69 protein-coding genes and 2 pseudogenes (1 of these 71 only partly in view) are annotated in these 54794 nt (G+C 52.4%); 18 read left to right on the top strand and 53 right to left on the bottom strand.

The window, feature by feature from the left end; all coding sequences use genetic code 11:
- From NE547_RS01150 to NE547_RS01230, 17 genes and pseudogenes are all read left to right on the top strand, one after another.
- Positions 1-822: the end of an ABC transporter ATP-binding protein gene (locus NE547_RS01150; RefSeq protein WP_256174543.1), read on the top strand. The gene continues 945 nt to the left of window position 1, outside the view; the window shows 822 of its 1767 coding nt (coding positions 946-1767); its start codon lies beyond the left edge, outside the window; it ends in the stop codon at positions 820-822.
- Entirely contained in the window at positions 819-1754 is a 936-nt protein-coding gene (locus NE547_RS01155; protein ID WP_256174544.1) for an ABC transporter permease, read from the top strand. Before NE547_RS01150 ends, NE547_RS01155 begins: the two co-directional genes overlap by 4 nt.
- Positions 1751-2569 carry an ABC transporter permease gene (locus NE547_RS01160; RefSeq protein WP_256174545.1) on the top strand — a complete coding sequence of 273 codons (819 nt, stop codon included), beginning with the start codon at positions 1751-1753 and terminating at the stop codon, positions 2567-2569. Before NE547_RS01155 ends, NE547_RS01160 begins: the two co-directional genes overlap by 4 nt.
- 2 nt (positions 2570-2571) lie before the next feature.
- Positions 2572-3354 (top strand): ABC transporter ATP-binding protein, encoded by a 783-nt coding sequence (locus NE547_RS01165; protein ID WP_256174546.1) that lies wholly within the window; start codon positions 2572-2574, stop codon positions 3352-3354.
- Positions 3348-4127, top strand: a complete 780-nt coding sequence (locus NE547_RS01170; RefSeq protein WP_138307982.1) for an ABC transporter ATP-binding protein — start codon at positions 3348-3350, stop codon at positions 4125-4127. The genes NE547_RS01165 and NE547_RS01170 overlap by 7 nt, the downstream gene beginning before the upstream one ends.
- Before the next feature lie 22 nt (positions 4128-4149).
- Complete coding sequence (locus NE547_RS01175; RefSeq protein ID WP_256174547.1) at positions 4150-5814, top strand: ABC transporter substrate-binding protein; 1665 nt, start codon at positions 4150-4152, stop codon at positions 5812-5814.
- 13 nt (positions 5815-5827) lie between these two features.
- Positions 5828-6215, top strand: a pseudogene (locus tag NE547_RS01180) (metal-dependent transcriptional regulator).
- Between the two features lie 21 nt (positions 6216-6236).
- Positions 6237-6530, top strand: a complete 294-nt coding sequence (locus tag NE547_RS01185) for a winged helix-turn-helix domain-containing protein (RefSeq protein WP_195456970.1) — start codon at positions 6237-6239, stop codon at positions 6528-6530.
- Between the two features lie 200 nt (positions 6531-6730).
- Positions 6731-7357, top strand: a complete 627-nt coding sequence (locus NE547_RS01190; protein WP_024738452.1) for a TetR/AcrR family transcriptional regulator — start codon at positions 6731-6733, stop codon at positions 7355-7357.
- A 60-nt stretch (positions 7358-7417) separates the two neighbouring features.
- On the top strand, positions 7418-9169 hold the full coding sequence (locus NE547_RS01195) for an ABC transporter ATP-binding protein (protein WP_256174548.1): 1752 nt from the start codon (positions 7418-7420) through the stop codon (positions 9167-9169).
- Between the two features lie 3 nt (positions 9170-9172).
- A complete protein-coding gene (locus tag NE547_RS01200) occupies positions 9173-10903 on the top strand; it encodes an ABC transporter ATP-binding protein (RefSeq protein WP_256174549.1) in 1731 nt (576 codons plus the stop codon).
- Between the two features lie 58 nt (positions 10904-10961).
- Complete coding sequence (locus NE547_RS01205) at positions 10962-11249, top strand: DUF4491 family protein (RefSeq protein WP_256174550.1); 288 nt, start codon at positions 10962-10964, stop codon at positions 11247-11249.
- Positions 11250-11342: 93 nt separating this feature from the next.
- A complete protein-coding gene (locus NE547_RS01210; protein WP_256174551.1) occupies positions 11343-11465 on the top strand; it encodes a hypothetical protein in 123 nt (40 codons plus the stop codon).
- Positions 11466-11556: 91 nt separating this feature from the next.
- Entirely contained in the window at positions 11557-11925 is a 369-nt protein-coding gene (locus tag NE547_RS01215; RefSeq protein ID WP_024729836.1) for a metal-dependent transcriptional regulator, read from the top strand.
- 21 nt (positions 11926-11946) lie between these two features.
- A complete protein-coding gene (locus tag NE547_RS01220) occupies positions 11947-12240 on the top strand; it encodes a winged helix-turn-helix domain-containing protein (RefSeq protein WP_256174584.1) in 294 nt (97 codons plus the stop codon).
- Positions 12241-12966: 726 nt separating this feature from the next.
- Complete coding sequence (locus tag NE547_RS01225) at positions 12967-13380, top strand: sigma-70 family RNA polymerase sigma factor (protein ID WP_024729839.1); 414 nt, start codon at positions 12967-12969, stop codon at positions 13378-13380.
- Positions 13370-13552, top strand: a complete 183-nt coding sequence (locus tag NE547_RS01230; RefSeq protein ID WP_256174552.1) for a helix-turn-helix domain-containing protein — start codon at positions 13370-13372, stop codon at positions 13550-13552. Before NE547_RS01225 ends, NE547_RS01230 begins: the two co-directional genes overlap by 11 nt.
- 244 nt (positions 13553-13796) lie before the next feature.
- On the opposite strand, the gene NE547_RS01235 is transcribed toward NE547_RS01230, so the two are convergent.
- The 39 genes from NE547_RS01235 to NE547_RS01425 all read right to left on the bottom strand — a co-directional run bounded on the left by NE547_RS01235 (position 13797) and on the right by NE547_RS01425 (position 39269).
- Positions 13797-14495 carry a hypothetical protein gene (locus NE547_RS01235; RefSeq protein WP_256174553.1) on the bottom strand — a complete coding sequence of 233 codons (699 nt, stop codon included), beginning with the start codon at positions 14493-14495 and terminating at the stop codon, positions 13797-13799.
- Positions 14492-15298 carry a DUF4313 domain-containing protein gene (locus NE547_RS01240; RefSeq protein WP_256174554.1) on the bottom strand — a complete coding sequence of 269 codons (807 nt, stop codon included), beginning with the start codon at positions 15296-15298 and terminating at the stop codon, positions 14492-14494. The genes NE547_RS01235 and NE547_RS01240 overlap by 4 nt, the downstream gene beginning before the upstream one ends.
- 153 nt (positions 15299-15451) lie before the next feature.
- Positions 15452-15775 (bottom strand): hypothetical protein, encoded by a 324-nt coding sequence (locus tag NE547_RS01245; protein WP_256174555.1) that lies wholly within the window; start codon positions 15773-15775, stop codon positions 15452-15454.
- Entirely contained in the window at positions 15772-16905 is a 1134-nt protein-coding gene (locus tag NE547_RS01250) for a DUF4313 domain-containing protein (RefSeq protein ID WP_256174556.1), read from the bottom strand. Before NE547_RS01250 ends, NE547_RS01245 begins: the two co-directional genes overlap by 4 nt.
- Before the next feature lie 56 nt (positions 16906-16961).
- A complete protein-coding gene (locus NE547_RS01255) occupies positions 16962-17234 on the bottom strand; it encodes a hypothetical protein (RefSeq protein ID WP_256174557.1) in 273 nt (90 codons plus the stop codon).
- A gap of 17 nt (positions 17235-17251) precedes the next feature.
- Positions 17252-17854, bottom strand: a complete 603-nt coding sequence (locus NE547_RS01260; RefSeq protein ID WP_256174558.1) for a hypothetical protein — start codon at positions 17852-17854, stop codon at positions 17252-17254.
- Positions 17823-18194 carry a hypothetical protein gene (locus tag NE547_RS01265; RefSeq protein ID WP_024729845.1) on the bottom strand — a complete coding sequence of 124 codons (372 nt, stop codon included), beginning with the start codon at positions 18192-18194 and terminating at the stop codon, positions 17823-17825. Before NE547_RS01265 ends, NE547_RS01260 begins: the two co-directional genes overlap by 32 nt.
- Positions 18191-18430, bottom strand: a complete 240-nt coding sequence (locus NE547_RS01270; RefSeq protein WP_191230093.1) for a hypothetical protein — start codon at positions 18428-18430, stop codon at positions 18191-18193. Before NE547_RS01270 ends, NE547_RS01265 begins: the two co-directional genes overlap by 4 nt.
- An 18-nt stretch (positions 18431-18448) precedes the next feature.
- A complete protein-coding gene (locus tag NE547_RS01275; protein ID WP_024729847.1) occupies positions 18449-18886 on the bottom strand; it encodes a hypothetical protein in 438 nt (145 codons plus the stop codon).
- Positions 18887-19059: 173 nt separating this feature from the next.
- Positions 19060-19449: a type II toxin-antitoxin system death-on-curing family toxin gene (locus tag NE547_RS01280; RefSeq protein ID WP_009258020.1), complete on the bottom strand. Its 390-nt coding sequence runs from the start codon at positions 19447-19449 to the stop codon at positions 19060-19062.
- Complete coding sequence (locus NE547_RS01285) at positions 19446-19697, bottom strand: type II toxin-antitoxin system RelB/DinJ family antitoxin (protein WP_009258021.1); 252 nt, start codon at positions 19695-19697, stop codon at positions 19446-19448. Before NE547_RS01285 ends, NE547_RS01280 begins: the two co-directional genes overlap by 4 nt.
- A 117-nt stretch (positions 19698-19814) precedes the next feature.
- Positions 19815-20363: a hypothetical protein gene (locus tag NE547_RS01290; RefSeq protein ID WP_009258022.1), complete on the bottom strand. Its 549-nt coding sequence runs from the start codon at positions 20361-20363 to the stop codon at positions 19815-19817.
- Positions 20364-20389: 26 nt separating this feature from the next.
- Entirely contained in the window at positions 20390-21259 is an 870-nt protein-coding gene (locus NE547_RS01295) for a hypothetical protein (protein WP_208074639.1), read from the bottom strand.
- 64 nt (positions 21260-21323) lie between these two features.
- The gene (locus NE547_RS01300) at positions 21324-21485 is read right to left on the bottom strand and encodes a hypothetical protein (protein ID WP_208074640.1); all 162 of its coding nucleotides are present in this window, start codon (positions 21483-21485) and stop codon (positions 21324-21326) included.
- Positions 21486-21522: 37 nt separating this feature from the next.
- On the bottom strand, positions 21523-22017 hold the full coding sequence (locus tag NE547_RS01305; RefSeq protein ID WP_208074641.1) for an adenylosuccinate lyase: 495 nt from the start codon (positions 22015-22017) through the stop codon (positions 21523-21525).
- Complete coding sequence (locus NE547_RS01310) at positions 22010-22690, bottom strand: hypothetical protein (RefSeq protein WP_208074642.1); 681 nt, start codon at positions 22688-22690, stop codon at positions 22010-22012. Before NE547_RS01310 ends, NE547_RS01305 begins: the two co-directional genes overlap by 8 nt.
- 43 nt (positions 22691-22733) lie before the next feature.
- On the bottom strand, positions 22734-23090 hold the full coding sequence (locus NE547_RS01315; protein WP_208074643.1) for a hypothetical protein: 357 nt from the start codon (positions 23088-23090) through the stop codon (positions 22734-22736).
- Positions 23091-23120: 30 nt separating this feature from the next.
- Positions 23121-23726, bottom strand: coding sequence for a DUF6809 family protein (locus NE547_RS01320; protein ID WP_044940979.1), 606 nt, complete (start codon positions 23724-23726; stop codon positions 23121-23123).
- A gap of 120 nt (positions 23727-23846) precedes the next feature.
- Complete coding sequence (locus NE547_RS01325) at positions 23847-24617, bottom strand: methyltransferase (protein ID WP_208074645.1); 771 nt, start codon at positions 24615-24617, stop codon at positions 23847-23849.
- A gap of 32 nt (positions 24618-24649) precedes the next feature.
- Positions 24650-25105 (bottom strand): hypothetical protein, encoded by a 456-nt coding sequence (locus tag NE547_RS01330; protein WP_208074646.1) that lies wholly within the window; start codon positions 25103-25105, stop codon positions 24650-24652.
- A 12-nt stretch (positions 25106-25117) separates the two neighbouring features.
- Positions 25118-25558, bottom strand: coding sequence for a hypothetical protein (locus NE547_RS01335; protein WP_208074647.1), 441 nt, complete (start codon positions 25556-25558; stop codon positions 25118-25120).
- A gap of 181 nt (positions 25559-25739) precedes the next feature.
- Positions 25740-26423: a YkgJ family cysteine cluster protein gene (locus tag NE547_RS01340; RefSeq protein WP_208074648.1), complete on the bottom strand. Its 684-nt coding sequence runs from the start codon at positions 26421-26423 to the stop codon at positions 25740-25742.
- A gap of 97 nt (positions 26424-26520) precedes the next feature.
- The gene (locus tag NE547_RS01345; RefSeq protein WP_009258032.1) at positions 26521-26769 is read right to left on the bottom strand and encodes a hypothetical protein; all 249 of its coding nucleotides are present in this window, start codon (positions 26767-26769) and stop codon (positions 26521-26523) included.
- A gap of 38 nt (positions 26770-26807) precedes the next feature.
- Positions 26808-27347, bottom strand: a complete 540-nt coding sequence (locus NE547_RS01350; RefSeq protein WP_208074649.1) for a sigma-70 family RNA polymerase sigma factor — start codon at positions 27345-27347, stop codon at positions 26808-26810.
- 98 nt (positions 27348-27445) lie between these two features.
- A complete protein-coding gene (locus tag NE547_RS01355; protein WP_024729858.1) occupies positions 27446-28291 on the bottom strand; it encodes a hypothetical protein in 846 nt (281 codons plus the stop codon).
- 41 nt (positions 28292-28332) lie between these two features.
- Positions 28333-29406, bottom strand: a complete 1074-nt coding sequence (locus tag NE547_RS01360) for a DUF932 domain-containing protein (protein ID WP_009258035.1) — start codon at positions 29404-29406, stop codon at positions 28333-28335.
- Between the two features lie 32 nt (positions 29407-29438).
- On the bottom strand, positions 29439-30254 hold the full coding sequence (locus NE547_RS01365; protein WP_024729860.1) for a hypothetical protein: 816 nt from the start codon (positions 30252-30254) through the stop codon (positions 29439-29441).
- 109 nt (positions 30255-30363) lie between these two features.
- A complete protein-coding gene (locus tag NE547_RS01370) occupies positions 30364-30771 on the bottom strand; it encodes a single-stranded DNA-binding protein (protein WP_195456964.1) in 408 nt (135 codons plus the stop codon).
- Positions 30772-31045: 274 nt separating this feature from the next.
- Positions 31046-31651 carry a hypothetical protein gene (locus NE547_RS01375; RefSeq protein ID WP_208074650.1) on the bottom strand — a complete coding sequence of 202 codons (606 nt, stop codon included), beginning with the start codon at positions 31649-31651 and terminating at the stop codon, positions 31046-31048.
- Between the two features lie 168 nt (positions 31652-31819).
- Positions 31820-32308, bottom strand: a complete 489-nt coding sequence (locus NE547_RS01380; protein WP_256174559.1) for a hypothetical protein — start codon at positions 32306-32308, stop codon at positions 31820-31822.
- A complete protein-coding gene (locus tag NE547_RS01385; RefSeq protein WP_024729863.1) occupies positions 32305-33006 on the bottom strand; it encodes a hypothetical protein in 702 nt (233 codons plus the stop codon). Before NE547_RS01385 ends, NE547_RS01380 begins: the two co-directional genes overlap by 4 nt.
- A gap of 62 nt (positions 33007-33068) precedes the next feature.
- The gene (locus NE547_RS01390; RefSeq protein ID WP_195328132.1) at positions 33069-33644 is read right to left on the bottom strand and encodes a sigma-70 family RNA polymerase sigma factor; all 576 of its coding nucleotides are present in this window, start codon (positions 33642-33644) and stop codon (positions 33069-33071) included.
- Between the two features lie 14 nt (positions 33645-33658).
- Complete coding sequence (locus NE547_RS01395; RefSeq protein WP_009258042.1) at positions 33659-34075, bottom strand: zinc-finger-containing protein; 417 nt, start codon at positions 34073-34075, stop codon at positions 33659-33661.
- Positions 34076-34568: 493 nt separating this feature from the next.
- The gene (locus NE547_RS01400) at positions 34569-34790 is read right to left on the bottom strand and encodes a DUF6133 family protein (RefSeq protein ID WP_009258044.1); all 222 of its coding nucleotides are present in this window, start codon (positions 34788-34790) and stop codon (positions 34569-34571) included.
- Positions 34791-34854: 64 nt separating this feature from the next.
- Positions 34855-35001 carry a hypothetical protein gene (locus tag NE547_RS01405; RefSeq protein ID WP_208074652.1) on the bottom strand — a complete coding sequence of 49 codons (147 nt, stop codon included), beginning with the start codon at positions 34999-35001 and terminating at the stop codon, positions 34855-34857.
- Positions 35002-35331: 330 nt separating this feature from the next.
- On the bottom strand, positions 35332-36210 hold the full coding sequence (locus NE547_RS01410) for a hypothetical protein (protein ID WP_208074653.1): 879 nt from the start codon (positions 36208-36210) through the stop codon (positions 35332-35334).
- The gene (locus NE547_RS01415; RefSeq protein ID WP_024729867.1) at positions 36207-37139 is read right to left on the bottom strand and encodes a type II secretion system F family protein; all 933 of its coding nucleotides are present in this window, start codon (positions 37137-37139) and stop codon (positions 36207-36209) included. The genes NE547_RS01410 and NE547_RS01415 overlap by 4 nt, the downstream gene beginning before the upstream one ends.
- Positions 37088-38518 (bottom strand): ATPase, T2SS/T4P/T4SS family, encoded by a 1431-nt coding sequence (locus NE547_RS01420; protein WP_071698948.1) that lies wholly within the window; start codon positions 38516-38518, stop codon positions 37088-37090. The genes NE547_RS01415 and NE547_RS01420 overlap by 52 nt, the downstream gene beginning before the upstream one ends.
- Positions 38511-39269 carry a hypothetical protein gene (locus tag NE547_RS01425; protein ID WP_370866806.1) on the bottom strand — a complete coding sequence of 253 codons (759 nt, stop codon included), beginning with the start codon at positions 39267-39269 and terminating at the stop codon, positions 38511-38513. Before NE547_RS01425 ends, NE547_RS01420 begins: the two co-directional genes overlap by 8 nt.
- Before the next feature lie 159 nt (positions 39270-39428).
- On the opposite strand from NE547_RS01425, the gene NE547_RS01430 reads away from it, so the two are divergent.
- Positions 39429-40856, top strand: a complete 1428-nt coding sequence (locus NE547_RS01430; RefSeq protein WP_024729870.1) for an ATP-binding protein — start codon at positions 39429-39431, stop codon at positions 40854-40856.
- A gap of 38 nt (positions 40857-40894) precedes the next feature.
- Here the strand turns inward: NE547_RS01430 and NE547_RS01435 are convergent, their stop codons facing one another.
- From NE547_RS01435 to NE547_RS01500, 14 genes and pseudogenes are all read right to left on the bottom strand, one after another.
- Positions 40895-41740, bottom strand: coding sequence for a Flp pilus assembly protein CpaB (locus tag NE547_RS01435; RefSeq protein ID WP_208074655.1), 846 nt, complete (start codon positions 41738-41740; stop codon positions 40895-40897).
- Between the two features lie 15 nt (positions 41741-41755).
- Positions 41756-42253: a prepilin peptidase gene (locus NE547_RS01440; RefSeq protein WP_208074656.1), complete on the bottom strand. Its 498-nt coding sequence runs from the start codon at positions 42251-42253 to the stop codon at positions 41756-41758.
- The gene (locus NE547_RS01445; RefSeq protein ID WP_208074766.1) at positions 42225-43922 is read right to left on the bottom strand and encodes a hypothetical protein; all 1698 of its coding nucleotides are present in this window, start codon (positions 43920-43922) and stop codon (positions 42225-42227) included. The genes NE547_RS01440 and NE547_RS01445 overlap by 29 nt, the downstream gene beginning before the upstream one ends.
- 80 nt (positions 43923-44002) lie before the next feature.
- Positions 44003-44572, bottom strand: coding sequence for a DUF6550 family protein (locus NE547_RS01450; protein ID WP_256174560.1), 570 nt, complete (start codon positions 44570-44572; stop codon positions 44003-44005).
- Positions 44573-44644: 72 nt separating this feature from the next.
- Positions 44645-45145 (bottom strand): hypothetical protein, encoded by a 501-nt coding sequence (locus tag NE547_RS01455; protein ID WP_009258053.1) that lies wholly within the window; start codon positions 45143-45145, stop codon positions 44645-44647.
- A gap of 8 nt (positions 45146-45153) precedes the next feature.
- Positions 45154-45618 carry a DUF4320 family protein gene (locus tag NE547_RS01460; protein ID WP_110503329.1) on the bottom strand — a complete coding sequence of 155 codons (465 nt, stop codon included), beginning with the start codon at positions 45616-45618 and terminating at the stop codon, positions 45154-45156.
- A gap of 204 nt (positions 45619-45822) precedes the next feature.
- A complete protein-coding gene (locus NE547_RS01465; protein ID WP_208074658.1) occupies positions 45823-46824 on the bottom strand; it encodes a nucleotidyl transferase AbiEii/AbiGii toxin family protein in 1002 nt (333 codons plus the stop codon).
- On the bottom strand, positions 46817-47437 hold the full coding sequence (locus tag NE547_RS01470; protein ID WP_208074659.1) for a DUF6088 family protein: 621 nt from the start codon (positions 47435-47437) through the stop codon (positions 46817-46819). Before NE547_RS01470 ends, NE547_RS01465 begins: the two co-directional genes overlap by 8 nt.
- Before the next feature lie 189 nt (positions 47438-47626).
- Positions 47627-49222: a S1 RNA-binding domain-containing protein gene (locus tag NE547_RS01475; RefSeq protein WP_208074660.1), complete on the bottom strand. Its 1596-nt coding sequence runs from the start codon at positions 49220-49222 to the stop codon at positions 47627-47629.
- Positions 49223-49246: 24 nt separating this feature from the next.
- A complete protein-coding gene (locus NE547_RS01480) occupies positions 49247-51163 on the bottom strand; it encodes a VirD4-like conjugal transfer protein, CD1115 family (RefSeq protein WP_208074767.1) in 1917 nt (638 codons plus the stop codon).
- 17 nt (positions 51164-51180) lie between these two features.
- Positions 51181-52167 carry a hypothetical protein gene (locus NE547_RS01485; RefSeq protein ID WP_256174561.1) on the bottom strand — a complete coding sequence of 329 codons (987 nt, stop codon included), beginning with the start codon at positions 52165-52167 and terminating at the stop codon, positions 51181-51183.
- Positions 52168-52452: 285 nt separating this feature from the next.
- A complete protein-coding gene (locus NE547_RS01490; protein WP_208074661.1) occupies positions 52453-53115 on the bottom strand; it encodes a DUF6100 family protein in 663 nt (220 codons plus the stop codon).
- The gene (locus NE547_RS01495; protein ID WP_208074662.1) at positions 53116-53643 is read right to left on the bottom strand and encodes a DUF5697 family protein; all 528 of its coding nucleotides are present in this window, start codon (positions 53641-53643) and stop codon (positions 53116-53118) included.
- A 150-nt stretch (positions 53644-53793) separates the two neighbouring features.
- Positions 53794-54540, bottom strand: a pseudogene (locus NE547_RS01500) (radical SAM protein); the annotation flags it as partial.
- Positions 54541-54794: the final 254 nt, after the last annotated feature.

Consider the following 54794-nt stretch of genomic DNA (forward strand, 5'->3'; position numbering starts at 1 on the left):
CGCGCTCCACGGATGGACGAGGGCGGCTCGGTACAGACGCCGAAACACTGCGGTATTTCCTTCGAGCATGTGGACTTTTCCTATGGAGAGCGAAAAATCATCCGCGATGTCAGCTTTACCATACCGGAAGGGACAACCACTGCCATCGTGGGGCCCTCCGGCTCCGGCAAGACCACCCTCACCAGTCTTATGGCAAGGTTTTGGGATGTGGACAGCGGCGCGGTCAAGCTGGGCGGCATTGATGTGAAGGACTATGCGCTGGATAGTTTGATGCGCAATTTCAGCATGGTCTTTCAGCGCGTGTACCTGTTCAACGACAGCATTGAGAACAACATCAAGTTCGGTAAGCCGGACGCCACCCATGAGGAGGTGGTGGCCGCAGCAAAGGCGGCCCGGTGCCATGAGTTCATCACTGCCCTGCCGGACGGCTACGATACTATCATCGGTGAGAGCGGCGCCACGATCTCCGGAGGGGAACGCCAGCGGCTCTCCATCGCACGGGCCATGCTCAAGGACGCGCCGATCATCATTTTGGACGAAGCCACGGCCAATGTTGACCCCGAGAACGAGGCGGAGCTGCAGGAGGCGGTCAAGGCCCTGACCGCCGGGAAAACTCTGGTTATGATCGCACACCGGATGAAAACCGTCCAGGAGGCAGATCAGATTCTGGTAGTGGATCAAGGGCGGATTGTGCAGCGGGGCCGCCATGCGGAACTGATGCAGCAGGGCGGTATCTATGCGGATTTTGTCTGCTCCCGGAGATCCGCAGAATCGTGGCGTATTGCGGAGCGGAAAAGTAACGAGGTTAAAGCGGAGGTATGAGCAAGAAACTATTGGCCCGGATCGGCCTGCTGGTGATTGTCCTGTTCGGCGTCACGATCCTGACTTTCTTTTATACCAACCTATCCCCGGTAGACGCGGCCGAGGCGCTGGCAGTGCGCCGTTACAACCGTCCCACCCCGCAGCAGGTTGAACTGGTGCGGGGAGAACTTGGGCTCGATCAGCCGATTCTCCAGCAGTACGGCTCCTGGCTGTGGAACGCTCTGCATGGGGATTTCGGAAACTCCTATAACACCGGGCGGCCGATTGTGGAAGAACTGTCGTCTTCCATCCGGCCCACCCTGATTATGGCTGCCATGGCGCTCCTGTTTGCCACTCTGCTCAGTATTCCGCTGGGGGTGCTGTCCGCCAGCAGAAAAGGCGGCTTGGCGGATCGGAGCATCTACCTGTTCGGCATCATCTGTATGTCTCTGCCGAATTATTGGATCGGCTTCATGCTCCTGCTTGCCTTCGCGGTTTATATCCCTATTTTCAGCATTATGGGAGCGGATAGCCTGAAGGATTTCATTCTTCCGGCCCTGGCGCTGGCTATTCCTATGGCCGCCGGCAACATCCGTGTGTTTCGATCCTCACTTCTGGATGGGTACAACAGCGATTTTGTCCTGTATGCCAGGGCCCGGGGCGTATCGGAGTGGAAAATCGCCAATCTGGTGAGCCGGTTTGCGCTGCCGCCGCTGATCACCATGCTGGCGCAGAGCTTCGGCTTTATGATTGCAGGCAGCGCCATGGTGGAAAGCGTGTTCTCCATCCCGGGGCTGGGGTCCATGCTGGTCACTGCGTTGGGAGCCAGAGATACCATTACCATCAATGCGTGTGTACTGCTCACCGCCGTCATTTTCGTCCTGGTCAATTTTATCGCGGACTGCGTGAACGCGCTTCTAAACCCGCAGAGCCAGAAGGGAGGCGGCCTATGATCCGCAAAATCATGCACCGCCCGCAGGCCGTCCTCGGTCTTGCCATGATGCTTCTCGTGTTTCTTGTGATGCTGCTGGCCCCGGTCTTTGCGCCCAATGATCCGATGCAGCTGAATGTGGCTCATAGCTTCGCCCAGCCGGACGCACAGTATCCCCTTGGAACGGATGAGCTTGGACGCTGCATCCTCTCCCGCCTGATCTACGGGGCCAGGGCTTCTCTGAGTATCGCGCTGCCCACACTGCTGTTGCTGGCGGTTATCAGCACCGTGGTGGCTACCCTGTGCGCCTACATCGGCGGGGCACTGGACCGCATATTTGAAGTGGTCTCCAATATTTTTATGGCCTTTCCCCCGTTCCTCGTTGCCATCACCCTGGTGGGGCTCTTTGAGTCAAAAGCGGCCAGCATCGTCCTGTCTATCGTAATCGCCATGTGGGTCTGGAACGCGAGGGTGGTCCGCACCCATGTGCTTCGGGAGCGGAATCAGCCCTATGTGATCACCTGCCGGATGTCCGGCTGTTCGGAGTTGCGCATTGTGTTCCGGCATATCATCCCCAATATTCTGCCGCATCTTCTGGTTTTGTACAGTACAGGGCTGTCCTCCATCATCATTATGATCTCCAGTTATGCCTTTCTCGGCTTAGGGCTGGAAACAGGGACGGCGGAATGGGGCGCCATGTTTGTAAATGCCAATAAGCTGATGTTCAGCCATCCGCAGTTCCTGGTCTATCCTGGGCTCTGCATTCTGTTTGCCGCGGCAGGGTTTAACCTGTTCGGGGAGGCCCTGCGGGACATCTGCGCACCGAGGGAGGGATAGCTATGCTGACAGTTACCAATCTATCCATCCGTACAAAGCAGACAAAGGAAACCCTTGTGCACTCCGTCAGCTTCTCCGTAAAAAGCGGAGAGGCCCTTGGCCTGATTGGGGAGAGCGGCAGCGGAAAGAGCATGACCAGCAAGTGCATTATGCGGCTGTTGAATCCACGGCTTTTTGACCTGCACGGAAGCGTGAAATGGAACGGGAAAGAAATGCTTGCGGTGAAGCTGAATGAGTTGGACGGCTATCGGGGCAAGCAGATCAGTATGATCCCGCAAAATCCCATGACCGCCTTTGCGCCCATGCTCAAGCTGGGAAAACAGATGGAACTGGGCTTTTCGCTGAAAGGACGCAGGGAACGGACGCAGTTTCGGGGGCGGCTGGTAGCCGCGCTTGCGGATGTCAATTTGCCCGATGCGGAAAAAATTATCAACAGCTATCCCCATGAATTGTCCGGCGGCACGCTGCAGCGCGTGATGATTGCCCTGACGATTCTGCAGCGTCCGGAACTGATCATTGCAGACGAAATTACCACCGCTGTTGACGCGGCCAGCGAATACCTCATTCTGAATGAATTGGAGAAGCTGAGGCGGGCCGGCGTCTCCATGATTGTGGTGACCCATGACTTTGGCGTGGCGGCGAGACTGTGCGACCGCGTAGCCGTTATGAAAGCCGGCGGGATCATCGAGGAAGGAAAAACGCGGGAGGTATTTTCTGCCCCACAGCACGAATATACCAGGCAGCTTGTGCAGGCAAGCGTACTCTTTCAGGAGGGACTATGCTGAAAGCGGAACATATCACAAAACAATATCAGATCCCAGGCGGCGGGCATACCGTGTTCGATGCGGTTTCGGATGTCTCCATAGAGCTTGGAGATGGAGGCGTGGCCGCCATCGTGGGAGAGAGCGGGAGCGGCAAGAGCACTTTAGCCAGAGTGCTGTCCTATGTGGAGCGGCCGGACGGTGGGCGGGTGTTTCTGGATGGTCTGGAGGTGTCCGCCTGCAGAAGAAAGGGACTCCACGCTGTAAGAGGTAAGGTCCAGCTTGTGATGCAGAACGCTTTGGGGTCTTTAGACCCTCACCAGAGCGTGGGGTCTATTCTGGAGGAGCCCCTGCATCTGCTGTTCCACATGGGGGCGGAGGAACGAAAACAGCGGTGTCTTGAACTGCTGGACATGGCCCGGCTGGAACGGGACACACTCCGCCGCCGGCCGGATGAACTCTCCGGTGGACAGCAAAAACGGCTGTGTATTGCCCGCGCTCTGGCCGCCCAGCCCCAACACATTATCTTTGACGAGTCCTTCAGCGGATTGGATGTCACGCTGAAAAAGCAGGTGCTGGATTTTCTGAAGGAGCTTCAATCGGAACTTCAGATCAGTTTTCTGGTGATTACCCACGATCTGGACACCGCCATGTATATGGCTGGCACGATCCATGTCATGCGCAGGGGCAAAATTATCGAAACGCTTGAGCACCCCAGGAGCTTCTCTGATTTTCAGGAGCCCTATTCACAAGAGCTTGTAAAGGCAGTCCGCTCCAAGCGGAGGGCCTTGCAATAAATCAAAAAAGGAGAATAACAGCATGAAAAAGTTCTTGTCCCTTCTGCTGACCGGCGTTATGAGCGCCATGCTTCTTGCCGGCTGCGGAAACACCGCAAATGATCCAGGCCCTGCTTCTTCCTCAACACCGCCTGCCGTCGAGGAGGAACGGTCCATCACCATTGCGCAAAGCGCCAATTTCTCCATGGGATTTGCCCCCGGCGTGCAGTCCTATGAGGCCACCTATTACATGAACAATTTTTATGAGGGACTGGTCGAATACCGGGACGGTGAGTACCTGCCCTGCCTGGCGACAGACTGGGCTGCCTCGGATGACGGCCTCACCTATACTTTCCATCTGCGGGACGATGTGCAGTTCAATGACGGCACCGCCTTCAATGCTGAGGCGGTCAAGCTCTATTTCGACAATATGAAGCCGGTAATTGGCACCAGTGCCAATTATGGTCAGCTTGACATGCTGACCACTGAAATCACAGTGGATGACGAGTACACTGTCTCCTTCCACCTGAGCCGGCCTTATTACAATGTCCTGAACGATCTTTCCATGGTGATGCCCCGCGGTATCCTTTCCGCAGCAGCATTCAATGAGGACGGCTCTCTGAATACCGAATACCTGATGACCCACACTCCAGGCACCGGCCCGTATATGTTTGAGAGCGTGAATGAAACCGCAACGGAATACACCTTTGTGAAAAACCCGAACTATTGGGGCGAGGAGCCGGATGTAGACCGCTTTACCGTAAAGGTGATTCCAGAGTCCAAGGTTGCCGCCATGCGGGCCGGCGAGGTTGACTTCATCATGGGGTCTGATACGCTGGACGCCAATTCCTATCTGGAGCTGTCTCAAGTGGAGGGAATCACCGGCGTGATCTCTGACTTTAACTTTGTGACGGAATTTATCGCGCTGAACGATGAGGTGGCGCCGCTGGATGATCTGAATGTCCGCACAGCCATCCAGATGGCGATTGACAAGGAATCTATCGCGCAGAATATTTACTCCGGTCTGCGTACAAAGGCGGATTCGGTGATGCCTGCGGATATGCCCTACTGCACCGCCACGGTGTCCACCCCGGACTACGACATGGATGGGGCGATTGCCTTGCTGGAGGACTCCGGCTGGGTCGATTCCAATGGGGACGGCATCCGGGAGAAGGCCGGAACGGCGCTTTCCTTTACGATCACCTACCCCTCTACGGGCGTTTATGACAACATGGTGCTCTTTTTCCAGAGTTCTATGGCCGAACTGGGAATTGAGATCAAGACCAATCCCATCGACCTGATGGCCTTCATGCAGCAGGTGTTCATGGAGGACAACTACGAGATGACCGCCTACATGAGCTACTGGTTCCCTTATGACCCATACACCTTCGTGGCAAATATGTATCCGTCTACTGACTATGCTGACCCCAGCGGTATCTACTCTACCGATCCGCAGGTCGCAAAGGCCTTGGCTACCATGAGCGACGAGGAAGCCAAGGAATTGATTGGCGGGCTTTACAATACAGACGATCCCGCGGTCGTTCAGGAGATCTATACTGCGGCGCTGGACTCCGCCAATGAGAGCAGTGTGGTGATTCCGCTCAATTACAGAAACGAATATGCCGTATTTAACAACGAAGTAATTGAATCTTATACTTTCAACAGTATTCCAAACCATGTGGATGTTGCGGCGATCCATCTGAAATAAGGGAGGTATCCCAATGAAACTCCATGCGTCGGGCGAGGACTATCTGGAGGCCGTACTGTTGCTCCAGAGAAAGAAAGGCATGGTGCGCTCCGTGGATGTGGCCCGACACATGGGAGTATCTAAACCCAGTGTGTGTCATGCGGTAGCAACCTTGAAAGAGGGTAGCAACCTTGAAAGAGGGCGGCTTTCTCACCATGGACGGGGATTTCTTCCTTCGTCTGACCGATGTGGGCCGGGAGGTAGCCGAGCAGACCTACGAGAAACACTGCTTCTTTACCCACTTGTTGACGGAGGCAGGTGTCGATCCCAAAACAGCGGAACAGGAGGCCTGCCGCATGGAGCATGTGATCAGCGAGAATAGCTTTCGGCATCTAAAGCAAAGTATGGACAAAAAGAAATAGTCGCGGGAGGTGAAGCTGTTGATGGGGGTAGCTGTACTGCAATATGGGAATTTGCGTATTGACCCAAACCAACGCAGGGTCTATGTAAATGAACAAGTTGTGGAGTTGACCACAATGGAGTTCAACATTTTATATTATCTGGCTTTACACCCCGGCTGGACCTTTACCCGGGAGCAGCTTTACCGATATGCGATGCCTGATGATTTTGCCTCTGGCCTCGAAAGCGTCACCAGCCGGATCTACAAGATACGGAAAAAACTAAATATCAATGCGATTCAAACGGTACACGGATACGGTTATCGCTTTGAGAAGTAAGAGACACTGGTGATTGTAATAGCATATACTTAATAAAAACGCAGCTGCCAACCAAGGCAGCTGCGTTTTTTGTTTAATGAATAGAATACACCGACCCGCATACGGTTCAGCCGTTATAATTGTGGCTTGACAAATACAATCGTTTGATTTAAGATAATATCGTTATTGAATAATATGATTATCGAAAAGAGGTGAACGAAATGCGTCCTGTAAACGAAAAACTGCGGAAGGATCTGCTGGAAGCCGGGAAGCGCGAGTTTATGGAGAACGGCTTCCGGGGGGCATCCTTAAAAAGTATAGCAGCATCTCTTGGAGTAACAACTGGAGCGATTTACCGCTACTATACGGACAAGGAGGCACTGTTTGACGGATTGGTGAGAGAGCCAGCCCAAGAGCTGGTAGAGCGTTATCGGACCCTTCAGCAGACCTTTGCCGGCAGGAGTTTGGAGGAGCAGCTTCAAAAGCTCCCGGAGGTGCCGGACAAGGAAGCCTCCTGGATGATGGACTTTCTCTACGACCACTTTGACGCATTCAAGCTCATCGCCTGCTGTTCCTCCGGGACAAAGTACGAGCATTACCTGGATACCCTGGCGGAAATTGAGGATCACTCTGGACGGCTTCTGGTGGATCGAATGGTGGAAGCTGGCTATCCCATTCGCCGTCTGGATGATGAGCTGATCCACATCATGTCCACCGCACTCTTCAACGGCATGTTTGAAACAATCCGCCATGATATGCCACGGGAAAAAGCGATGGTTTATATGGATGACCTGCGGAATTTTTACTCCGCGGGCTGGTTCCGTCTCCTTGGAATACCCTTTGAATAAAGGGTTTTCCTTTTGATTTTAAGTTAGCACTTACTAACTATAAGAAAGAGGTTTTAAGCTATGGATAACAAGAAAGCGCCCTCACCCTTTGCTGTGCTGTGGGGTTGGGCAAGTGGTGAGCACGGCGGATTTTATGCTTCGGTATCCCTGGCGGTGCTGGGGGTGGCCTGCGGTATGGTGCCATACTTCTGCGTGGCTGCCATGATCGGGCTGCTGCTGGAAGGAGGCGGCCTTGCGGAGTGCCTGCCCTGGTGCGGTCTGGCCCTGGCAGGCTATGCGGGAAAGGCGCTGTTTTCCACATGGTCTACCAGCCTGTCCCACACGGCCACCTATCACACGCTGCGGCGTGTGCGGCAAAATCTGCTCTCCAAACTGAGCCGGGTGCCCATGGGGACGATCCTAGACACGCCCTCCGGCCAGTACAAGACCACCATTGTTGACCGGGTGGAAGGGATGGAGCCCACTCTGGCCCATCTGCTGCCGGAGATGACCTCCAATTTGCTGGTGCCGGTGAGCATCGCGGTCTATATCTTCGTCCTGGATTGGCGAATGGGGCTCGCCTCCCTGGTGACCACGGTGATCGGGTTCGCAGTAGCCTCCCAGAGCGGCAGGACCTACGCCGCCCGCTGGCAGGGCGCCGTGGAGGTGGGCCGCCGCATGGCAAATGCCATCGTGGAGTATGTGGGAGGCATCCAGGTGGTCAAGGCGTTCAGCCAGTCCGCCGGGTCTTATAAGCGGTACTCCGATGCCGTGACCGAGAACGCCCAATACTATGTGGACTGGATGGCGGACAATCAGAAGTATATGGCGGTCATGCAGGCGGTCATCCCCTCGGTGCTGCTGCCCGTCCTGCCGGTGGGACTGCTGATGTGGGGCAGCGGAAGCCTGAGCATCGCCGTATTCCTCACCATCGTCGTGCTGTCCCTGGGGCTTACCGGTCCTCTGGTATCAGCCATGACCTTTGTGGACGAATTGGCGGTGGTGGGTACCAATGTGGGTGAGATTTCCGCCATTCTGGAGGCTCCGGAGCTGGAGCGCCCCGCGGCAGAGACGAAGCTGAATGGGCTGGGTATCCGGCTGGATCATGTGTCCTTTGCCTACAAGCAGGAGGACGGTGAAGTGCTCCACGATGTAAGTCTGGACATCCAGCCGGGGACGGTCACCGCTCTGGTGGGCCCTTCCGGCTCCGGCAAGAGCACCATCGCCAAGCTCATCGCCGGTTTCTGGGATGTGACGGGCGGCTCTGTCGCCTTGGGCGGTGTGGATCTGCGGAAGATCCCGCTGGAGCAGCTCAACCGCCAGATTGCCTATGTATCTCAGGACAACTACCTCTTTGACCGCACGGTGCGGGACAACATCCGCATGGGCCGCCTGAACGCCACCGATGCGGAAGTCGAGGCGGTAGCCAAGGCTGCCGGGTGCGATGATTTCATCCGCCAACTGGATCAGGGCTACGACACCATCTGCGGCGGGGGCGGCGGCCACCTTTCCGGCGGCGAAAAGCAGCGCATTTCCATTGCCCGCGCCATGCTGAAGGATGCCCCTATCGTCATTCTCGACGAGGCCACCGCCAGCATCGACCCGGAGAATGAGGCGGTCATTCAGCAGGCTATCTCCCGGCTGACGGAGGGCAAGACGCTGATCGTCATTGCCCACCGGCTGGGCACGGTGGCCGGAGCGGACAACATTGTTGTGGTGGAAGGCGGCCGGATCGCCGCCCAGGGGAAGCAGGAGGAGCTGCTGGCCTCCTGCCCGCTGTACCGGCAAATGTGGCAGTCCTATCTGGGCGTCCGGGACGGAGAGGAGGAATAAGAGATGTTCAGCGTACTTCGGAAAATTTCCGCCTTTGCGGGCAGCCGCAGAGGTCTTTTGAAAAAATCCATGCTCGTGGCTTTCCTGGGGGCTGTGTTCACCGCGTTCCAGTTCTGGGCCCTGATGCTAACCTTGGAGATCCTGGTGGCCGGCGCGAGCTTGAGCATATGGCCGGTGATCGGCGTCATGCTGGTCTCTGTGGCGGGACGGACCGCCTGCTCCTACTGGTCCACCAATGCGGAGACAGAGACGGGCTACTTCATGGTGGCGGAAAAACGGGTCCATATCGGAGACCGGCTGCGCTACATCCCCATGGGCTACTTCAATGACAACTCCTTGGGCAACATTACCGCCGTAGTCACCACCACACTGGGAGATGTGGAGAATAACGCCGCCCGCTGCCTGGTCAGCGTCATCGGCGGGTTCCTCAACACTCTGGCCATGAGTCTGGCAATCCTGCTTGTAGACTGGCGGCTCGGCCTGCTGGCTATCGGGGGGATTCTTGCCTATCTGCTGGTTGCGGAACTGAGCCAGCGGTCTCTGCTCAAGACGGGGCCTGCCCGCCAGCACGCCCAGATGAAGCTGGTGGAGGCGGTGCTGGAGTACATCCAGGGCATGAGTGTGGTAAAGGCTTACGGCCTGGATAAGGACAGCGGCCAGGCTGTGCAGAAAACCGTGGATGAAAGCTGTGAAAAGGCCCTGGGGCTGGAACACTCCGTAGCCCCCTGGATGGGCCTGCGGCAGATTACGGTGCGGGTGTTCGCCGTGGCGCTGGCTGTGTGTGCCCTGGTGCTCTATTCCGGCGGGAGCCTGCCTCTGACCCGGTGCCTGCTGATGCTTGTTGCCTCTTTCATGCTTTACGCGGAACTGGAGAGCGCCGGCAATATGGCGGACAATCTCCAGATGCTGGGCGCCTCTATGGATAAGGCCAATTCCATTGATGACACGCCGGTGATGGATATTGACGGGGCGGAACTCCGTCCGGAGGATGCCTCTGTCCGGTTTGAGGATGTTTCTTTCTCCTATGGGGAACGGACCATTCTGGATCATGTGAGCCTTACAGTCCCCGCCGGCAGCACCACCGCCGTGGTAGGTCCCTCCGGCGGCGGCAAAACCACTCTGTGCAATCTTATCGCCCGCTTCTGGGATGTTCAGGGCGGAAGGATTACCGTAGGCGGCCATGATGTGCGGGAGTACAAGCTGGACAGCCTGATGAAGAACATCTCCATGGTGTTTCAGTCGGTGTATCTTTTCAACGATACCGTGGAGAACAACATCAAGTTCGGCCGCCCGGACGCCACCCATGAGCAGGTGGTGGCCGCTGCCAAGGCCGCCTGCTGCCACGATTTTATCACGGCCCTGCCGGATGGCTATGACACCGTATTGGGAGAGGGCGGCGGTTCTCTCTCCGGGGGTGAGAAGCAGCGCATTTCCATCGCCCGGGCCATGCTCAAGGATGCGCCCATCGTAATTCTGGACGAGGCCACGGCCAGCGTAGACCCCGAGAATGAAGCGGAACTCCAGGCCGCGATCTCCTCTCTGACAAAGGGAAAAACCCTGATTCTAATCGCTCACCGGCTGAAAACGGTGCGCAATGCCGACCAGATCCTGGTCCTCAATGGCGGGCACATTGTCCAGCGGGGTACTCATGAGGAACTGATCGCCCAACCTGGCCTGTATGCCGACTTTGTTCATGTTCGGACCCAGGCCAACAGTTGGAAGCTGGAGGCTTGATGCGGCGGCTTATCTGCCTGCCGGACTCCGTTGTATCATGGGCTGGGGAGGGACTTCTATGGAATTGAATTTTGAGGGGATCGCAGTCGGAGCGGCCTCTCTGCTGGTGATTGGAACCTTTCATCCGCTGGTAATCTGGTGTGAATACCACTTTTCTCAAAAGATTTGGCCGCTGTTTCTCCTGTGCGGGCTGATCTGCCTGGGTTTGGCGCTGTTTGCACATGGGCTGCTCTCTATTCTTTTGGGGCTTGTGGGCGTGGCTTTTCTTTGGAGCATCCGGGAACTGAAAGAACAGGCACGGCGGGTAGAGCGGGGATGGTTTCCCAAAAATCCCAAGCGAACTTAACACAGGAGCGCCGAGGAGTTCCAGACTACGGATGACAGTGCCAGGGTTCAGGAGATTTTCGATGAACTGCTGAACTTCGACAACGACAATGTATTGGATCTGCCCCTGCTGTTTGTCAAGGATATGATCGTCTACAACACTGACAAAATCGCAGGCTATGATTTTTCCAGCACGCCCATGTTCTTTGATGTGCGGCTGATCCAGCCGGCGGAGTGATGGACTAGCAGAATATGAGACAAGGAGCCGGCCTACTAAGACCGGCTCCTTGTCAAAGGATGTGTTTCCAAAGGAAAGGGGGCAGATTTGTTTGTCGTTGCACCAGTCCGGCGAGGACTACTTGGAAGCTATATTGATGCTCCAGAAAGAGAAAGGCATGGTGCGCTCCGTGGATGTGGCCCGGCACATGGGGGTGTCTAAACCCAGTGTATGCCACGCAGTAGCAACCTTAAAAAAGGGCGGTTTCCTCACCATAGACGAGGACTTCTTTCTCCGCCTGACTGATGTGGGCCGTGAGGTAGCCGAGCAGACCTATGAGAAACACTGCTTCTTTACCCGCTTGTTGACGGAGGCGGGTGTCGATCCAAAAACAGCGGAACAGGAGGCCTGCTGCATGGAGCATGTGATCAGCGAGAATAGCTTTCGGCATCTAAAGCAAAGTATGGACAAAAAGAAATAGTCGCGGGAGGTGAAGCTGTTGATGGGGGTAGCTGTACTGCAATATGGGAATTTGCGTATTGATCCAAACCAACGCAGGGTCTATGTAAATGAACAAGTTGTGGAGTTAACTACAATGGAGTTCAATATTTTATATTATCTGGCCTTACACCCCGGCTGGACCTTTACCCGGGAGCAGCTTTACCAATATGCAATGTCTGATGACTTTGCTTCCGGCCTCGAAAGCGTCACCAGCCGGATCTACAAGATACGGAAAAAACTAAATATCAATGCGATTCAAACTGTGCATGGGTATGCTTATCGCTTTGAGAAGTAGAAGTAAAAGGGAGCGGCCTTTGTTGATCAATGAAGGTTGTTCCCTTTTGCCGTGTTGAAAATTGGAATTAAAATGGAAAAAGTGAAAACTTAGTCAGAATTTGGTCAGATTTACCGAATACAATGGAGATAAATTCTAACCATATAGGCAATTTTCGAAAACGGGAGGAATGTGTATGAAAACTAAAAATCGAAATAGCAGAGGGAATTTCAAGTTGCGTTAGGCGGTCTTATTCTTAAATGAATGAGGCCGCCTTTTCTTTTAATTCCCGACAAAATTCTACAAAAAATCAAATTACTGAACCTGGATCATTGGCAGACCTGCTGCCCGCTCTAATGGGCAATGCAGGTTCGTGTGCAAAGTGCGGTTCAGATGGCAAGGAGCCAAATGCGCATGGAAAGTTTGAAAACCATGCACATAAAAAGGTTCGTCGCCCATCTGCTTACATTTCGACACACAGTTTACTATCGAATATGGTTCTTCTGCCGCCCTTTTCGGAGGACAGGGCGGGAACATCACAAGACAAGCGACAAGCCTCCTCCTGCGGGCGTCGGAAGTCGTGACGGACTTCTTTATGTGTATCACACAGCCGATTGCTCACCTTTGTGGTGTGTGGTCGGCTGTGTTGTTTTATATAGAACACGAAGACGCCCATTAGTTCGGTGCCGATCCCCTCCAAATGTTCAAGATTCCCAAAAATTCTTGAACGATTTGGAGGACAAGACCATGCGGTATCGAAATAATGGACAAATAGAGGAAGAACTGCAAATCAGATTTACAGGTTACTTAATCCAGGCAGTAAAACGCACACGGCGCGATTACCTGAACACACTCAACCAATACAGCAACAGTGAAATACTGACCGATACAACCTATACCACAGGACAGACTTTGGAACAAGAGGTTACAGAGCACCTTCCTCTATGGGATGTGATCGAAAGTAATGCGCTCTTCTATGCACTCAAGCGGTTGAATGAACGCGAGCGGTATGTGTTCCTGTCGCATGTTTTGGACAACTGCCCTTTTGACTTGATTGGTGTAAGACTGGGCCTGACTTATAAAGGCGCAGCTGCAGTCTATTACCGTGCTGTTCAAAAGTTGAGAAAAAGTATTGAGGGGGTGGAAAAACATGATATTTGAACAACTGTTGTTTCGGGCAAAAGAAGGTGATCTGGAGTCAATTACCGATATTTTGAATATGTATCGGCCCTTACTGCTCAAATATTCTGTAATTGACGGCCGGCTGGATGAGGATCTATACCAGGAGCAGTGCATTACATTGATGCGAGCCATCAAACTGTTCCGAATTTGAATTTATGAGAAAGGCTCCGAGACCTTTTGATCTCGGGGCCTTTCCCGTGAGTTCAAACAAAATGTTCCCAAGCGAAAAAATAAGCGCACAGCAGTAGTTGGATGCTGCTGTGCGCTTATTCCGATATAACCTATGGGCCTCACCTTTACGGGTGAGGCCACACTGCGGTAAGACTTACCCTACCACGATTTCCTTTTTGTCAGATCGCTCCAAAAAGAATCTCTGCAAAATGCTTATTGTAATTTCATTGCTCTTCTCCAGCGGTAGCCTTATCATAGTAGTAGATATAGGCGTTGTAATCCCGAAACCGAGTGATCAGCCGAATCCGGATGTACAAATGTGCCGTTTCAGAATAGAGGTTAAATTCAGTCGGATCACTGGTAGTCTCGGCATATCGGCAGAAGCGTTTCATGGTCTCCAGCGTCTTAAAGGCCGGCAACTTGAATAGGGCTTTTTGAAACTCATCGATTTCTTTTACCAACTCTGGCGGCGTCTTTTTGCCGCTCTCATTGTGCCAGGTTGTCCACCAGCGGTATCCATCGTAATCCGAACGGGAATAAGCAAGTTCGTTGACGGGGCGTTCGATGAGCTGCATTGGAGGCTTGTAGGTGTGCTTGAATACTTCTGAAAAAGTGCAGTTCTGCACCAGATAACAGATGGACTTTTCCGCTTTTTTCTTCAGGTGTCCAGACTTGACGGCATCCCATTCCACAAGGGGCAGGGGCGTATGGGCGGCATCCCGAAGGGCCTCATCCATGCCGCAGGCTTCACAGATCTGCACATCCGCGTATCGACTGAGGGCGTTGACCATCAGGTGGGCTGCCAGAGGGGCACCGCACCGCAGGCATTTGGGAGGGGCCGCTGCATCGTCATGAGCATAAAGCTTTTTGTCTTGCTTCCAAGCGGCTTCCAGTAATTCTTTGGGGTATAATTTGATTTTCATAATTTTTTACTCCTTCTTCCGGTTTTCCTTTTCATTGCCTTTTGACGAATATTGGTAGTTTCTTGAAATGTTTGAGCAAGGGATGGATCATGTCTTGTGTCGCTTTTCCAATGCCGCTCCTTTGACCAGGGCTGGTAGACTGGAAGCTCTTCCTGGAACAATGCCAGCAATTCAGCAGCCATGTCCTCACGGCGGAGATATAGGCTGTTCTTCACAGTCTGGGTATCGCAGTCGGTGATGATGGTACGCAGCGAGATTCCGTGATGCTCAAAGGTGAAATGCCGGTGATGAGCTGGGTCTTCCGCCTCAATCCATAGTGGAAGCGTATCAGAGGAACCCTCTAAACGGCGCCAGCCGCTGTAATCGGTGTAATGAAATCCTGGTATGTGTTTTGCCAGCCGGCGCAGGGCGATATACAACCGCATATACCATCTGCCAAGCTCGCCGTTCAACCGGCGGGAATAGTAGGTGTACCCGTCCAGATCCAGTTTTTTCAGTTTTTGAGTGTTGAAGATGTATTCCACATATTCTGTTCCGTCTTCCAGCCGTACTTGCCCGGTGCGCTCGCCTAAACCGTTGCGCTTGATCCAGGCATGATACCGCTTGCCGGTGGTTTTGGTGTTGATAAAGCCGCAATCTTTGGCGCGTAAGCCGCCCAGATTGACGGTCAGACTGTCCCAGAAGACCAGCTGGCCGAAGCTCTCTTGATAGAGTTTGATGGCAAGATTACCTTCTGGATAGGTGGCGATTTTAACAGTTAGTGCATATTCGGTTCCTTTCATTTTAAATGGTATTGGTTTCATAATCTCTCCGTGAACTAGACCAGGGGACTGCAAGGACAGCCCCCTGGTTATGGTTATAAAACTGTGCGCCTGTCCCCGCAGTATGAGAGCGGGGAAGAGGCGATGCCTTTGACGGCCCTATTGGAATCTTAAAGATTTCGGGTCATTCGTACATTAGGCGGCACCCGCCGCGCTTTCAAAGAGCTTGTACAGTGTGGCACACATATCCGCTTGATTTCTACAGGAAATGGTATGAGCATGGCCGTGATTTCGCCTCTCATGATCCATTGGTCCTACCGTGATGCTCAACTGAGAACGCTCCTGAGTAATCCAGAGTCGTCTGCCAGCGGACGGGTCTTCGGCTACAATCCAAAGTGGACGCTGGCGATCCATATAGGAACGATAGTAGGAACGCCACCCGCTATAATCGGAATAGCGGAAGTCGGGACTGCTAGAACCGCGCTGTTCCAGAACTTCATAGATTTTTTTGTATTTCATGCGCTGCGCCTCCCTTCCTGCAATGATAGATATTCAGCGTACCCCTCCGGGTCCAGTTCACGCAGGCGGTCTGCCCGGAAGCGGTACTCTGGATACTCACAGTAACCACTGCGCTGCGTTGCCCCGGTAGGGATAGCCAATCCGTGGCGGATCAGCCAGACCGGGAAATCGGCGTCACCATTGGTATCGATGAACGCGCAGTCTTTCCCCCGTTCCCCGTCCAGATTGACCGTCAGAGAGGCCCAGGGCTCCGCATAGCCATTTTCCCATGTGTGCATGGCAATCGCCAGGTTGCCGTCCATATAGGCGGATACCTTTAGCTGGATGGGATGTGTGGAGCCGTACTTTTCATAAGGGAAGGTAATAGGCCCTTGCCTACCCATGGCCGGCATTGGCCTTTGGGCCGGAGCTGTACTGATGTTTGGCGTCAGATCCAGTTCCCAGCATATAGCGAGAATATCAGAATCGTCCACACGGTAGTTATATTTTTTGGCATACTTGGGGTGGAAGAGAAGCTGACCATTCTCCACAACAAATTTGCCTTCCTTGGTGCCATAGGTGTACTGACGGCCATCCAGAAGATGCTGCATCTTTTTGGCGTCCGCTTTGATCTTTCCTTTGTCGTACCATGTGGTGTACTGCACCGCAACCTCAAGATTAGGGTTTGAATGAAAGCGGGTTTCTAAAAACTGCAGGACACGCCCGCAGACTGCCGCCCGCTGTTCGACGGTTTGGGCTAAATTAAAGGACAGTGTGAAATACGAATAGTCACGCCCGGACAACCCATAGCCGTGAAGTGTATTGCTGAAGTCGTTGCACCAGAAAAACAATTCCCAACGGGAACTTCCATAAGGCGCCGGATCTTCAGCTTCATACTGATAGCAGATAAACTCCCTGGCAATGGCCGCCATAACAGAGGCCATCACAGCATTTTTTGACTCGGCAGCCTGCCTGATCCTACGATGCGCCTCATCAGGGCCGGCATCGCAAATCTGACGGTTTGCCTCCCGCTGCTCCGGGGTGTAGACATATTGGAGTCTGAGAGAATGGACATCTTCCCGGGCATAACCCCGGTCAATCCATTTTGCGCTGGAACTTTTGACAGAAGATTTATCATGCAATATATTCATAGTGATTCTCCTTTTGGATTTGATGCAAATGCTTGCCGATGCTTCAACAAAGGCAGTCAACGGGATTTTTCATCGCAGGGGTGGCCGCCCCCTCCATATTCCAGAAGGGCATAGCCGATACACCGGGCCGTCTCGCCTAAAGTGTTTTTCACGGCTTCTTCCACCACATCATCCGTATCTGGGCACTCCTGTTCGTTGTTAAGGCGTGTCAGCTCGTGGTGCAGCTCTTTCATCTGCTCTGGCGTTACCGGCTGGTCAGTTTGGACCAGCACATCGGCAAAATCGCCGCAGCCGTTGACATTCAATTCTCGGATGAGCAACATTCCCATAAACTAACCTCCCTCCTTCAGCGGCCTTCCTGCCAATCGTAAAGCAAAAGGTCATGGCTGGAGGCATTCGGCTGGAGGGCTGCCGCCCGAAAACGATAATTTGTGAATACAAAGCCGGTGGGCTTGTGCGTGTACTGGACAGCGAGGATGTGGTACTTCCGGCCCATCCAACCGGCGGAGTCCAGGACCTGTTCGGTTTCATTGCCAAAATCAAGGGCAAAAATCCAGTTATCCGGACAACTGCTTGGGTTGGCGTAAGCCTCCCCGCCCGGCAGGGACAGGAGCTTTTGCTTCATATCTTCATAACTGTGGACCCCCGGGTGTTTATTCAAGAACGCTTGTGCCAGTTGTTCCCTAAAGGTATAGAAGGGGATGAATGGCTTTTTTCCCTCGAAGTCCCCGTTTCCATCCAGAGCGATCACCTGCCCATCCGAGATGATCTCGATGATAACATCCTTTCGGATGCGGCAATCATTTTGATAATCATCCGGGGTAGAAGTGTACCATGTGCCATCAACCGTATCACGGTTGCAGTAGTAATAGGGCTGGTTTACAGATTGGAACACATCCTTGCAGAAGCCTGTGTCTTCAAACAGAAAAGTGAGCTGGATCGTTTTCATTCGAGTTTCCTCCGTAGTAATAATCATAGATTTTTCTTAGACCGCGCCGTATTTTGGCTTTGGTAGGGCTGCCGGTGGCGATTCTCTGGCCGGAGCCAAACGCTGGCCCGAAAAACCAAATTTCGTAGTGGGTGCAGAGATACCGCCCCTTTGTGTGGGCGATTGAAACCGACCACATATAGGCGTCGCCGGACACCGTAAACTCCTTGGGATAGCAATATTCCCGCATTCCATCCGGCGAGAAATCATCCAGCGCCGCGGCATTCCCGGAACGGGGGTCTGCTTGCGGCTGAACGACCTCCCGGAGCCAGAGAAGAAAAGAAGGCTCCCCGGCGCTCATACCGATTCCTCCGGCTTGCCGGCCCTTTCATAGTAGACCTTGCGAGTGCCGGCGCCGCGAACTTGGAAGATAAAACCGGGCACCATCTCAGCCAGCTTGTCAGCATACATCTTGGCGCGGTCACAATCTGGGATCAGCGTAGCATAAACCAGGCCGACTCCAACTTTCCCTTCATGCAAATTTATAGCGCCATAACAGCGGTCTCCAATTTTCTTCCCATAGACGATATAGTTCATCGGTTACCGCCCTTTCTGTTAATACCAGATGAAAGTCTGGCCGCATAATGCCTGAATACGCTCCATGATGGTATCAACTTTCTTTTCAGATAAGGGAATATCCGCATTATTCCAGTGCCGAATCAATTCTTCCAGTGTACGGTCTGGAGCTGATACACAGAAATCACAGCAAAAGTTATAGAGCGGCTGCCCGGTATAGGCTTCAAAGACGCTTTCAGTACCATCAGCAATCCGCTGTCTCTGGTTCCCACTGTAGTTGATACGGCCTAAATAGGCGGTACCATAGCGTTCACGGTAGGCATCAATTATTTTGCGGTTTAAGTCATTGTAAGTATCATCGGCTTCATCAATCCTGAGATACCCTTCACGAGCGAGGGCATACTCCCGCTGCACTTGCAGGTAGTAGGAGAGGGCGTCCATGGGTTTCGGATCATGCGTGGGATGTTTTAGTTTCATCAAAAAATCCTCCTAAAAAACAAGGGACCGGCAAACAGCAAATGCGCTGTTTGTCGATCCCTTTGTGATAGTGTCCCTTGCCAAATAGCAAGGCATTTGTCAAATAAGAAAAAGTGTAGAGTTTTATTTCTGTGGAGCAACATTGAAAGTATCAATGATACAATACTGGCAGATCAATCAGAAAAATCTTTTAGGTGCTGAATGATCCATGCTTGCAGCTCGTGTTCTCCCGCACTGCCATTTGCAATAGAGATAAACATATCCGCAAGTTCGCCGGGCTTCAGTTCAAGAACATAGCCGTTCCATTTCAGCAGCAACTGCGTCATCATTGCGCCAATCCGTTTGTTACCATCAAGAAAGGCATGATTGGAGGCCAGTCCAAACCCTATTCTGGCTATTTTCGCAAGGTCCGTTTCAAAAAGATCAAAACCGGCAAAGGTTTGCAACGGAGCATTGACTGCGGCTTCCAGACTATTTCGGTCCCGAATACCGTCCAACCCACCTGAAGCTTTGATGATCCTGCTATGGACGGCGATAACATCTTCAACCGTCACCCAAATCATTCCGCCATCCTCTTATAGTCGTCAGCGAAAGAACTTAAAACCGCATCGGTATCCGCCAACATCTGCTCCCTTGAAATTTCTGCAGATGGTGTGTTAAGAGTTAAGGGAAACGGCATTCCATTATTGCGGACAAAGGCATTTGCAAAAATGTTGAATGCGGTGGATGTGGATATGCCCAGCTGCTCGCAGATGGCGGCCATTTGCGCTTTGACCTGACTATCTATTCTAAATGTCATATTGGTATCCATATAATCGACCTCCTTGCACTACAATTATACTACATATCATGTGCAAATGCAACGAGTAGGATGCTTAATTGAAGAAGGCCACGGGAACCAATCGTCTTTGAGGGAGTGCTGTATCATCTATGCGGCAGCTTCTGCAGGAGGCAGCTCGTTGATGATGGGAGCGGAAAGTAAAATGGCCGTTTCGGTATCTTCCATTAACAGCCACGCACCATCGCGCCAAACACAAGAAGTTGCCTTGTTGTAAATCTCCGGGACCTTATTGGGATCGTCGATGCACTCGCGGGTAACGAGCAGGCACATGTGATCGAGATAGAAATAGTGAAGAGATTTTTCAATTTCCTCTCGTAAGGTATGGGCCAGGGCTGCAATTTCGTCCATATCCTGCCGCTGAAAAGCAGCCTCGGAAATCTTTTTCAGGCACTGTGTTTGCTGAATTGCTGCATCAATGTAGGTTTTGGCCTCGTCAAACAGGCTGCGCCGGATACGAATATCACATAGAGCTACATGACGGGTGTATTCGGTGGCCGCTTTGCAGATTTGCCCCCGCAGTTCTTCATAAGGTTTTTGGTACTTTGTTTTCAGCACTTCCAGCGATACGACTTCCAGATTTCTCCGAAGGGTATCCAAATGAATTTCAAGTGCCTTGCGTAATTCTTTTTCGTCCATAGTTTTCCTCCATTTCACAATAGAAATTACTTTTGTGGGGATGCCTGCTGATCATCCTGTAAAATATCCTGTGCGGCCTTGGATACTGCATCCCAGTAACACTCCCAATAGGTATCGCAGAGATCCAGGTAGTGGCTGATGCGCCCTTTGATGTCCGCATTGTGCAGCAGTTGTTTTTTCTGATCTTCTGTCAGAGCCAGATACTCCGGCAAAGCTTGAGCTTTATCAAGAAAATCCTCCCGTGCGCACTCATCTTCATAGACTGCCGCCACGGTGCGTATAAATTCAGGAGCCAGCGGCAGAGGCCGTTTTTCAATGGAGAGGTAAAAGTGGTTTTCGCAGTATTCCCCATCCAGATAGCACTCATAGCTTTCTGCGGTTTCTTCCTCTGCAAACTGACTCTTTTCACGCCATTTCTCAACGCAGCCGCTCTCCAGTTCGTTTTTCAGATCGTCATGAAATTGCCGCTGGGCATCCATTAAATTAGTGAACGGAGCCTCATAAGAGCCAAATTCCCCGTCAGTGGCCCAGTGCGAGACGACGACATAAAGCATACCTTGGGGATACGCCTGCTCGGGAACGGCCAGAGGCGTCAACATTTCAGGCGCCATGATGACCAGTTCCAGCCCTAAATCCTCCACACGCTTTGGCGCACCATAGAGTTCAGAAAAAGTCTGCTCCAGTGCGCGGCGGGCAGCGGAAAGGCACGGCGGGTCAAATTCACAATAGATGTCCGGCGTATCATTTTCAGTTTCCCGGTCATCATCTGTGCGAATTTGAAGGATGCGCCCGAAGAGCCCGCTGTACTCACTCGCTTCATTGGCGAGGACGCGGCTGCCTACTGTGTAGGTGATGTTCTCATGTGAGAATTTCTCACCCGGTTTCTTATAAATCATAGTCCATTCCTCCCTTGATGGGGAAAAAGCAAGTCCCCTTGATTCATCAATAAATGTGCCTTTATTATCCGCGTCGAAAATGACGGCACCGCTCGTAAACATGAAAATGAGCGGTGGAATAAAAGCGATATGCCTGCTGCTTTTTAGGCGGCAGCAGCCAACGGCGGATGGGCCGCTTGGCAGTACCGCAAACTGCAGGCTTTTGGCTTTTGAAGATTTCCATCATCCATATCCTCCTTGATAGACTGTACGCGAAATGGTGATCACCCTTCCTCCATGTCCTCGCTGGCCTCGATGATACCGCGCTTCCGTTTCAGCTCCGCGATTTTTCGCTTCCACTCTTTCTGCGACTGCTCGGCCCGTGCCCGTTCCGCTTGCTGATCTTCCGGGGAGAGTGCAGAAAACTCCCACTCCCGGCGATCTGCGTCAATATCCGCCATGATGCGGCGCACCAGGCGCAGAGCCAGTTCGCTCTTTGTCGGCGGCAGCTGCTCCATGGCAGCCTGCCCCTGCTGAAAAAGAAGCCGGTACCGGTCGTATTGAGCCTCGGTGATGAAACCCCATCCGAAGTCATCCTGGAGTTCCCGCTCGCTGTGGTATTGCATCACTTTCTCAAATTCAGCCTGCCGGACAGCGCCTTCTTTCTCCACCGTCCGGGCATATTTTGCTTCTATGCGGCGCAGATCTTCCAGCACCTTTGTACAGGCTGCCGCCTCCATCAAATAACCATGGTCCCGCGGTTTCAGATACCTACTCATCCAGCACCTCCGTTTGCTCATCATCACAGCTTACCAAAGGGCAGGCGTAACTCTTATCAATGCTGGGCATGGTACAGCCCATATCAGGATCATGACAATCACAACTCAAGCAGGGAACCAGTGGCTCCGGCTGAAGCCGGATTCCCAAAACGATGAATTCACTCCATCTTCCGCAGTGTGGGCAGGGGATTGTCCCGTTGTACGCATGGTCGATCTGCTCTTGTGTAACGGGGGAAATCTTATGGCAGCATTCGTTCCGCACATATACGATATGAGCGGCTCGCCAGACTTCTGGACGGTATCTCTTATTGAAAGGAAGGTAGCCGCCCCATTGCGGATTGTCGAAAACCCGGTCAATGTGTAGCTGAAGGGCTTCTTTTCGCAGTTCAGCGGCTGATGCCCCGATATAATTGTGTTCGCTGCACCATTGGATCAGATGCTTTAGCAGATGTGCCTCCCCATCGCGTTCGATGACAGCCTCCGCCAGCCTGCACCAGTCCTTTTCTTCAATCTCCCCAAGATTGGTTTTTACACCGTCCCACGGAAAACGCTTTTTATACCGGCCGGAGCCCGTGCTGTTACAGCGGAATACGCCGTATTGCCAGCGAATATCCTCATAGGTGATGGAAGAAAGGTCTACTCCGCTGGGTAGATGATAGTCTTCATATTTCATAGTTTTCAGTGCCTCATAATTTTCACAACGGTCAGACTTTGCTTTACACAGTCTGAACGCTATTGTGAATCTCTCCGGTTTGCGCGGGGCCAGCAGACGCATTGGTGTCTTGGTAGGGGCTATCCGATGGAGGAATCTCGCCTCTCAAAACAAAAGGAAGAACTGCGTTCCAACTGGTCAGGGGAACTGGATTGCCGTCTATTTCCCGCAGAGCCTCATCCATCCAGCACTTTTCGCAGATATATACATGAGCGTATCTGCTCAAACTGTTCAGGAAAAAATACAGCCCGGAGTATAATTCGTTGCGGCCGCACCGCGGGCAGAGAAGCTGCTGTTCCGTCTCCTGCAGAGGGCAAAGACGCTCAAGAAATCTCTTTGCTTCGTCTTCAGAAAGCTTCATATTGTGTCCTCCATTGCATTTCTTAAAATTTTATTGGCACCAACTTGGCCGATGCCGGTATAAGGTCAAGCCTGTTATGCGATGGATCTCTTTGTCGTTGGTGACTTGAATGAATCCTTTTTTGCGGGCCACAACCCTGACTTCCTCATTCATATCAAGACAAAATACTTGTTCCCCGTCCATCTTCCGGAGCTCTTGCGTGGTAAGGGGAACTTCAGCGGCAAATTTGTTTTCAGGCGGTATAAGCCCGGCTACCAGCATTTGTACTGCGGTCTGAAAACCGGACTCAAAAGCCTGCTCGGCCACAATGCTGCTGCACTCACCGGCGGCAAGCTGGTACGCTTCAAAGGCGGCCATGGCTTCCGGGGAATTGCCCATTTTCTGGCGCAGGAGTTCCTCCGCCATTGAAGCATTATGGTTAAGCTGCTTCTGGTGCTCGCTTTGTGTTTTGAACACGCTCGGCTCATAATCTCCATAGTAGAGGTCATGAAGGAAATCCGGATCAGCGACAAAATCGGCTGATAAGGACTGCTTGGGAGCAGACAGGTTTTCGGCGATTCGCTCCAGAGCCTTGATGAGACTGGGCAGCTGGGAATTAAAAAATCTGCGGCCATATTCTGTTTCGTGCAAATTCAAAATTCGTCACCTCCATATAGAGAAAAACCGCCAGTGCCTTCGGGCCTGTAGCGGTTTATGTGAGGCCCCAGAACAGGGACCGGCTTCTTGGTTGTTCATGAGGACAAACCGCCTGCTCCTTTAGGCGGCAGAGGTATCTGTCCCTGCAAAGTCACAACATACGATTTCGCATATTGGCGCGGTGCAATGCCAGTCATTTTTATAGTAGGCCGTGTCGATCCCTTGGTTAAACTCCAATAAAATCCCAGTCCTTTTTTCAAATGTTCTGGCACGCCCTTCCTGAAGCCAGCGATGGTCTTCCGTTCCGCTATATACGAATGGCGCGCTCATTTGCGGTATTATGAACGCACCTTCCTTTGCAATACGGGAGGCCGCCTCTATTACCATGTATTCAAATTCGCCGCTCATGTAGCTTTTGCGGTAATTGTTTGCAATTCGGCCAAACGGCGGATTTGCAATCGCGAAGTCAAATTGGCCCAAGAGGTCAGGCAGAAAGGGATCAAGAACATCCGCGCATATCCATGTGGCCTCTGGCACAACTTTTTTACCAACCTCAACATAGTGCGGATTCAGTTCTACACAGGTAATATCGGCATAGCAGCGGCTGCGGTCACTGCATTCCAGCTGTGCCGCATAGCTCAGTACGCCGATTCCAGCACACAGGTCGATAATTCTGATCGTCTTTCCGTATAGGCACGGAATCTGGAGAGTAAAATCGTTGGCAAGTCCAAAAGGAGTAAAAAATGCACCAGACTTGCTATTGATGTGCTCCGCGTCTTCCCGGAAATTTTCAAAGATAAAAAGCTTATCTTTGTGGGAAAGGTGTTCTTTCTGCAGGAGACAAACCGCCTGATCGTGGAGCTGAATTTCTCTTTTGGTCAGCTTACTCATGGGTATCCTCCATTTATGTGGTTTGGTACAGTTTAGACAGTGAAACCTTCCATACTGCAGCGAAGAATGCAGTAGTCGGTCCGAAGGCTTTTCATGTGCCGCAGAATATCTTCTTTGGACTGGTAGCCCTCCAAATTCAACACCTGCCGTTCTGGACACCCCTTCTCGCTGGTCAGGTTGCAGTACCAGTACCCGCTTTTGGTCTGGTAGATCTTCCGATTTCTCTTGTGACCGGGAATCGTGAGCGTCAAATGCAGACCGCCGACGCCATACTCTGCATGAACGAGCATAAAAGTCGCTTTATACAGCTCGCGTTCTTCCTTTTCTACAAAACCGCAGAGGTCAGGCAGCCTGGGGCACCTTCCAGATGTGTGGGGCATATCGCGCCGATTCCGTTGGAATTTTCCCCGGCACCAGCAATCCCGCACCTCGCATTTTTCACAATCCACAGCGCCATGAAGCGGTGGGAAATAGTGTTGCTGCTCCATCACATGGCCTCCTTAAAAACAGTCATTCTGCATTACTTTTTGGCAGGCCAAGTCCAAACCAGCTTTCAGCTGAGGCATGGCCTCCATGTATTGGGGAGTGATACCCAGGGCATCAAGCGTGTCTTGAACATCGCCAGTATAGCCGTATTCGTGGTTGGAAAGTTCAGTCAGGAACATTTCATAAATGAAATTGTCTCCAGCTTTATCAGCGGCAATGGCCTCCTCAAGCTCCTTGCGGTGCCGGGCAAACATTTCATGCAGCTTCGGCGCATCGCTTTTGCGGTAAAATCCACCGGTGCCAGCGATAGCATACACCTGATTCATGTCGGAAGGGCGCAGGCCGAGCCGGCGCATTCCCTCTGCGAACTGCCGTTGATCGAACGCAAAAAACATGGGAAAGGCGTTGACCTCTTCCTGCTGGCGATCCCGTAACTCCTGATAGTGGTTTTTCATACTATGCGGCCTCCTTTTTCATCCGCTGTACAGACAGCCTGACACGCCATTCATCCGGGCGGGGCTGACTGCGGCAAATCCGTTCTAAAAGGTCTTTATTCGCACAAACAGCATATTGCTTCCACTGAGGCCCTGGCCCTTGACGGGTCAGGTGCTCCAAGGCATACATCATCACAGCACCCTACCTTTCCACCTCGAATTGCCGAAGCTTTTCTAACAGCAGGCGGGTGTTCTGCGCGTATTGCTCAAGGAACGGCTGATCCAAATCGAAGTTATAATATCGGTAAAACAGCACTTGGAAGGTCATCTGTTTGCATAGTTCCGGAGAGATCGAGCGCATCCGCTTACCAATTTCCGTGATAGCGGCATATTCCTGTTTCAAATACTCTTTCTCCGCTCTGGGGAAATTGCGATAAAACCAGTCTTTGACGGAAACCTTTCCGCCGTTGAAATGATACTGCTGATTGCGGTCAAAGCAGAGGCAGTATTCAAAATCACGGCCTCGCTCGCCGGGTCCTACAGAAAAAGGATAGAGCCGGCAGGTGCGTGGGCGTGCATCGTAGATGCTGCACAGCCCGCCCTTCAGAAAAATACAGGAATCGTCCGTCCCCGTGGTTTTCAGTACGAAGATGGGAAAGCAATCGTTGGTCAGCGGCATAGGCTCACAGTATTGAGACAGCACCTCATCTATGGTGCAGATGTTGGGCTCACGAGTACGCAGATACTTTGCAAGCCGATAGGCGTCCAGGCTCTCTACCATCACAGCATCTTTGATATGGCGGCAGCATTGACCGCATCTGCGGCACTGATAGTCCACACAGTCTTTGGCGTGAACTGAAACTACCATTGTTTTTTGATTATCCATGACAATCCTCCGAAAAAAAGGGCCGTGGCGGAAAATCCGTCACGGCCCAAAACATATAGGACAAGCTCTGTTGCCCCGGTATCTTCTTACAACCGCTTTACGCGCACGCGGCCAGACTCACCATCGGGAGCGGGTTGCAGGCCGCCAGCGGAAAAGGGGCCATTGAGAGGCAGTAATTGGAGTTGAGTGTTTCAAAGCGTACCATATCATCCGACTGATCGTGGATGGCTACCACACGGGAGGTATGATAGATCTTACCACCTGCATGAAGAAGTGCGCCCTGTCCAATCACCAGCGGACGCAGAAGTGCTCCGCGCATCACAATAGATTTTTTTGATTTCGTCATATACTTCGACCTCCATTCTGTTTGTGGTAGATAGAGGGTTACTCGCGGCATAACCTCAAAAACACAGTATGGACCTCCTCAAGAAGTTCCTGGATGCGTTTCATCGGTATTTTTTCGTGGCTGGAAATCTCCCTGATTCCATAGCCGTAACCCTTCATGCGGACGATTTTCATCTGTTGTTCAGAAACATGGGAAGCCAGATCATGGAGCATCTGCTGCATTTCAAATTCCTGCATGAGACGGTCCTGACCCGGCAGCAGCTCTTCCAGCGGAACGCCATCCGAGTATAGGCCCAGATGAATGCTGATGACTTCTGCATTACGCTTGCGGCGTGTTTGACTTAGATAATAGTTCGACAGATTGCGATACATTATCTTCCAAGCAATCGTCGAAAAAGAATATTGTCGCAACATTTCCCTTGAAAAATAGTCTTGGACAGCCTTTAAGTAACCAAAGATAACTACATCATAGAATTCATTCTCTGGAAGATGGTTGTCATTGAGAAATTTATAGACCAGGCCATGGTGTTCAGCGGCAAAATCCTGCTGCTCCTTTGTCAACGGTACTTCACACAACATAAATTTTCCTCCGTTCTAAATAAAAAAGGGATACCTCCGACTTGCGCCGGAGGTGTCCCTTGATGATGTATCATGCGGCATTGCCGCAACAAAAACAGTTACGCCGGCAACTGTTCATAGTCGCCGTTGATCTCGCCGACCACATAGCTTCCATCCGAGGCCGGGGCCGCAGTGGCAGATTCCGGGATCTCATAGTCGCAATCGTTGGCCCGCTGTTCCTCATTGATCAGCGCCCGCTGAATGTTGATAGTTTTGATTTGCCCCTTGAAGACATTGGCATAGGCGCGGATCTGGGCCAGCTCTTCCCCCTGGAAATCACGCAAAAGGCGGAAAGTTGCAACGCTGTAATCATTGCTGCCGTTGCTATCTTTCTTGAGGCCGATCTGGACCAGACTGCCATAGGTGGCACGCTGGCGATAGACAAAAGCCCTGTTCAGGAACTCCTTGAACGGCCTGATGCTGGTGGGCGGCAGGGAGACCAGCAGAGGCATATATTCACCACTGCGCAGCAGATAGAGATGCCTCATATTCTTGCACGCCTTGCCGCGGCCGCCATCCTTGGCCGATCCATACGCATTCATGGGGCAGGTAGCACACGCACCTCCCGGTACGCCGATCCCTGTTTTGCCATCTACAGAGGAGCAGAGCGGTTTGGTGTCTTCGTCATACTCGCTGCCTTCCGGCCACAGAGTATAGGCAGAGTGGTTGTAGAGGATGATGCCCTCCAGCGTCCGGGTATAATCCGGATTGTCGGGATCTTCCGTGGGAACTTCAAACTGCAGGGCGCCGCCGGCGGGAATCTTCACCCGCTGGAAGCTCATCATCTGAAGCCCATCCGCATCTTCTGCGATCTCATCGCGGCTGAAGTCGCCCTCCACCATCGCCGGAAGCAAGAATTTGTTCTGCTCGTTTGCGGCCACCATAGAAGTGTTCTGTTCGTACATAGTTCATTCCTCCTGTTAATTTTTTGATGGATGGCAGCCATTTAAGCGGCCATCTGGTTAATTCGGCTCCACTGCCGTGCCGGCATGGAGAGAATGTTGTAGCCGATGCCTTCCAGCGCGGTTGCCCGGTCATAGTCCTTAACATCCTGGCTGTGGCGCGTTACGGCGTTGGACAGACCATATAAGGTCAGATCGTTGCCTTCAATCAACCGCTGCAGCACACCGGAGCTTTCATCGTCCGTGATGTGAAAATCCTTGCTTACGAGCTTCACAATGCCAGGGACAGCGGCAGTATTCATGGGGGCGTCCTTGGCTTCCCGCATCATGTTGACCACACGGGTAAAGCGCACCTCGTCTACTACGGCCCGCACCGTGTCCTGGATCTTCATGGCGAAGGCTTTGTCATCGGCCTCCAGCGTCTTTTCCGAATACAGCTGGTAGTTCTCCGAAGCCTCATTGACACGGCCTACATGGTTGCGGCGCGTCTGGGCGTCGTTTACCACCATACCGTTGCTGCACACCAGACGATAGACCAGCGGCTGGATGCTCACCGAGCCCAGGCCTACCTCGCTGTTGCTGATAATAATACCGGACTGCACGATGTCACCGGGTACGACCTCTGCCTCCAAACGGGTGTTGACAACCTTGATGTACATACGGCTGTCGGTAAGCTGGCAGCTCTCGAAGTGCATCCCTTCCATCTCCTGCAGGACTGGAAGGACAATCCCGGCAATATCGAGGTTGTCGATACGCCGGTAGCGGTTGCTGAGAAACGCCCGCGCTGTGCCGTCTATGGTGCGAACCATACGCACAGCCGGCTCCCGCTGGAACCAGGCATTCACATTCTGCGCCAGCAGCTCGGGGTATTCCTCCAGCATCTTGTCATAATAGGCTGCCGGGATCTTGAGGTGCGTTCCGATCTGCCTGTGTGCGATGGCGTTGACCTCCAGCGGCTCCACGGCATAATCACCGGATTGGTCGTAAGCGTTGAGATATAGCCCGCCACCAAAAGGCTCCAACCGGAGACTCCGGGTGTCCAGCATATAATCGGCCTTCAAATCGTTCTGCCGCTGGATTTCCTGTGCCATTTCCACAAGACTGATCCCTGATTTCATGTTATTTCACTCCCTTCTTATGACGATGGCGGTCACCAGGAGACCTGGATGCCCTGCGCTGTTGTTTCAGCAGCCAGACCGTTGCTCTCAAACACTTCCACCAGACGAGGCCAGTAGACCTTTGCCGGAAAGTTGGAAAGATGTTCCTGTGGGACAAGCTCTTCACCCTGCTGGATGCAGATGTCCCCGTTTTCTTTCAGTGTGAGTTTGCTGTGGCCGCGTGAGTTCAGGTCGGCAATCAGCGTCTCCATGACTGTGCGCCCGTTATTCTCGTACCAGATACGCGGGTCGATGGGCTGCTTGTTGGGCGGGATGTCTGCCTGTTCCCCCTGTTCCGTCCCCGCTTTAGACAGCGGTACGATCTTGAGCAGGTCACAGCGAATGGTTGCGTCCTTACCGAAGGTGATGTCCGCATGGTCGAACGCCTCCACATTGTAAAGGCGGATACGCCCTGTGCCGTTGCTACGGATCAAGTCCGCTGGCCTCTTTTCACACCACTCAAAGCAGGCATTGGGAAAAGATGAACGCAGATAAGTCAAAATCCGGTGGTTGGCATAGCGGAGCAGCAAATCGTCTGGTACAGGCCCTTCAAGCTCCGGCACCGTAAAGGTGTTCTGCGCGATACCCTCGGCATGGAGCTGGCGCTCCCTCTGCTGACGCTGACGGCGGCGCCTGGCCTGCTGCATATAGGGGAGCAGGAGGATCAGCACGACCCAAAGCCCCCAGAGGGTAAATACCCCTATCAGAAGCCACGCTTGCCAGGGTCCGCGTACCAAAGCCATGATGGCGATGACAGCACCGATCAGGATTGTGATGCTGCCGCTCAAAAGTCCTTTGTCGTTACTCATGTTGTTACCGTCCTTCCTTTTAAGTTTTGCTTGAAAACAAAAAAAGGGACCGCACCAAGCTTCAGTTCATTCTGAAAACTTGATACGGTCCCTCTTGCAGTGCCGGATTTTATTCCGGCAGGGATTCGCGGTCGCCGTCCATTACCTCGGAGGGGGCTGGAGCGGTTGCCGCTGCGTCAGAGTCATGCTGCTCATGTTCCGCTTTTGCTCTGGAAGATTGCCCAGGAAGAAAGCCAAAGTCCGTCAGCCATACTTTCAACTTTTTGACTGTGGCCCCGTCCTTTTGCCGTACATCCACCAGTTTCTGCGATCCAGTGAGCCAGATCATGCTTCCCTTTTTGACCTTGAGCCGTGTGAGCCGGGCAGCCTGGTCGCCGCGGGCCCATACTTGATAGAAGTTCGGATGTTCACCTCCGGAGCGTTCCATCAAATCAAAACAAACATACGGCTGCTTTGACTGGCTCTCTTTGGGAGTAAGCTCGTGCATGACTCGGCCAAATACATAGATTTGTGCCATAACACTCCTTTCTTCGCCATCGGCGTTACTATCTATATATAAAAAGTGCCAGCGGATACCAACCCGAAAAGGGCGTGGCAATACCACTGACACTTGATACAGCATACAAACTTAACTGCGTGTGCAATGCAGGGCTTTTGGCCTTGCGGTACAGATGTTTCATCTGTATCCCACATGGGGAACGCACAAAAATCAATTACAAATTAAGTTTAACACCATATCTTGTATTTGTCAAGTGATATAATACTATATATAGATATTTTGGCCCGGCGAGTTACAATATGTGGTTCATGTGGCGGTAGTAATCATCCAACAGGTAGAATTTCAGTTCCTTGGCCCGGGGTGTACCATAGTTGAAGGTCAGCGCATAGAGATTGCCTGTTCCATCTATACCGAGGGGGCCGAGCCAGCAGTTAGCAGTGTTGCCGTTGAGATACCAGAGCTGAATGTCCTGGTAAGCATCTTCCGAAACAAGCCCTGATGCGGCCAGACGCTGGGCGTCTTCGTCTTCAATCGGGGTGGAGGAAAGAAAACGGCGGTAAAGTTCATCCGGCAGGCCGAGAGCCTGTTGGTAGGTCAGCGGATTTGGGTGATTCAGCCACCAGCGGGTAACATCTTCAAAGGTGCGCAGATGCGGTTTAGCTCCAAGCGCCCGAAAGCTGCGGATGAACAATTTCACCTTGTCCGGGGATGGCGCAGAAGGGATCGGGATTTCACGCACTTCGTTGTCTGAGAAGGAAAAGGCAATCCGCTCACCGCATCTGTCCTCCAGCATGAGTGCGGAGCGGGATAATGGAGAGACCAGAAAGTGCTCCATAGCAAAGGTATGATCCAGAAACTGTTGGATTTTGTATTGCTCAATCGTGTGTGGCTTGTACATGGGGGTAGACCTCCTTTTTAGATTCTACCTATTAAATAGGGAAAATCCTCCGTTTTTCTGCAGCAAAATCAGACTTTGTAAAAATAGCGGATAGAAGAGTAAGAAAAAGAGATACGATGCTGTGGTTGTGGAGCCTGCACCGTATCTCTTTCCTATTTTGCCGTAGGTTTAGCCGTTCTCCTTAGCCTGTTCCTCTGAGACAGCCGGCTCACCAAGGGCCTCATATCCCAGGAAGCTGTTGGTGGAGAGAGCCGCGTCCAAATAGTCATTCCCGACCACAGGGCGGCTGCCGGTTTGAAAGTAGAAACGATACCGGGCGCCAATCTGAAACTTGGCGGACTTACTTAACAGTAAAGTGCGCTCCGCGCCTTGTCCATCTATCAGTTGGATTTTGCGATACCGCCTTATCACAGGAGAGATAACGCTGGAGCAGACGCCTTCTACGATCTCATACTGGCCCCGGGCGATGGTGCTCCATAAGCTCCTAACCAGTACCAGAGAGGCAAGAAAGATTATGCTGCCCAGTACCAGCAGGATATGGTCTGTGGTAATAATGAAGATGATTAGGCTGAGGGCAATGCTTGCGAGCCCAGCCAAAAAGGTCAACAAAATCTTTCGCCGCAGCACGAACGGGAATTGGTTCCATTGATTCTTCATGTGGTAATCCTCTCAAAAATGATTTGCTGGCGCAGGTAGAGGTTGGCAACGGCCAGCGTTACTGCCTGACTGCTCCGGCTGTTTTTCATTATGCCGGCGATATTATAGCAGGTGGTTTCGTCGTCACCGTACACGGCCTCCATCAAGAACTGCTCATTGGGAAGATAGGCAACATCCTGCTCTACACACTTGATGATCTCAGCGGTGGACAGCAGAGCTTGCTGGGCCAGCCTCATAACACGGGTCTCATAGTCGGTACGCCGGTCTTTTTGGAATAATTTTAGCGCCTGTTGAATAGGGACTCGGCGGCCTGCCACCAGTTTGACAAATGAGATGCTCCTCATCAGCATTGATCCGCTGGCTGGAATAATGCCGAGAGAACTCAACAAATCATACAGGGCATCGTATTCCGTTTCACCGCAGCCAGATACCAGCAGACCTCGGGTGAGCAGCCGATTTACGCAGGCATCCCAAGAGCGGGAAATACAATCTCCCAGAGAGGACACCAGCTTGTCACACTGGAGGGAAATATCCTCTCGTTTAGAAATTCGCCAGTTTAGGGCGGTCCAAACGACCATTTCCTGCATATCCACCATGTAAGTTTGCCCGCTCAGGCGGATGACCGGGCAGGACCGGCCACAGCCATTCGTTTCCCGGTCCAGACGGCCGATTGCAGTATATAGGGTTTTCTGTTCCATTCATCAGTACCTCCTTCTTTTATATATCCTTTACTGCGGAAAGGCCGCGGTTTTCAACAAATTCAGAGCAGGCTTTTCAGGAACTTGGAGTCTCTGCGCAGTTTTGCGGTGGAACGCGAGATCCATGCCCCCACATGGGAGGGCGGCACCTGATAAAGCTCCGCGATGTCTGTGACCCGCATCCCTTGAAGTTTGAGGGCAAGCGCCTCAATGCCAAGCCGGGTTACACCATCGTAATCTTTTTTACAGGCATCCAGCAATGACAGAGTTTCTATCAGAGATACTTGGGTGTCAAAGGCGTCGGGCCGGGACTCCAGGGCCTCTCCGTCTGCAGCCAGTTCTCCATGTTCTCCAATAATAAGCCTGCTGAATTTTTTCTTCCTGTTGCAGATCGCCCGGCAATAGGACAGAAGCCCGTTTTTAACGACCGTTTTGGCGTAGGTAGAAAACTGGGCCCGTCCGTCATTCTTATAAGTAGACGCGGCTTTACAGAGCCAAAGGCACCCCTCTTGGAACAGGTCTCCATATTCCATACCGCAAATAGTCGGATTAACATGGATGTAGTCACAAATGACCCAATGTACGATAAAAAGATTCCGGGCAACAAGTTCCTGCTGCTGTTCTGTTAAACTGGTCATCGTTTCACCCCCCTTTAAGCGGCCGAATGCAGATTGCCCAAAGGAGCAGCGGCTTTGTAACAGAGGCGAATTACCTCATCGCACATCCCGTCAGAAAACATGCCAATATGTGCCTGCTGGTCATTTAGTCCCAGTTTGGCCTGGAGCCAGATGTAGACCTCCCATTTTTCCATGTGCCGGCTCTGCTGCAGATGCTCCAGCGCCCGGTGAGCCAGGATTCGTTTGTGCCGGAGATCCCCATTTGCCAGAGTCCCCATAGGCCGGTGTGTCCGGTCATGGGCACTCACATAGGCATCACAAGCCGGCCAGCGATCACAGAGATAGATATATTTGCCCTGGGAACGGCGGTTACAGCCATAGACTGTGCTGGCGGGGCGAAGAGAGGCGTTAGCATGGCAATAAGGGCATTGGATATGTTTTTGCTTCGTCATAAAAATCATCACCTCCAAATGCGTATAGATGACGGCGCAAAGGCGTCTTTCAGTGTGAAAAAACAGTGTTAATTGCAGCCCGGGTCCAGAGAAAGTTGTCTGAGCGCACAGGCGGAAGGCTCCGGTGTGTGCCATTCGATGTACTTGGAAAAGGCGGCGTCAAAGGCGCGCCGGGACAAAATGGCAATGCACTCAGACGAATCTACAGTTTCTCCGGATAGTCTTTGGATGTCCTCGGCAGAAAGCAGCATAACCTGTCCGCACTCATCCACAGCCAGAAGAAAACCGGAACAGGGCGTTGTCCGGCCGCACATGCAGTGGCCGCAATCGCAGCTTACAAAGATAGCGTTGCGCCAGTTGCCGCGAACAGCCCGCAGGAAAGAATAAATTTTGCAGGAAATGTTCATCCTGTACCTCCGTTATCCTATATTTCAAAAACTAAAAAAGCGGGGACCGGCTGTGGAAGTCCACAGACCGATCCCCGCCGGTGATTTTAGCCAAACAGGCCCTCGATCTCGCTGGTGATACGCGGAATCACCGTGTCGTTGAAAATGAGGGTCAGGGCCGCCAGAAGAAGGGCGCCCAGCACCACGGCGATGATGATCTTAACAGCGTCCGAAATGTAAAAATCACCGCGCTGGTTGGAAAGCGCCATACGGGCACGAAGGGCCAGTGCATTCGCCTTGTTCTGGATACGGGTGGTAAAGTTTCTCATGGTAAGACCTCCTGAAATTTTATTGTTTTGATGTTGATGGTTTTATAAAAAGACTGCTCACCGCTCAAGAACGACGAATCGGTTTGAGCATGTCCTTTTTATTGGAAATGGGCCGGCTGGGATAGGCTTTCGGCTTTTGATACAGAAGCCAGCGGAAACGGCGCTTTTCTTCCCGTGCGCCGCCAGACGGGAAAAATTTTTTCTTAGGCATAAAAGTCTCCTTAAAACAAGGGCCGGCCTGTATATGACAGGCTGGCCCAGAAATAAATGACGGCAGCTGACTACCGCTGCAAAAATCCGCTATAGAACAAGCACTTACCTCCTTTACACTGCAAGAGGTAGAAAAATGTGTTTTTTCTGCTTCATACATTCAGAAAAATGTGAAAAAATGAATTGCAAAACAGAGAAAAATGTGGACGCCTCGAATGTGCATCATCATTTATCACGAATCTTCCGCTGTATCTTGCAGAGAAAACCATAGAGCTCTTATAGGAAACGGCCCTCACATCCAGATGTGGGGGCCGTTCCATTCGCAGTCCGATTATCCAAAGAAAGCGCCCAAGGAGCCCATAACCTCGGTACAGAGGACCACCAGGTAGATGATCATGATGCAGATGAGCATCATCATGGAGTAACGCTGGATTTTCTTGGGGCGTTTGGCCGCTTCCTTTTTTAAGTTGTTCTGCTCAATCTGTCTCATGTCAAAACAGATCATTTTAAAGTACATCCTCTGATCGTCGCCTCGCAATACGCCAATCAGTCCCCGGATCACATCGGACAGCATGGGGCTGCCGATGCGGGTTTCAAAATGGATGAGGGCGTTTTCATAGTTGCCGGTCTTCATATCGGCAATCGTCTGGTCCAGCTCCGCGCCGAAGTCCTTGCCTGCCACCCGCCGGTAGGAAGTAAGTATCTTCAGCACATCCCGGTCGTTTTCCAAATTCTGCCCGATGGTAAGGGCAAAGCGCGGGATCTCATTCTCAATGAGCTTGCGCCGCTTTTTCACAAAGTCAAAAACCTTGTAGTAGGTTGAAAACCACAGCGCCACGGCCAGACCAATCAGAACAGGCACCATAAGCGGTATCAGAAACGCCATCAGCAGAGAACTGAGGCCGACTGCCCCGGCTGTGACCCAGGCCCGGGCGGTGTAGACTTCCGGTGTCAGCTCCATGCCGGCAATGTCCAGCGCCCGCTGCAGTTTATTCCGCTTGAGCTTATCCAGCTTCAGGTACGGGGCGATCAGGCTGGCGATTTTGGTGAGATAGACATCCAGCAGTTTCTCGGCCTTTACGCCCTGCTGCTTGCGGGCCAGAAGCATCATACGGGAGGTACGCTTCGTGGGAATGTCTGCAAAGGCGCAAGTCAGGTTGTAGACGGCAAAACCGAAACAAATCACTGCTGTGAGAGCTAAAAGTGTCATGCGCTGTCACCTCCATATTCAATGGGCCTGCTCAGTTTCATGATCTGGGTCAGGGCAAACAGGATAATGGCTGCGCAGATTGCCAAAGCGATTTTGCCCGGCGTGGTGAAGAGCAGCGTGTGAAACCAATCTTCATTCAGGAAATAAAGCAGCGGTACATTGGCAATCACGAGGAACATCATTGTGATTGCCTCCCGGCGCGGCCCCTGCATCATAGCCTCCAGCTCCGACTGCACCACACGAACATCAGAAAACTTCTGGGCGATGGTAGGCAGCGTATTTTTCATGGCCCGGTCAGACTGGCACTGAATGAGGATGTTAGCCCACTCATGGAAAACACGGTTTGGAATCTTCATTTTGAGCGAATTGATGGCACTCGTAGTATTTGCGTTGATCAACTCTGCCTCATAGACAAATGCCTCAAAATTGGCCTTCACCGGCTCATTGATGTAGGGCAGGTTTTCCTTGACTGCCCGAATCAGGTCCTCCGTGCGCAGGTAGGAAGTGGTGATGATGGAGATGGCCGTTTCCAGTTCTTCATTCAAATGCTTTTTATAACTGGCTGCGGTGCTGCGCAGATACCAAATAGGAGCGAGTGAAAATCCGATCCCTAAAATCGGGACCATGTACACATTGCCAATCAGCAGCGCCAGGGCACCGCCCACCGCGAACAGGATCAGAGACAGCCGTTTGACTGCTTCATACCGGTCAGCCCGCCCGGTGCCTTTGAGGATTTGCTTTAATTCAAAGTCCTGATTAAAGAAGCCCTTGGCCGGAGTGCCCATCAGAACATTCAATTCATCGGTCAGTGTGGCCGACTTGCGCTGTGACCGGAAAAGCGCATCAATGAAATCGCCCGGCCGCACACCAAACAGCGTTAGGAGTCCAGCGGCGATGAGGGCGAAGCATATGATGTAAACCCACGGCATCCGTTCAACACCTCCTTGTCGTGCTCAAGAAATTCATCCAGCTCCTTATGGGAAATCCCATTGTCCAGGAGACGCTTCTGCAATGAGCTGGACATCTCGGAAACTTTTTTGTGGCGGCCGACCACAAGAGGCCGTCCATCTGCATCAACAGTATTGTCCAGCACATTATAAGAGTAGAGGGTGCGGTAAATCAGCCGTTCGCCCTCACAGCCTTCCCCCTCGATGATCTCCATGATTTTACGGCTCCGGTCTTCCAACTGCTTTGTGAACACGATGATTGGATAGGCTTCGACCATGATCTGCATCAAAACATCATCGCCCATCATATACTTTCGCTTTGCCAGCGTCATCATGCGCCGGTAAGTGGAGGCGCAACTGTTAGAGTGGATTGTGGTGCAGACGGTATGGCCGGTACGGGAGCTTTCAGCAGCGGACAGGCTTTCTGCCGCAGACCGCATTTCACCGACGCCGATCACATCCGGGTGCTTGCGAAGGACCCGCTCCAGCAGGAAGTCCTGGTTGATGTTCAAGGATGGATTTTCACTGGGCCGGGTGAGCAGATGGACTACGGAATTCAGAATGTTTCCATTTTCGTCCCGCTTGACCAGATCAAATTCGCGGCTGCCTTCCTCAATCGTGATGAGGCGGCGGTTGTCAGGGACCTGGGACAACAGCCATGCCATGATGGTAGTTTTGCCGGAGCCGGTGGCCCCGGCAATGCAGACGGATACGCCATAGCGGATGCAGGCGGTCAGAAAATGGAGCATTTCCGCGGTTGCGCTGCCGGAGTCCAGCAGCTTCTGTGCGGAAACCGTTTGCTGATTCACGATACGGATGGAGGCGTTGATCCCCACCTCCGGGTCAACAATCGGTGTCTTATCCACGGAGATACGCACATTCTTATCCAGAAAACCGATCACGCTGGGCATGGTATCATCTATGACCATGCCGCAGGCGTTGAGCATACGCCGGACCACATCAATGGCGTGCTGTGGGGAGGAAAACTTGTCCGGGATCTTAACGCTGCGCCCGCCGGCTTCAATCACCTCAATGTCGTTGTAAGCATTGATGTTGACCTCCTCAATACCAGGCTTGTAAATCCACTTTTTCAGGAAAGAGTACCCGGCCATGTCCTCATAGAGCTTCTCGCACAGCTCCTCCGTGGTCAGCCCCTCGATAGCGTATTTTCGCTTGACGATGTACTGCACCATCAGTTCTTTCAAAAGGGAGGAGGCGCGGTCGGTATTTCCATCGCCGGCCTCTGCAATCGTGGCGGCGTGGTTTTCCGCAAAATACCGCTGTACATCTTCCAGAATCTGTTCATAGGTAAGGTCCTGATTGGCCGCAGGAGCGAAGAAAATGTCATTGAGATTATTCATCGGCAGTTTCCTCCTCAAAATGCTCGGTTTCGTTCCCACCATCCTCTGCGGCATGGTCAGCCAGCTCCATCTGCTCCAGCGCATCCAAAACTTTGTTGAGCGAAGCTGTGTATTTGGGATTGCAGTATTTGATGGCCTGGAACATCCCGCCTTCGGTGGCGCAGCGGTCAATCTCCTTGCCATAGGGCAGAAGGCCGTCCCATCCGCCAATGATATGGCCCATCTCATCCAGCGCGTGGAAGGGGCGGGCCATGCCGGCAAAGGTCATGTGCTGATCGTAGTGGAAGCGTCCGTCTCCCAACAGGGGCTGATGGGCCTTTAAGTAATTAACGCCCTTGAGATCAGGCGTCAGGATGCGAATGACCAGATCCCCTGACTCAATGGCGGCAGGCGTGAACACATTCGTCATATTGGAACTGCAGTCCAGAATGACGAAATCCACAAGCCTTGCGGCGGCATTGACCAGTTGGAGTACCATGGCATACTTGACTTCCGGGTAACTCAACGGATTTTCACCGGCAGCATAGCCCATCACGCCAATGAAGGGGTAACTTTTGAGCACGGTAACATGGCCTGCCACCAAAGAGGTGTCGATCTCCACGCTGCTCAGTACCTGCCCTACGGAGGCGTTGGTCTGAATGATCTGCTCCGGCAGCCAGACAGGGAGCATGGGGACACTGATTTCCGCATTGATGATGATCGCTTTCCGCTTGTCGCGGGTCAGGGCTTTTGCCAGAATGCAGGAAAACATACTTTTTCCGCTCCCTGGGCTGCCCCAGACAGTAATAACTTTTCCCATAGTCGAAGGCTCCTTTCAAAAGAGGTGGGATACCCCTTGACTTTTTCATTGTTAGTTGTATAATATAAATCAAATTATCATAAGATAGATTATGATAAAGGAGGCGGCAGTATGAAATTTATCGGCAGACGCAGGGAGTTGGAATCCCTTGAAACCGCGTATCAAACAGACGGCGGCTTTGTTGTTATCTATGGCAGACGGCGCGTGGGAAAAACGACGCTTATCAAAGAGTTCATCAAAGACAAGCTCGCTTTTTACTTTCTCGCAACAGAGGAAGTAGAATCCCAGAGCATGAAGCGGCTTGCCAGTGTTGCCGCACGGATCACGAAAAATCCTATGCTGCAGAGAGTCGCATTTTCCGATTGGCTGGATTTGTTCCGTGTGATTTCGGAATACCGTCCGGAGGAGAAAAAAGTGCTCGTGATCGATGAGTTCCCGTATCTGGTCAAATCGAATCCGGCGTTCCCCTCCATTCTCCAAAACGCATGGGACGAGATCCTCAAGGACAGTAATGTGATGTTGATCCTCTGTGGCTCACTGATCGGAATGATGCAAAAGTATGCCCTCTCATATGACAGCCCGCTGTATGGGCGCCGGACCGCGCAGATCCGCCTTGCTCCGCTGCCATTCCCGGATGTGTATGCGGCACAGAGCCTTTCGTTTGAAGATGCGGTGAAGCAATACTCAATCACAGGCGGAGTACCCAAGTATCTGGAGTTCTTTAATGAGCGGGACGATTTGCTGCAGCAAGTGGAATCTGTTATCCTCTCGAAAAACGGCTTTTTATATGAGGAGCCCAATTTCCTGCTGAAAGATGAAGTGACCTCGGCCGTAAACTATTTTTCCATTATCCGAGTGATAGCGGAGGGCAATCATAAGCTGGGTAAAATCGCCGGCGCTATGGGGATCGAGACTTCCGGCCTGACGCCTTATCTCTCTACCCTCAGCGATTTGGGCTTTATCGTCAAGGACACGCCTGTGACGGAGAAAAATCCAGAGAAGTCCCGCAAAGGGCTTTACTTCATACAAGATAACTTTGTGCGCTTCTGGTTCCGGTATGTCTACCCGTATAAGGGAGAACTGGAATTGGATAACTCCCGGCTCGTCATGGACGAGATCGAAAAAGATTTTGAACAAAAGTTTGTAGCCTTTGCTTATGAGGATGTCTGCAGGGCCGTTTTTGCGGACTTGTGCAGAAACAGGGAAATTCCATTTACGCCATCCCGTATAGGGGCCTATTGGCTGAATGACCTTGACAGCGATACCGAAATCGATGTAATGGCGGTAGACCACCAGAATCATCAGGTCTTTGCCGGCGAATGCAAGTTCCATGTCAAGCCAGTGGATGCGCCGGTTTTCTTTGCCCTGCGGGACAAAGTGCAGGTGTCCGCAGAAATCCAATCAGCATTCAAAGGCTATCAGTTCCTCTACGGGGTGTTTTCCAAGAGCGGCTTTACTCCACGGCTGCTTGATATGGCCGGACAGAATCCCAGCCTGTTCCTGATCAACGAGGACAAACTCATCCAAACAAATACCTGATGGTAAAACCAGGGCGGTGAAGCGATTCACCGCCCTGGTTATTTGCTATCCTCCTGGCCGCTTTCAGGGGAGACGGTTTCAGGCTCGCCCCCTTCGGTGTTTTCGGCGTCTCCCTCGGCGGCAGGCTCGCTGCTTTGCGCATCAGCGTTTTCCTCCACCAGCGTTTCCGGGAAGTAAATTTCCTGGAGCGTCTTGTCCTGTTCGGCCAGCAGTTCTTCAGCCAGCTGGTCATTGTTGCGGGAGATCAGGGCCACATGAGCTACGCCGTCGTTCTCCAGCTCAGTGATGATGCGGGCCTGCTCCGGGCTTGCCAGCACTGTGATGGTAGCAGACTGCTGCGGCTCTTCATCTTCTGTGGGCTCCTTGGTATTGTCCACATTGATGCCATCAGAATCCGTGACGGAAAGGACCTTGACAAAACGCAGTTCGGGTACTTCTTCCGCAGTCTCCAGGAAGTGATAGATGCGGACAATATCATTGGGCTGGAGCTTATCCGACAGTCCGGAGGCCAGCGTTTTTACGGTCAGGGAGATAGCAACCTTACCAGAGGGGATGTCGTTGAGCGCCACATCGGAGGAAACTGGGACGCTGCTCACCTTACTGGTGAGAATATAATCGCCCGCAGCCAGATCCGCCGTCACATACAGGCCCTCCACATCATCAAGACTGTGAGCCACATTGGCGGGAAGGTTGTAGCCGCCTACCTCCACAACCTCAGCGTTTTCTTTTGTGACCTGCTCGCCTTTGAGCACGGGCTGGGTGATACGGACAATTTCCGTTTTCCCGTTGGTCTGCCGGGCAATGGTGGGCAGCGCCACAAAAGCGATGACCGCTGCCAATACCAGAGACAAAATACCGAAAATAAATCGGTTGTTGAGTTTCATAAGCACATTCTCCTGTCATAAAAATAGTTCAGCCAGCGTTGCAATCGAGCAGCCGCAGGCAAGAAAAGGTAAGAACGGAATGGCGATGGGCTGGCGGAGCCGGGAAAGCCTTCGGAACAGAAGGGCCATCGGCATGGCAAAGACTGCGGCCACAAAGAAAACCAGAGCCATCCCGGAAGGACCGTAAATCAGCCCAAGTATCCCACAGAATTTAATGTCGCCTCCCCCAAGCCCAGTTCCACCCGTTGCCATGGCAGCAGCCAGAGGGATGCAAAAGCCAAGCAACGCCCCCGCCAAAGCCTCGGCAACGGCAGGCCAGAGCTGCCCACCGTCCCCGGCAAGGCAGACCTTGAGCAGCGGAGCCAGAGCGGCGAAGGGCATAAAAAAGGCGAGCGCCCGATCCGGCACCCGCCTATATAGAATATCGTAAACAGCAAAACCAGCCACAACAGAGAAAACGGTGAGCAGGTATGCCGGCCACAGGCTACTCGCGGTTGGTGTACCAATCATCATAAAGGCTCCCGTCGATTGAAACATAGTCGTTCAGGTTGATGCTTAACATTCCATCAGGGGTCCAGGTGTCCCACACCTGTGTAAACACGGTGTAGTCTGTGGAATCCGGGAACCATAGCGGACTGAAATGCACAGTCCGGTTGTAGGTAGAGAACTCATTGGGCTGGAAGGTGAATTTGGCACTCCGGCCGCTGGACACCCGCTGCAGAAGGCGTAAGTATGTTTCGTACTGGAACTCGGGAAACACGGAAAATGCCGTCTGTGGATGGGTGATGTGGCTGGTGGGCGCGTCGGTGGAAAGGGTGGCTGTCACATCCTGCTTGACGCCATACCCGCTTTTCATTGACTTCCCGGAGGCCGTGGGCACAATATCATCCGGCATCAGGGACATCACACCGCTGATGGAGGCAGAATAGCCAGTGTACTCGTACTCCCAATAGCCTTCATCGACCCAGTGCCCCCAGTCATCGTGGTCACACCAAACCCAAACCGGTACCCAGTAGCAGCTCCATACACCCCAGTTGGCAGTGAGCTTCTGCGGCTCATTGGGGAGTGAGGGCGCGGTGTAGCCGGGGTTGGTATCCGTTGCTGTCGGATCTGGAGGGATATGTTCGTTCAAGTCCACGATCTCCGCAACAAAGGTATCTTGTGCGGTATAGGCCCCGCTGACGGAAACCGTGATGGTTACCGACTGTGGAGTGGAGGGCGTGTGCCATTTGACCCAGACCACCTGGCTGTCGCCCGCCGGGATGACTATATCATTGACCCGGTAGGTGGTGCCGAGAATATGGAAGGTCACCGAGGCCGGATTGTCCGGTGTTAAATCCGTATCCGTCCGCAGAGTAACGGATGTGATCACATCCGTATCTACCCGATACTCTACATCGGGCGCTTCAATTTCCCCTTCGGGCGGGCGCTCATCGAACCAGACGATGCCGACGCCCAGACTGCTGATGATGTCAGCGTTGCTCTGCTTGCTTGTGGTGCTGCCTGTCCATGCGGGCAGGCCGAGGTCGCTAAATTCCAAAAACATCGACAGAGGCAGATTCTTGTGGGTGAGGGAAGTCATGGTTTTCCGAAGCGCCCCGCCGGATTTTTGGTCATACAGCGCCGCCTCTGTAGCGGTCATACAGTAATACTGGCCGTTATGCGTAAAGTATGCAATGGGCTCGATCAGCAGCTTATAGTCGCCGGCAATCATCCGCTCATAGTCCACACCGGCCGCTTGGGCAACCATCTGGCAGGCATACTCCGAACAAAAATATCGCTTGATGGCCTCAATATTGCTCTGTCCCTTGCTGCTGACGATGGTGGGCATAGACTGTGCTGGCTTGATGCAGGAGTATGCCACGCCAGACTGGAGGGAGAGTGCGGTGCCGCCCAGATACTGTAACTTGTTGACTTTCCCAAAGTGCAGGACGCTGTTTTTTTGTACCCGGTTGGAGAAGTCTACGGGGGAAGATATTGCTGTACCGCTATCGGCATCCACAACGGTGATCCGCACACCATCATTTCCAGGATTCCAGAAATTAGAGGATGTGCCTTGGCCCATGCTGCCGCCACCGCCGTCAATATTTCCGTTACCGCCCTCCGCAAACGCGGTGGAAGGGAGCAAACAAAATACCAGGGCAAGGCTGCACAGGAGGGCGAGAAGTCGCTTCAAATACATCACACTCCGTTCTTCTTAAAATAGAAAGGCCGCCACAATTCTGTGACGGCCAATCAGGGGTATATTCAGTTGTAGATTGGTCAGCCCATATTGCCAACCTGCTTGTTGATGTCTCCATCGCTATCACCGACAGACTGTTGAACATCGCCGGGAACTACCCACCCAAACACTGGATTATACACAGCGCCGTTGCCATTGCTGGCTCCGGGGGCCGGCTCGTTATTGGCCGGCTCCTTTTCCGCAGGGGGAGTGGTGACCTTGGGCACTTCCGGGTCAGGATTGACCGGATGATCTTCACCGGGGTCTTCCCGCTCGGTTTTCCCTTCTGGCGCGGGCGGAGGCGTTGTTTCCGGTTTCTCCGTGTCCGTGAAGTCGATCACGACTTCATCCTCAGTTTCGGAGGTCACCTTGGGGTAATCCTCTTCAGGACTGGAGGACTGGCCGGGCGCATAGGCTCCGGCGCCGCTCTCACCGTCTGTCTGTGTGCCGCCATCCGACCAATCGCTGGTCGTGCTGCTGGGCGGGGATTCTTCCGGCTTGAAGTCTTCTGTGCGATCCCGGCTGGCAAACCAGCAGACGCCCAGGATGGCAACACAGAGGACGGCCAGCGAAGTAACGATAAAGCCTTTGGATTGGAAAAACTTCTTCATGTGTGATACACTCCTTTTTTGCTGTTATATAAAGCCTATACTGTAGTTCTGGCTGAATTTTCAACAGCACGGCTAAAATTTGGTGTTGTGGTAGCCGGTCAGTTCTACCCGCTGGGTAATGGTGGGGTAACTGTGTCCAAACATCCGCACATAGAAGTCAACATCACAGTAAAAGATGTACTCCACACGGTCGCCCACCACATTGAATTCAAGGCTGATGTCGGAAACCGTGTAGTCATCGGTAGAGAGAGGGACCTTTTCAGCAAGGCCGCCGGCAACTGTGGCCTCCAGCATTTCTGTGTAGTCCCGGCTGGAGTAGAGGGTGCGTAAATACTCTTCAAAATTGGTTTCCCTCTGGGAGCGGTAAGTATCTGCGTAGATGGTGGCGCTCAGATTGTTCAGCTCCATTTTAGCCCCGTTGCGGATGTTGATGCAAGTAATTCTCACCGAGGCATACAGTAGCAGGAAAGAAATGAGCATGACAACTCCAACCACAAAGAAGCAGGCGAAGAAGGTGATCTCCCCCCGCTCGTTGCGGAGCGGCCGGTGCAGCTGTGAGAATAAACGCTTCATAGGCCACCTCACTTCCAGTAATGTTCGCTGACGCCGGAGCCGCGGGCCACCACCGTGATGTTGACCAGATCCAGATTCCAGAAGCCGCCCAGCTTGGCATCCCCCTCAATGGTAATATAGAAGGGCGTTCCCAACTGGATGGCCCGGGACATCCCGGAAGGTGTGGGAGATTTATATGTGGCGTCAATCGAATAGGTGATATTGTCGGCCCCCTCGATCTCCGAACAGAGGAAATCAAAGAGAGCATCCGTCTCGCTGTTGATGCCGCCGGACAACTGGATCTGCTTGACCATCTGATCGGCTGCATGGTCAAGCTCCTGTTTTGTAGAGATAATGCCGAACAGGTCGATGATAAAGGCCAGCAAAACAACGGCAATGAAGATAAACACCACCGTGGAAAAGTAGTTGGCCTCGCCCCGCTCATTTTTTAATGCACTGCGGAGCTTTTGCAGTATGCTATGGATAAAAACCACCACCTTTACTCAGAAATAAAAACAGCCGCTCCCGGCCGGAGCGGCTGCATTACAAATTTTTGACTGTACCAAGTATAACAGATATGGATTTACGGCTCAAGGGCAAGGCTGTGCCAATGTAAGGACAATTCTGTGCCAATCTTGTGTTCAACTGAATTTAGGACGAAATCTTCTGAATTAAAATATGTTACGCAAAGCAAGGCTTCATTGCAGTGCGTGTATCTCGTTCTCCAGGTCACTGATGACACTCATAATCTTTTCAAAGGATGGGATTTCTCCATAAAGCATATTTTGCATGGCGGTATAGTCCGTCCAAAGGGCATCGAGTCGATATGAAGGAGGGAGCAGTTTCAAGGTGGCAGGGACAGCTTCTGGATATTTTGCCCATGCCCGTGGGTAGAATTTCATTTTGAAATTGACTACCTTTTGCAGAAGATCCAGATGAACAAATGCTTTCTCCTTCACGGGACTGATCGCCATACAGTACAAATCATAATAATGTCGGGAATACCGTTGAGGCATCAACAGATGTTCAGGTCGGTTTGCTTCATGATGTAGGATGGTGGCCTTTTCCCAAAAGGTCCGCTCTGGAGCTACGGTCAGAACTGATACAGTTCTCTGCTTGAATAACTGGGGATACTGCTCTGCAGTATAAGGTGTGATATCTACCATATCGGCTGGCGTCCATGCAGCCAGCGCACCGATTTCCAAGCGGATGACCTGTAGCGTGGAGGTATCTGTAAACAGATTTGGATAAGCAAAGATAACCGTTTGAGGATCTTCTTCATCTATGTAAAGGTTGGCCGAAGTCCCCAATTCGACAGAAAGATCCTTTTGCATCCGTGGGCAAAAATCTTCCGACAGAAAAATTTCTGCCCTGCGATTTGCCTCTTTATTGAACGCATCCTGTTTGGTGTTAGAGCGTTTCTCCCAGGGTTCATCTATGCGATACCCCAGTACACGCCAGTCCAAAATCAAATCAATGTCCTCAGAAAAACGACTAATCAGATGGTATCCTTTTGACAGGCTGGTGCCCCCTTTGAAAGTGACTGCTTCTTTCCACGGGGAGCGATGAAATAGATAGTCCAGCGTCAAACACACCCAAAAATCCTTTTCGATAATTGCATCGTTTAGCCCTATTTTAGCAGCCGTATTATGAAATAATTCCCGCCGATCATCAGCAGACAGTTTGGCGATTTCAATCATTCTCTTTTTCTCCTTTGCAAATTTCCCTTATCACATTATAAACCCAGTCTGTTGCTTCAGAGCCCTCTCGAAGTAATGCCGCTTTTTCCTCGGTGTTCAGCCGGTGAGAGAGGATCCGTATGACCTTTGAATCAGTGTTTTCTTTGCCAAGAGTTTTTAGAGCCTGAATTACTAAAATTGTTGTAGGAGATAAGCCCGTTATTTCTTTATTAGTCCGATGCTTAAATTCGATTTTTGTCTTATCCCATTCATATGTTTTGTAGGGGCCATCACTGATATACGACCACACAGCAGTAACCTGTGTGGACAATCCCAACTTATTCAGAGCAGTATCCCCACAAGGCGCTATGGTCCAGTGATAACACCTTGCAAGAGCATTGGCAATCTCATTTGGGTCAGCAGCAACATATTCCTGCAAGAGTTTACTGTATTTGGGCTTTTCAAATACACCACGGATAATGCGGCGTAAAGTTCCTTCTTTGATTAGACGGCTAATAATTTGCTTGATTGTGTTGGTGTCTGTAATATCAGCAAAATCTGAATTGACAAATACGCTGCCATCCGGAGCCTGCATAATTCGTTCACGGATTTTTTCCATGTAACTGTTGCTCATATGCTTGGCCTCCTTTCTGTAACCAATATTATATATAATTGGTTACAAAAATGCAATGAGCATTTCGTAATTAGGATTGCCATAGCCAAAAAATTTATACTGATTTTTCAGCATCGAAACCGGATGACATCGCAATAAAAACAACCGCCTGAGAAGCAGCTATTTGATACTTCCCAGGCGGTTTTCGGGTTACAGGTTCTGCCGGATGATACGGGTGATAATTCCAAGAGCGATACCGCGCTCCACATCCAAATGGGTGACGGCAAAGGATACATCATCCTTCTTTCCGGGCATCCGGTAGTCATAGCAGGAATGAGCCACCGCATTGACGCCATTGGCAAGCCGGACATAGACCACGCCCTTATGCACATCGGTCACTTTTCCGGCATACTTGCCCTGGATTCGGCACTTCTGGAGATTGTCCCGGTCGGTGTTTTCAGATGTGCTCTTGATGTCGGCACGGATTCCGAGGTCTTCAAGGCTGTTGCGCCGCACATTGAGAATGCGGACCAGCACTTCATCGCCCACGGAGAAACGCTCGTGGGCATCGCCGATCCAGTCCCAAGCCAAATCACGGGCCAGAATTGAGGTTTCAACGCCGAATACCTCGACGCGGATGACCTTCTCCGCAACAGCGATGACCCGGGCCTGAACAATACGCCCCTCGTAGATGCGGTACTTCCCCTCGGCGTCCAAATCGAAATAAAAGGTCTGACGCTTCCGCATCATAGCCTCACGGCGGCTTGCGACAACGCTGCGGGTCTTGGAGTCGATGCCGCGCACCACAAAGTCAATGTCCGCCCCCAGCATATTCCCTAAAATCTTGTTTTGACGCAGCATCAGGTCGGCATACTCCTGGCCGGAAGGGCTGCGGCCCAGATTGATCATCATCTCCTTGATGGGGATAATGATGCGGAAGCCCTTGTAATCCACTACGGCCACAGTTTTGCGGTTGTCCAGCTGCTCAATGCCGCCCAGCTGCCCTGTGAGGATGCGGCGGGTGCGGTAGGCGTTGTGGATCTCGTGCCAAATGACATCCTCGCGGTCTTCCTGTGTTTCCACCTCTTCACGACTGCGGATGGTCAGGATAGAGGCGTCACTGCGGTGTGTTACGGCGGTCCGGCGCAGAGCAGACGCAGTATCTACCGGCGCCTCCTCTTGGGGAGCGGTATCCTCTGAAATGGGTGTTTCTCCCTCATCAGGCGGCGCCGTATTCTCAACAGAGGCGGAAGATTCCACAGCCTGCTCTTCAGCAGCCGGAGCCTCCGCAGAGTCCTCATTCTCGCCATGTACGGGATCTTCCACAGGTGCCGCCTTTTTCCGCCGGGGTGCCCGCTTGGGCTTGGGGGGAGCCGGCTCCCCAGCAGTTTCGGAAACCGTCTCCGCCGGGATGCCATCTGCACCTTCAGCAGACAAATTGGAAGGAGTCTCTTCCTCACCGTCGCCATCCTCACCGGCCGCCGATCCGGCAGGCTCATCCGAATCGGAAGGGGCGCCAGAGGCCGTGCCGTCACCCTCGGGGGCAGCTTCATCAGACGCCTCCGTTTCCATAAACTCAAGGGGAGGGTCAGAGCCTTCCAAAGTGGCGTCGCCATCAGATTGATCCGTAGAGGCGCTGTCATTGGTCTGATCCATAGAGGCCAGCAGCGCACTCAAATCGTCACTGTCAGGCGGCGCCGCCGCATCAGCCGGGGGGCCAGCGGAAGAAATGGTACCGTCCGCGGGGGCGGTGTTTTCAGGAACAGGAGTTTCCTGCTCCAGCAATACTTTTTTCTTGGTTGCCATAAAATTAACCTCCTATGTTTTGTATTAAGAAAGGATCGAGTCCTTATCTGTCGTGATGATGCCATTCGGAGCCTCTGCGGTTGGAACGGCTGCGGTCTGCTTGGTGCCGGTAGATGTGCTGGCCGCTTTCGGCTTTTTCTTCACTGGCTTTTTAGGCGCGGGGGCCTGCGGCTTTGGCTGTGCCGCAGAGGGTTTCGGTTGCTCCTGTTCCAGCCTGCGCCATTCGGGGATGTGGGCGGATGCCTTGCAGGAACGGAGCTTGGATGCCTCCGGATGTTTGGAATAGTCCATTTTGTCTACCTTGAGAACTTTTTGCCCCCGGATGATGACCAGCGCCTGCTTGATAGGCAGCCGCAGAACTTCGTCCGGGGTGAGGACAGGACGCTTGCCGACACCAGAGGTTTCCCGGTATTCCGGCGTGTAGTTGGAGATACGCCAGGTACCCAGCTGCTTGGATTTGCTGGATACCGACACAGAAGCCAGTCCCGTGCGGGAAGAAATAAACTCCGCCGTCAATTCATCCGTGCAGCCCAGAAACAACTGCGCGTCGCAGTTGCCCAGAATTTCCTGCCAGAGATTGAGAGGATACCGATTCTGCAAGCCCGCCAAGTTCTGAAACACACAGCTCATAGAGATATTTCTTGAACGAATGACGCTTAACCGGCGGGAGAGGTCTGGAATGGTGCCGCAGGCTGTTAATTCTTCACCCAGGACATGCACCGGCACCGGCAGCTTGCCTCCTTCGCAGTTCTTGTCTGCATACCGCACCAGCTTGATGAAGCAGAAGGACAGGAACAGGCTTGCCAGAAAGTCAAAGGTGCTGTCCTGGTCGCTGGTAACAAGGAAGTAGGCGCACCGCTCCTGGCCGGGCAGATCCAAGTCAATTTCATCCCGGGTGGTGATCTTCTTAATCAGCTCCGACTGGAACACCTGCAGACGGGAGCCGAGGCCGATGATGACGCCGCTGCGGACTGTATCGCTGGCCTGCTTATACAAGCTGTATGGCGCTTTGGCCGGATGGGTGGGCGGCAAGTTCTCAAACAGGCTGTCCAAATCGGACTCGCCGCTTAAAGTCAGCAGCCGGTACACCTCTCCGATATTGCGGTTTTGCTCTGCATAACTCTGGTCCACATAGAGGACGAGGGCTTTCAGCAAGTTCATCTCGCAGGAATCCCAGAAATGGTCGCCCTTGCCGTTGTTGATGGTGTTCTTAATGATGACATCTACAAAAAGCTGCGCCATCAGTTCCTGCCCCTCCACTTCGGAAAGGCAGTTCCAACTGTCCGAGTTTTCCGGATTGACCAAATTGAACACCTTGACACAGTACCCCTGATCCCGCAGATACTCGCTGGATTTTTCGTAGAGCTCACTTTTCGGATCTGAAATAATCAGGGATTCTCCGCGGACCGCCGCCTGAAGGATACGATTCATGCAAAAGGACCGGGTTTTCATGCTGCCGCTGGAGCCATACACAGCCAGATTGCCGTTGATATGGGGATTTTCGGGAATACAGACAGCCTTGTTGTCCAGCATTCCCAGTACAACGCCTTTATGCTTGCGCAGGTCAGGCACCAGATCCAACACACCAGCCATTTCCTTGCGGCTCATCCAGCCGGAGGTACCGTAGGTGCCCTTGGCCGAGTAAATGAAATTCCGGTCAGTATCATATTCGCCGGTATCGCTGTAGCCCATGCGCATGACCATGAGCAGCAGGACTGCCAACAGGCCGATGCAGATCAGGACACCGTACACTCCGTAGGGCGGACGAAATACGGAGGCCAGACAGGTAAAAAAATCGGGTGATGCCATCGCCGGAGAAGTTCCGTCTCCGGGGATGCCGCCACCCTGTTTCCATACTGCATAATTGCCAAACAGCTGCGCCAGGAAACCGCCTGCGTATAGAATCGCAAATGCGGCGGCCGGTGCTGCTGCCAGGCCTATGATCAGTTTCTTTTTGTTTATGGGAACAACCTCCCCTCGAATTTTGTAAAGTCAATGGTTTGCAGGTGTACCCGGTCACCGCAGTAGCGGCGCAGCACATCTGCTTGAAAATCAAAGCAGATCAGTGTACCGGGGCGTTCCATCAGTTCGAGGGAGGTGTTAAAGCGCACGATCCGGGGCAGATCGCAGAAGTAACCGAACAGCACCGGCGTTCCATCCGGCTCTGCGGCATCCTGCTCCATGGCACTGCCGGGATTGCCGGCGGAGAGGCCCTGTGACAGAATGCGGTCAAGTTCCGCGGTTTTCACAGGGTCACACAGTAACGCCAGTATCACCTCTCCCTGATGGTCATTGGTTAGGAAATAAAAGTGGTCGTAGCTGCCGTCCAGCATGAAGTAGTCATGCTTGGCCCCGCCGGTACTGGTGAGTATCTGGTAGGCCAGATCCATGCTGTCCCCCAATACCAGTCCATGTACCTGCTCGACACGGTACTGCTGGGCCAGACGCTGCTGGCATAGAATGTTCCAGAGGAGCGTTTTTACCCGCAGTTCGGATTTGTAGCGCCACTTCATCAGAGCGCCCCCGCTATTGTAGGTCACAAAGATGCCGGTGGGGGCCAGCAGCACCCCTGCGAAGCGGGAGCTTCGAATCTGGGTGGCATCAGCCCCCAATTCCTTGACTTCGCGTGAACTGTAAAACACAGGATATGTTACAGCTTCGCCGCCAAAACCGGTCTGGGCAAAGACCTTCGGCTTTTCATCCGGGTAGAGCAGTACCCCGGCATTGCCTATAGTGATATAGGTTTCCGCGAGGCGGTGGAGCCGAAACCTCCGGTTTGCTTCGCTTTTGAGCCGGTTGGTTTCTGCGTCTCCTGTAAGGCAGAATGTAAAACGCTCGGGCCATCCGTCCAGCAGAGCTGACTTGGCTTTGATCCCCAGCCGATAGCCCCGGAGCCGGTCCCGGTAGTAGGTGCGCAGCAGTCCGGCCTTTTTGAGCGCAGTCACGACCGCCTCCAAGTAGTAAGGACTGGCGGGAAGGCGGTTGAGCTGGCTGGTGGGGAACTCTCCCGAAATAGCGGTCAGCGATAAAAGCCGGAACGGAAGCGTATCCGGCTGTGGAAAATAGTTGGTGCTTTTCCCAAGTAGTCACCTCCCTTGAAAGCACAGGATTTTTACCGTAATGACTGAGGACTTCGGTAAAAATGGGCCTCCCCATGAGGGGAAAAAGCCCGGAAAATCGGGCGTTTCAGCCGCTTCACTGAATGTCGGGCCGGAGAAGGCCCAAAATGGTCAAAAATCCGAGATGGATTTTAGACTCGTTTTATGCTCTGTCAGCCATTGCGGAAAACGCTGCTTCTCCATGATATAGATTTTTGTGCAATCCTGGTCGCCCAGTTCAGCCGTGTTATAGGCGTCGCACAACAGGCCGGTATCATCAGCCATCACAAAGGAAGAGAGAAGATCCAGTAATTGCTTTTCCGACAAATTATCGTAATCGCGTATCCTCCTGTCGGGAAGTGCCCGGTCATAGACCTGGGCGAAGCAGACAACGCAATCGCGGTAATACGGAAGTGGGTGTTCTCTGGCGTATTGATCAAGGACAAAATAGAGCGGGTCCAACAGGAACTCATCGCTTTGCCGCTGTTTGCGCTTTGGCAGCAAACAGGGCAGCGTCACCTCCAGCACCCTGTTCTCGCAGTTGACAGTGATGCCGTGCGTTGCACCGGCGGATTTGAGATAGTCACCTTTGCGGATGGTTGTACTGGAATAAATCAGATGCCGCAGCCGGCAGGCAATCCGCTCTGCCCGTAAAGCGGCATCTATGGAAAGCGTTTCATAGTTGTCGGGGTAACGCTGGATGTCGGTGGTGTCCAGCGCGTACAGCGCATTACTCAGACGGGATATATCGTCGAGAATGCTTCCAATGCGGTGGGATATTAGTTTTCGATCCAATCATGTGCCTCCTGCTTTCTTGAAATAATTTGTCCGGCCTTCCTCGTCTACAGTACAAAATCCGGATATGCCCGGACAGTCGATTTGGGCGATTTGCGCCGGAGCATCGACCAGCATAATACGGCGGCATCCCCCTTTGTTGCCCCGCAGAGCATGGCAGACAAGCGCCTCTTGTCCGGCGGCAATATAAGCGATTTCATATAATTCACCGTCGGCAAAAAACACGAGTTTAACGGGAAAATCAGCCGGAGCGTGGTAATCTACCCGTCGGATGAAGTCCAGCAGGACCCACACTGCCCGGACAAGCGCATGGTCAGTTTTTGGTGCTTGCCCTGCCAGGAAATAACCACCGCCGTCTGTTTGAAAAATGCGGCCCTGCCTCTCCAAATGAGAGAGCAGGGCCTTTGCAGTATCTTCTTTGCCAGGGTGAAAACAAAGAAGCTGGTGTTCACAGAGGCCGGGGTACATCGTCACGATCCGCAACAAGTCCGCAGCCTCGTTTCCATAGATTTCAGCCCTGGTCTTCATGGGGCTCACCTCCTTTATCAAAGGCGTCAATCAGACGCATTCAAAGCGCATTGTTAAAATAGAAATTGCGGAAAGACGCCATTTGAGCGTCAATCCGGCGTTTTTCGAGAACAATAGGAAAAAAGGCGTCTTATAGGCGTATTGAAACTGTCAATGATGCGTTTTCCGAAGATTACAGCAATCCTCTTTATTGGGATTTACAAAATCCCTCCAGAATTGATAGTGTTCCGTTACATCTTCACAGATTGTCTTCTGTGGGATATGTATCTTTTCTACGATCCGCTGCTTTTCTTTCAAAGGAAGATGATAGTAGCCTCCTTGCCGCACGGTATATTTAGAGAAATCAACACCCCGAAACCACTGCTTAATCCACGAATTGACGCGCAGAAATTCAACCACACACCGCTCAATTCCCAAATCATTCAGCTTGTCGAAATCCATGTATTCCTCAACGATGGGGCTTAATCGGATTGCTACATCATACCCTTCCGCTTGCAGAGCCTGAATTGCGCGGATACGCTGGCTGGGAGGACTGGCCTTTTCAAATTGGGCGGTTTGTGCATCGTCTAGGCAGGTCACGGTAATTTGAATATGGGCCAGTTCCTTGTCCAAGATCTCTAAATATTCCGGGGCAGCGGGAAGTGCAGACTTCGTGACGATGAGATAGCTTACCCTGCACAGGTTCATCTCCTGGATGGCCTGGTAGGTAGTGCGGTACTGGAGTTCACAGGGCTGAAAACAGTCTGTCATGCCTCCAAGCCTGATGATGCTGCCGGATGGGAGACTGCGGATTTTCCGCCGGACCTTTTCAATGTCCGCAACACGAGGATGCGCCGCATCCCATAATCCACGAAAATGAAGCAATGAACGGGCATAGCAGTAGTTACAGTTGTGTTGACAGCCGCAGCCGTAAGTATCTAAACGGGTGTTATATTTGCATTTGTCGCCTTCATTGCCTCCAACTTGCTTAAAGAAACTCTTAAACTCGCTTTATATCACCTCTCAATTCTTTGTTTGATTACTTTATTGTCGGATACATTGGACTCACCTCATATAAAATTCTAAATGGTTGCGGAGGACGGTACTGCCCCGCCGTCTGTTGGTAAAGCATCCAACCATGTTCTTTACACTACTCCGCGCAATAAAGGGGC

Origin of the sequence: Flavonifractor sp. DFI.6.63, assembly GCF_024462255.1 — a bacterium.
In the GTDB taxonomy this organism is placed as follows: Bacteria; Bacillota; Clostridia; order Oscillospirales; family Oscillospiraceae; genus Lawsonibacter_A; species Lawsonibacter_A hominis.

Excerpts from the sequence above, each read along its gene's own strand:
- NE547_RS01430 (WP_024729870.1), top strand. The coding sequence starts at position 39,429 with ATGAAATTTATCGGCAGACGCAGGGAGTTGGAATCCCTTGAAACCGCG.
- NE547_RS01205 (WP_256174550.1), top strand. The coding sequence starts at position 10,962 with ATGGAATTGAATTTTGAGGGGATCGCAGTCGGAGCGGCCTCTCTGCTG.
- NE547_RS01395 (WP_009258042.1), bottom strand. The coding sequence starts at position 34,075 with ATGACGAAGCAAAAACATATCCAATGCCCTTATTGCCATGCTAACGCC.
- NE547_RS01370 (WP_195456964.1), bottom strand. The coding sequence starts at position 30,771 with ATGGCACAAATCTATGTATTTGGCCGAGTCATGCACGAGCTTACTCCC.
- NE547_RS01200 (WP_256174549.1), top strand. The coding sequence starts at position 9,173 with ATGTTCAGCGTACTTCGGAAAATTTCCGCCTTTGCGGGCAGCCGCAGA.
- NE547_RS01375 (WP_208074650.1), bottom strand. The coding sequence starts at position 31,651 with ATGTACAAGCCACACACGATTGAGCAATACAAAATCCAACAGTTTCTG.
- NE547_RS01305 (WP_208074641.1), bottom strand. The coding sequence starts at position 22,017 with ATGAGTAGGTATCTGAAACCGCGGGACCATGGTTATTTGATGGAGGCG.
- NE547_RS01240 (WP_256174554.1), bottom strand. The coding sequence starts at position 15,298 with ATGAAACCAATACCATTTAAAATGAAAGGAACCGAATATGCACTAACT.
- NE547_RS01450 (WP_256174560.1), bottom strand. The coding sequence starts at position 44,572 with ATGAAGAAGTTTTTCCAATCCAAAGGCTTTATCGTTACTTCGCTGGCC.
- NE547_RS01190 (WP_024738452.1), top strand. The coding sequence starts at position 6,731 with ATGCGTCCTGTAAACGAAAAACTGCGGAAGGATCTGCTGGAAGCCGGG.
- NE547_RS01235 (WP_256174553.1), bottom strand. The coding sequence starts at position 14,495 with ATGAAAATCAAATTATACCCCAAAGAATTACTGGAAGCCGCTTGGAAG.
- NE547_RS01340 (WP_208074648.1), bottom strand. The coding sequence starts at position 26,423 with ATGGATAATCAAAAAACAATGGTAGTTTCAGTTCACGCCAAAGACTGT.
- NE547_RS01265 (WP_024729845.1), bottom strand. The coding sequence starts at position 18,194 with ATGAGCGCCGGGGAGCCTTCTTTTCTTCTCTGGCTCCGGGAGGTCGTT.
- NE547_RS01360 (WP_009258035.1), bottom strand. The coding sequence starts at position 29,406 with ATGAAATCAGGGATCAGTCTTGTGGAAATGGCACAGGAAATCCAGCGG.
- NE547_RS01455 (WP_009258053.1), bottom strand. The coding sequence starts at position 45,145 with ATGAAGCGTTTATTCTCACAGCTGCACCGGCCGCTCCGCAACGAGCGG.
- NE547_RS01250 (WP_256174556.1), bottom strand. The coding sequence starts at position 16,905 with ATGAATATATTGCATGATAAATCTTCTGTCAAAAGTTCCAGCGCAAAA.
- NE547_RS01385 (WP_024729863.1), bottom strand. The coding sequence starts at position 33,006 with ATGGAACAGAAAACCCTATATACTGCAATCGGCCGTCTGGACCGGGAA.
- NE547_RS01350 (WP_208074649.1), bottom strand. The coding sequence starts at position 27,347 with ATGTTGTGTGAAGTACCGTTGACAAAGGAGCAGCAGGATTTTGCCGCT.
- NE547_RS01425 (WP_370866806.1), bottom strand. The coding sequence starts at position 39,269 with ATGTTTTCCTGCATTCTGGCAAAAGCCCTGACCCGCGACAAGCGGAAA.
- NE547_RS01245 (WP_256174555.1), bottom strand. The coding sequence starts at position 15,775 with ATGAAATACAAAAAAATCTATGAAGTTCTGGAACAGCGCGGTTCTAGC.
- NE547_RS01170 (WP_138307982.1), top strand. The coding sequence starts at position 3,348 with ATGCTGAAAGCGGAACATATCACAAAACAATATCAGATCCCAGGCGGC.
- NE547_RS01390 (WP_195328132.1), bottom strand. The coding sequence starts at position 33,644 with ATGACCAGTTTAACAGAACAGCAGCAGGAACTTGTTGCCCGGAATCTT.
- NE547_RS01185 (WP_195456970.1), top strand. The coding sequence starts at position 6,237 with ATGGGGGTAGCTGTACTGCAATATGGGAATTTGCGTATTGACCCAAAC.
- NE547_RS01195 (WP_256174548.1), top strand. The coding sequence starts at position 7,418 with ATGGATAACAAGAAAGCGCCCTCACCCTTTGCTGTGCTGTGGGGTTGG.
- NE547_RS01295 (WP_208074639.1), bottom strand. The coding sequence starts at position 21,259 with ATGATTTATAAGAAACCGGGTGAGAAATTCTCACATGAGAACATCACC.
- NE547_RS01260 (WP_256174558.1), bottom strand. The coding sequence starts at position 17,854 with ATGAAAACGATCCAGCTCACTTTTCTGTTTGAAGACACAGGCTTCTGC.
- NE547_RS01330 (WP_208074646.1), bottom strand. The coding sequence starts at position 25,105 with ATGGAGCAGCAACACTATTTCCCACCGCTTCATGGCGCTGTGGATTGT.
- NE547_RS01410 (WP_208074653.1), bottom strand. The coding sequence starts at position 36,210 with ATGACACTTTTAGCTCTCACAGCAGTGATTTGTTTCGGTTTTGCCGTC.
- NE547_RS01285 (WP_009258021.1), bottom strand. The coding sequence starts at position 19,697 with ATGGATACCAATATGACATTTAGAATAGATAGTCAGGTCAAAGCGCAA.
- NE547_RS01315 (WP_208074643.1), bottom strand. The coding sequence starts at position 23,090 with ATGAAGCTTTCTGAAGACGAAGCAAAGAGATTTCTTGAGCGTCTTTGC.
- NE547_RS01290 (WP_009258022.1), bottom strand. The coding sequence starts at position 20,363 with ATGGACGAAAAAGAATTACGCAAGGCACTTGAAATTCATTTGGATACC.
- NE547_RS01400 (WP_009258044.1), bottom strand. The coding sequence starts at position 34,790 with ATGAGAAACTTTACCACCCGTATCCAGAACAAGGCGAATGCACTGGCC.
- NE547_RS01335 (WP_208074647.1), bottom strand. The coding sequence starts at position 25,558 with ATGAAAAACCACTATCAGGAGTTACGGGATCGCCAGCAGGAAGAGGTC.
- NE547_RS01435 (WP_208074655.1), bottom strand. The coding sequence starts at position 41,740 with ATGAAACTCAACAACCGATTTATTTTCGGTATTTTGTCTCTGGTATTG.
- NE547_RS01165 (WP_256174546.1), top strand. The coding sequence starts at position 2,572 with ATGCTGACAGTTACCAATCTATCCATCCGTACAAAGCAGACAAAGGAA.
- NE547_RS01270 (WP_191230093.1), bottom strand. The coding sequence starts at position 18,430 with ATGAACTATATCGTCTATGGGAAGAAAATTGGAGACCGCTGTTATGGC.
- NE547_RS01365 (WP_024729860.1), bottom strand. The coding sequence starts at position 30,254 with ATGAGTAACGACAAAGGACTTTTGAGCGGCAGCATCACAATCCTGATC.
- NE547_RS01355 (WP_024729858.1), bottom strand. The coding sequence starts at position 28,291 with ATGTACGAACAGAACACTTCTATGGTGGCCGCAAACGAGCAGAACAAA.
- NE547_RS01415 (WP_024729867.1), bottom strand. The coding sequence starts at position 37,139 with ATGCCGTGGGTTTACATCATATGCTTCGCCCTCATCGCCGCTGGACTC.
- NE547_RS01405 (WP_208074652.1), bottom strand. The coding sequence starts at position 35,001 with ATGCCTAAGAAAAAATTTTTCCCGTCTGGCGGCGCACGGGAAGAAAAG.
- NE547_RS01420 (WP_071698948.1), bottom strand. The coding sequence starts at position 38,518 with ATGAATAATCTCAATGACATTTTCTTCGCTCCTGCGGCCAATCAGGAC.
- NE547_RS01475 (WP_208074660.1), bottom strand. The coding sequence starts at position 49,222 with ATGGCAACCAAGAAAAAAGTATTGCTGGAGCAGGAAACTCCTGTTCCT.
- NE547_RS01445 (WP_208074766.1), bottom strand. The coding sequence starts at position 43,922 with ATGTATTTGAAGCGACTTCTCGCCCTCCTGTGCAGCCTTGCCCTGGTA.
- NE547_RS01175 (WP_256174547.1), top strand. The coding sequence starts at position 4,150 with ATGAAAAAGTTCTTGTCCCTTCTGCTGACCGGCGTTATGAGCGCCATG.
- NE547_RS01230 (WP_256174552.1), top strand. The coding sequence starts at position 13,370 with ATGATATTTGAACAACTGTTGTTTCGGGCAAAAGAAGGTGATCTGGAG.
- NE547_RS01220 (WP_256174584.1), top strand. The coding sequence starts at position 11,947 with ATGGGGGTAGCTGTACTGCAATATGGGAATTTGCGTATTGATCCAAAC.
- NE547_RS01380 (WP_256174559.1), bottom strand. The coding sequence starts at position 32,308 with ATGAAGAATCAATGGAACCAATTCCCGTTCGTGCTGCGGCGAAAGATT.
- NE547_RS01470 (WP_208074659.1), bottom strand. The coding sequence starts at position 47,437 with ATGAGCAACAGTTACATGGAAAAAATCCGTGAACGAATTATGCAGGCT.
- NE547_RS01300 (WP_208074640.1), bottom strand. The coding sequence starts at position 21,485 with ATGATGGAAATCTTCAAAAGCCAAAAGCCTGCAGTTTGCGGTACTGCC.
- NE547_RS01495 (WP_208074662.1), bottom strand. The coding sequence starts at position 53,643 with ATGAAGACCAGGGCTGAAATCTATGGAAACGAGGCTGCGGACTTGTTG.
- NE547_RS01275 (WP_024729847.1), bottom strand. The coding sequence starts at position 18,886 with ATGAAACTAAAACATCCCACGCATGATCCGAAACCCATGGACGCCCTC.
- NE547_RS01280 (WP_009258020.1), bottom strand. The coding sequence starts at position 19,449 with ATGATTTGGGTGACGGTTGAAGATGTTATCGCCGTCCATAGCAGGATC.
- NE547_RS01255 (WP_256174557.1), bottom strand. The coding sequence starts at position 17,234 with ATGGGAATGTTGCTCATCCGAGAATTGAATGTCAACGGCTGCGGCGAT.
- NE547_RS01155 (WP_256174544.1), top strand. The coding sequence starts at position 819 with ATGAGCAAGAAACTATTGGCCCGGATCGGCCTGCTGGTGATTGTCCTG.
- NE547_RS01225 (WP_024729839.1), top strand. The coding sequence starts at position 12,967 with ATGCGGTATCGAAATAATGGACAAATAGAGGAAGAACTGCAAATCAGA.
- NE547_RS01310 (WP_208074642.1), bottom strand. The coding sequence starts at position 22,690 with ATGAAATATGAAGACTATCATCTACCCAGCGGAGTAGACCTTTCTTCC.
- NE547_RS01345 (WP_009258032.1), bottom strand. The coding sequence starts at position 26,769 with ATGACGAAATCAAAAAAATCTATTGTGATGCGCGGAGCACTTCTGCGT.
- NE547_RS01440 (WP_208074656.1), bottom strand. The coding sequence starts at position 42,253 with ATGATGATTGGTACACCAACCGCGAGTAGCCTGTGGCCGGCATACCTG.
- NE547_RS01325 (WP_208074645.1), bottom strand. The coding sequence starts at position 24,617 with ATGAGTAAGCTGACCAAAAGAGAAATTCAGCTCCACGATCAGGCGGTT.
- NE547_RS01160 (WP_256174545.1), top strand. The coding sequence starts at position 1,751 with ATGATCCGCAAAATCATGCACCGCCCGCAGGCCGTCCTCGGTCTTGCC.
- NE547_RS01465 (WP_208074658.1), bottom strand. The coding sequence starts at position 46,824 with ATGATTGAAATCGCCAAACTGTCTGCTGATGATCGGCGGGAATTATTT.